General features: G+C 70.0%; 52 protein-coding genes (1 of these 52 running past the window's edge). 19 read left to right on the top strand and 33 right to left on the bottom strand.

Features of this window, described 5'->3' with window-relative positions:
- From ABD235_RS28140 to ABD235_RS28085, 12 genes are all read right to left on the bottom strand, one after another.
- Window positions 1-415, bottom strand: the 5' portion of a protein-coding gene (locus ABD235_RS28140; protein WP_344179576.1) for a VOC family protein. Its footprint begins 119 nt before the window's first position; the window shows 415 of its 534 coding nt (coding positions 1-415); its start codon is at window positions 413-415; its stop codon lies off the left edge, out of view.
- A gap of 81 nt (window positions 416-496) precedes the next feature.
- The gene (locus ABD235_RS28135) at window positions 497-3,010 is read right to left on the bottom strand and encodes an FtsX-like permease family protein (RefSeq protein ID WP_344179574.1); all 2,514 of its coding nucleotides are present in this window, start codon (window positions 3,008-3,010) and stop codon (window positions 497-499) included.
- On the bottom strand, window positions 3,007-3,789 hold the full coding sequence (locus ABD235_RS28130; RefSeq protein ID WP_344179572.1) for an ABC transporter ATP-binding protein: 783 nt from the start codon (window positions 3,787-3,789) through the stop codon (window positions 3,007-3,009). The genes ABD235_RS28135 and ABD235_RS28130 overlap by 4 nt, the downstream gene beginning before the upstream one ends.
- 70 nt (window positions 3,790-3,859) lie before the next feature.
- A complete protein-coding gene (locus ABD235_RS28125; protein WP_344179570.1) occupies window positions 3,860-4,945 on the bottom strand; it encodes a condensation domain-containing protein in 1,086 nt (361 codons plus the stop codon).
- Window positions 4,942-5,979 (bottom strand): hypothetical protein, encoded by a 1,038-nt coding sequence (locus ABD235_RS28120; RefSeq protein WP_344179568.1) that lies wholly within the window; start codon window positions 5,977-5,979, stop codon window positions 4,942-4,944. The genes ABD235_RS28125 and ABD235_RS28120 overlap by 4 nt, the downstream gene beginning before the upstream one ends.
- Window positions 5,976-6,872, bottom strand: a complete 897-nt coding sequence (locus ABD235_RS28115; RefSeq protein ID WP_344179566.1) for a phosphotransferase family protein — start codon at window positions 6,870-6,872, stop codon at window positions 5,976-5,978. Before ABD235_RS28115 ends, ABD235_RS28120 begins: the two co-directional genes overlap by 4 nt.
- Window positions 6,869-7,822 carry a Gfo/Idh/MocA family protein gene (locus ABD235_RS28110; RefSeq protein ID WP_344179564.1) on the bottom strand — a complete coding sequence of 318 codons (954 nt, stop codon included), beginning with the start codon at window positions 7,820-7,822 and terminating at the stop codon, window positions 6,869-6,871. The genes ABD235_RS28115 and ABD235_RS28110 overlap by 4 nt, the downstream gene beginning before the upstream one ends.
- Entirely contained in the window at window positions 7,812-9,005 is a 1,194-nt protein-coding gene (locus ABD235_RS28105; RefSeq protein ID WP_344179562.1) for a hypothetical protein, read from the bottom strand. The genes ABD235_RS28110 and ABD235_RS28105 overlap by 11 nt, the downstream gene beginning before the upstream one ends.
- Window positions 9,002-9,262, bottom strand: coding sequence for an acyl carrier protein (locus ABD235_RS28100; RefSeq protein ID WP_344179560.1), 261 nt, complete (start codon window positions 9,260-9,262; stop codon window positions 9,002-9,004). Before ABD235_RS28100 ends, ABD235_RS28105 begins: the two co-directional genes overlap by 4 nt.
- A 2-nt stretch (window positions 9,263-9,264) precedes the next feature.
- Window positions 9,265-10,440 (bottom strand): radical SAM protein, encoded by a 1,176-nt coding sequence (locus ABD235_RS28095; protein ID WP_344179558.1) that lies wholly within the window; start codon window positions 10,438-10,440, stop codon window positions 9,265-9,267.
- Window positions 10,440-11,654: an MFS transporter gene (locus ABD235_RS28090; RefSeq protein WP_344179556.1), complete on the bottom strand. Its 1,215-nt coding sequence runs from the start codon at window positions 11,652-11,654 to the stop codon at window positions 10,440-10,442. The genes ABD235_RS28095 and ABD235_RS28090 overlap by 1 nt, the downstream gene beginning before the upstream one ends.
- Window positions 11,655-11,853: 199 nt before the next feature.
- Window positions 11,854-12,462, bottom strand: coding sequence for a TetR/AcrR family transcriptional regulator (locus ABD235_RS28085; protein WP_344179554.1), 609 nt, complete (start codon window positions 12,460-12,462; stop codon window positions 11,854-11,856).
- A 103-nt stretch (window positions 12,463-12,565) separates the two neighbouring features.
- On the opposite strand from ABD235_RS28085, the gene ABD235_RS28080 reads away from it, so the two are divergent.
- From ABD235_RS28080 to ABD235_RS28030, 11 genes are all read left to right on the top strand, one after another.
- Window positions 12,566-13,570 (top strand): hypothetical protein, encoded by a 1,005-nt coding sequence (locus ABD235_RS28080; protein WP_344179552.1) that lies wholly within the window; start codon window positions 12,566-12,568, stop codon window positions 13,568-13,570.
- Window positions 13,571-13,757: 187 nt separating this feature from the next.
- Window positions 13,758-15,152: an extracellular solute-binding protein gene (locus ABD235_RS28075; RefSeq protein WP_344179550.1), complete on the top strand. Its 1,395-nt coding sequence runs from the start codon at window positions 13,758-13,760 to the stop codon at window positions 15,150-15,152.
- A 144-nt stretch (window positions 15,153-15,296) separates the two neighbouring features.
- Window positions 15,297-16,142, top strand: coding sequence for a carbohydrate ABC transporter permease (locus ABD235_RS28070; protein WP_344179548.1), 846 nt, complete (start codon window positions 15,297-15,299; stop codon window positions 16,140-16,142).
- Window positions 16,139-16,966, top strand: a complete 828-nt coding sequence (locus ABD235_RS28065; RefSeq protein ID WP_344179546.1) for a carbohydrate ABC transporter permease — start codon at window positions 16,139-16,141, stop codon at window positions 16,964-16,966. The genes ABD235_RS28070 and ABD235_RS28065 overlap by 4 nt, the downstream gene beginning before the upstream one ends.
- 109 nt (window positions 16,967-17,075) lie before the next feature.
- A complete protein-coding gene (locus tag ABD235_RS28060; RefSeq protein ID WP_344179544.1) occupies window positions 17,076-18,488 on the top strand; it encodes a sensor histidine kinase in 1,413 nt (470 codons plus the stop codon).
- Window positions 18,482-19,132, top strand: a complete 651-nt coding sequence (locus tag ABD235_RS28055; RefSeq protein WP_344179542.1) for a response regulator — start codon at window positions 18,482-18,484, stop codon at window positions 19,130-19,132. The genes ABD235_RS28060 and ABD235_RS28055 overlap by 7 nt, the downstream gene beginning before the upstream one ends.
- 222 nt (window positions 19,133-19,354) lie before the next feature.
- Window positions 19,355-20,641, top strand: a complete 1,287-nt coding sequence (locus ABD235_RS28050; protein ID WP_344179541.1) for a M16 family metallopeptidase — start codon at window positions 19,355-19,357, stop codon at window positions 20,639-20,641.
- Entirely contained in the window at window positions 20,638-21,984 is a 1,347-nt protein-coding gene (locus ABD235_RS28045; RefSeq protein ID WP_344179538.1) for a M16 family metallopeptidase, read from the top strand. Before ABD235_RS28050 ends, ABD235_RS28045 begins: the two co-directional genes overlap by 4 nt.
- A 66-nt stretch (window positions 21,985-22,050) precedes the next feature.
- Window positions 22,051-22,455, top strand: coding sequence for a hypothetical protein (locus ABD235_RS28040; protein ID WP_344179537.1), 405 nt, complete (start codon window positions 22,051-22,053; stop codon window positions 22,453-22,455).
- Between the two features lie 118 nt (window positions 22,456-22,573).
- On the top strand, window positions 22,574-22,741 hold the full coding sequence (locus ABD235_RS28035) for a hypothetical protein (RefSeq protein WP_344179534.1): 168 nt from the start codon (window positions 22,574-22,576) through the stop codon (window positions 22,739-22,741).
- Entirely contained in the window at window positions 22,738-24,267 is a 1,530-nt protein-coding gene (locus tag ABD235_RS28030; protein WP_344179531.1) for a S8 family peptidase, read from the top strand. Before ABD235_RS28035 ends, ABD235_RS28030 begins: the two co-directional genes overlap by 4 nt.
- A gap of 52 nt (window positions 24,268-24,319) precedes the next feature.
- Here ABD235_RS28030 and ABD235_RS28025 read toward each other — a convergent pair whose 3' ends face one another.
- On the bottom strand, window positions 24,320-25,057 hold the full coding sequence (locus ABD235_RS28025; RefSeq protein ID WP_344179529.1) for a DUF4190 domain-containing protein: 738 nt from the start codon (window positions 25,055-25,057) through the stop codon (window positions 24,320-24,322).
- Between the two features lie 77 nt (window positions 25,058-25,134).
- Window positions 25,135-25,560 carry a CBS domain-containing protein gene (locus tag ABD235_RS28020; protein WP_344179527.1) on the bottom strand — a complete coding sequence of 142 codons (426 nt, stop codon included), beginning with the start codon at window positions 25,558-25,560 and terminating at the stop codon, window positions 25,135-25,137.
- A 145-nt stretch (window positions 25,561-25,705) separates the two neighbouring features.
- On the opposite strand from ABD235_RS28020, the gene ABD235_RS28015 reads away from it, so the two are divergent.
- Window positions 25,706-26,923 carry an MFS transporter gene (locus ABD235_RS28015; protein ID WP_344179524.1) on the top strand — a complete coding sequence of 406 codons (1,218 nt, stop codon included), beginning with the start codon at window positions 25,706-25,708 and terminating at the stop codon, window positions 26,921-26,923.
- Window positions 26,924-26,959: 36 nt separating this feature from the next.
- Here the strand turns inward: ABD235_RS28015 and ABD235_RS28010 are convergent, their stop codons facing one another.
- From ABD235_RS28010 to ABD235_RS27990, 5 genes are read right to left on the bottom strand one after another with little or no spacing between them, the layout of a single operon-like run.
- Entirely contained in the window at window positions 26,960-28,051 is a 1,092-nt protein-coding gene (locus ABD235_RS28010; RefSeq protein ID WP_344179522.1) for a Gfo/Idh/MocA family protein, read from the bottom strand.
- Window positions 28,048-29,100, bottom strand: coding sequence for a Gfo/Idh/MocA family protein (locus ABD235_RS28005; RefSeq protein ID WP_344179521.1), 1,053 nt, complete (start codon window positions 29,098-29,100; stop codon window positions 28,048-28,050). Before ABD235_RS28005 ends, ABD235_RS28010 begins: the two co-directional genes overlap by 4 nt.
- A gap of 17 nt (window positions 29,101-29,117) precedes the next feature.
- Window positions 29,118-30,746, bottom strand: a complete 1,629-nt coding sequence (locus ABD235_RS28000) for an extracellular solute-binding protein (RefSeq protein ID WP_344179519.1) — start codon at window positions 30,744-30,746, stop codon at window positions 29,118-29,120.
- An 18-nt stretch (window positions 30,747-30,764) separates the two neighbouring features.
- Entirely contained in the window at window positions 30,765-31,664 is a 900-nt protein-coding gene (locus ABD235_RS27995; protein ID WP_344179517.1) for a carbohydrate ABC transporter permease, read from the bottom strand.
- Window positions 31,661-32,509, bottom strand: a complete 849-nt coding sequence (locus ABD235_RS27990; RefSeq protein ID WP_344179515.1) for an ABC transporter permease — start codon at window positions 32,507-32,509, stop codon at window positions 31,661-31,663. Before ABD235_RS27990 ends, ABD235_RS27995 begins: the two co-directional genes overlap by 4 nt.
- Window positions 32,510-32,794: 285 nt before the next feature.
- Between ABD235_RS27990 and ABD235_RS27985 the strand changes: the two genes are divergently transcribed.
- Window positions 32,795-33,790, top strand: a complete 996-nt coding sequence (locus tag ABD235_RS27985) for a LacI family DNA-binding transcriptional regulator (protein ID WP_344179512.1) — start codon at window positions 32,795-32,797, stop codon at window positions 33,788-33,790.
- A gap of 76 nt (window positions 33,791-33,866) precedes the next feature.
- Here the strand turns inward: ABD235_RS27985 and hisN are convergent, their stop codons facing one another.
- Window positions 33,867-34,646, bottom strand: a complete 780-nt coding sequence (hisN, locus tag ABD235_RS27980; RefSeq protein WP_344179510.1) for a histidinol-phosphatase — start codon at window positions 34,644-34,646, stop codon at window positions 33,867-33,869.
- Between the two features lie 459 nt (window positions 34,647-35,105).
- Between hisN and ABD235_RS27975 the strand changes: the two genes are divergently transcribed.
- A complete protein-coding gene (locus ABD235_RS27975) occupies window positions 35,106-35,600 on the top strand; it encodes a DUF2231 domain-containing protein (RefSeq protein WP_344179509.1) in 495 nt (164 codons plus the stop codon).
- On the opposite strand, the gene ABD235_RS27970 is transcribed toward ABD235_RS27975, so the two are convergent.
- The 11 genes from ABD235_RS27970 to ABD235_RS27920 all read right to left on the bottom strand — a co-directional run bounded on the left by ABD235_RS27970 (window position 35,601) and on the right by ABD235_RS27920 (window position 49,749).
- Window positions 35,601-36,350: a siderophore-interacting protein gene (locus tag ABD235_RS27970; RefSeq protein WP_344179507.1), complete on the bottom strand. Its 750-nt coding sequence runs from the start codon at window positions 36,348-36,350 to the stop codon at window positions 35,601-35,603.
- Between the two features lie 112 nt (window positions 36,351-36,462).
- Window positions 36,463-37,452 carry a ribosome small subunit-dependent GTPase A gene (gene rsgA, locus ABD235_RS27965; protein ID WP_344179505.1) on the bottom strand — a complete coding sequence of 330 codons (990 nt, stop codon included), beginning with the start codon at window positions 37,450-37,452 and terminating at the stop codon, window positions 36,463-36,465.
- A gap of 34 nt (window positions 37,453-37,486) precedes the next feature.
- Window positions 37,487-38,758 carry a 3-phosphoshikimate 1-carboxyvinyltransferase gene (gene aroA, locus ABD235_RS27960; protein ID WP_344179502.1) on the bottom strand — a complete coding sequence of 424 codons (1,272 nt, stop codon included), beginning with the start codon at window positions 38,756-38,758 and terminating at the stop codon, window positions 37,487-37,489.
- An 88-nt stretch (window positions 38,759-38,846) separates the two neighbouring features.
- The gene (locus tag ABD235_RS27955; protein WP_344179500.1) at window positions 38,847-39,437 is read right to left on the bottom strand and encodes a DoxX family protein; all 591 of its coding nucleotides are present in this window, start codon (window positions 39,435-39,437) and stop codon (window positions 38,847-38,849) included.
- Between the two features lie 66 nt (window positions 39,438-39,503).
- Window positions 39,504-40,229, bottom strand: a complete 726-nt coding sequence (locus ABD235_RS27950) for a DsbA family oxidoreductase (protein ID WP_344179497.1) — start codon at window positions 40,227-40,229, stop codon at window positions 39,504-39,506.
- 78 nt (window positions 40,230-40,307) lie between these two features.
- Window positions 40,308-41,111, bottom strand: a complete 804-nt coding sequence (locus tag ABD235_RS27945) for an alpha/beta fold hydrolase (RefSeq protein ID WP_344179495.1) — start codon at window positions 41,109-41,111, stop codon at window positions 40,308-40,310.
- Complete coding sequence (locus ABD235_RS27940; protein ID WP_344179493.1) at window positions 41,108-41,818, bottom strand: alpha/beta fold hydrolase; 711 nt, start codon at window positions 41,816-41,818, stop codon at window positions 41,108-41,110. Before ABD235_RS27940 ends, ABD235_RS27945 begins: the two co-directional genes overlap by 4 nt.
- Window positions 41,819-41,955: 137 nt before the next feature.
- Complete coding sequence (locus ABD235_RS27935; protein ID WP_344179491.1) at window positions 41,956-44,580, bottom strand: ATP-binding protein; 2,625 nt, start codon at window positions 44,578-44,580, stop codon at window positions 41,956-41,958.
- Between the two features lie 15 nt (window positions 44,581-44,595).
- Window positions 44,596-45,849 carry an ArgE/DapE family deacylase gene (locus tag ABD235_RS27930; protein ID WP_344179489.1) on the bottom strand — a complete coding sequence of 418 codons (1,254 nt, stop codon included), beginning with the start codon at window positions 45,847-45,849 and terminating at the stop codon, window positions 44,596-44,598.
- 48 nt (window positions 45,850-45,897) lie between these two features.
- Window positions 45,898-47,187 (bottom strand): aspartate--tRNA(Asn) ligase, encoded by a 1,290-nt coding sequence (gene aspS / locus ABD235_RS27925; RefSeq protein WP_344179488.1) that lies wholly within the window; start codon window positions 47,185-47,187, stop codon window positions 45,898-45,900.
- A gap of 267 nt (window positions 47,188-47,454) precedes the next feature.
- Entirely contained in the window at window positions 47,455-49,749 is a 2,295-nt protein-coding gene (locus tag ABD235_RS27920; RefSeq protein WP_344179486.1) for a sigma-70 family RNA polymerase sigma factor, read from the bottom strand.
- A 236-nt stretch (window positions 49,750-49,985) separates the two neighbouring features.
- Between ABD235_RS27920 and ABD235_RS27915 the strand changes: the two genes are divergently transcribed.
- The 5 genes from ABD235_RS27915 (at window position 49,986) to rsrA (ending at window position 53,788) form a co-directional block, all read left to right on the top strand.
- Window positions 49,986-50,792: a hypothetical protein gene (locus ABD235_RS27915; RefSeq protein WP_344179484.1), complete on the top strand. Its 807-nt coding sequence runs from the start codon at window positions 49,986-49,988 to the stop codon at window positions 50,790-50,792.
- 152 nt (window positions 50,793-50,944) lie between these two features.
- Window positions 50,945-51,754, top strand: coding sequence for an SOS response-associated peptidase (locus ABD235_RS27910; protein ID WP_344179482.1), 810 nt, complete (start codon window positions 50,945-50,947; stop codon window positions 51,752-51,754).
- Between the two features lie 405 nt (window positions 51,755-52,159).
- Entirely contained in the window at window positions 52,160-52,801 is a 642-nt protein-coding gene (locus ABD235_RS27905) for an alpha/beta hydrolase family protein (RefSeq protein ID WP_344179480.1), read from the top strand.
- Between the two features lie 100 nt (window positions 52,802-52,901).
- Window positions 52,902-53,519, top strand: a complete 618-nt coding sequence (locus tag ABD235_RS27900) for a sigma-70 family RNA polymerase sigma factor (RefSeq protein WP_344179478.1) — start codon at window positions 52,902-52,904, stop codon at window positions 53,517-53,519.
- Window positions 53,516-53,788 (top strand): mycothiol system anti-sigma-R factor, encoded by a 273-nt coding sequence (gene rsrA, locus ABD235_RS27895; protein ID WP_344179476.1) that lies wholly within the window; start codon window positions 53,516-53,518, stop codon window positions 53,786-53,788. The genes ABD235_RS27900 and rsrA overlap by 4 nt, the downstream gene beginning before the upstream one ends.
- Window positions 53,789-53,859: 71 nt before the next feature.
- Here rsrA and ABD235_RS27890 read toward each other — a convergent pair whose 3' ends face one another.
- Together ABD235_RS27890 and ABD235_RS39940 are read right to left on the bottom strand one after the other, a co-directional pair.
- Window positions 53,860-56,286, bottom strand: coding sequence for an ATP-binding protein (locus tag ABD235_RS27890; protein WP_344179474.1), 2,427 nt, complete (start codon window positions 56,284-56,286; stop codon window positions 53,860-53,862).
- Between the two features lie 291 nt (window positions 56,287-56,577).
- Window positions 56,578-56,652 (bottom strand): 50S ribosomal protein bL37, encoded by a 75-nt coding sequence (locus ABD235_RS39940; protein ID WP_369759046.1) that lies wholly within the window; start codon window positions 56,650-56,652, stop codon window positions 56,578-56,580.
- Window positions 56,653-56,771: the final 119 nt, after the last annotated feature.

Raw genomic sequence — 56,771 nt, 5'->3', positions numbered from 1 at the left:
CTTCGGCAGGGACGTCCTCGATGTGCGAGACGACCCACCAGATGTTGCCCCAGGGGTCGCGGATGCGGCCGCCGCGGTCGCCCCAGGCGGCGGTGGAGAGTTCGGTGACCACCCGGGCGCCCGACTCGACTGCGCGGGTGAAGGTCTCGTCGGCGTCGGGGACGAAGATGCGGAGCAGCGAGGGCATCGCGGGCCACTCCGGGCGACGGTCGAAGGCCAGCAGGACGGTGTCGCCGACGCGGATCTCGGCGTGACCGATGAGGCCGTCCTCGGTCTCGATCCGGGCCAGCTCCTCGCCGTCGAAGACCTTGCTGACGAAGGCGAGGAGGGCGGCGGTGTCGTCGGTGACGACCCAGGGCGCGAGGGTGGTGTAGCCCGCGGGGGTGTTGGGCGTCGGGCTGGTGCTGAGCGTCATCAGATGGTCCTAACGAAGAAGAGGAGAGCCTTGCGGTGAGCAAGACTCTCCTCCTGGTAGCGGCCAGGTTCTGGCCTCTACTCAGTCCGGACGGGAAGTGGTTTCCGCAGGACTGGTGCGGAGTACGCCGGTCGCCGGGACCAGGGTCGACAGATAGGTGAGCAGAGCGGCGGCGCCGACGATGATCAGGTAGATCGACCACGGACCGTGCGGTATCGCCGAGCCGGACACCTTGGCGCTGAAGGGCAGCAGAGTCGCTGCAGCGACGACGGAGCCGAGCAGGACACCGGTCAAGGTGACCAAAGTGCTCTCCGTGGTGAGCATCCGGAGCACCTGGCTGCGGGTCGAGCCGGTCAGCCGCTGCAGCGCGAACTCACGCCGCCGTCGGATCGTCGACGAAGCCAACGTGTTCACGACCGAGACCGCGGTGTAGCCGATCAGCAAACCGACCAGCAGGTAGTTCACCCACGCCTGGGTCTGCGCGTCGGCCTTGTTGTCCTCGATCAGCGCTTCCCGACCGGCCACGTGTACGCCGGGGTGCGCGGCGGCGACCTCAGCCAGCGCCGGAGCCGGGTTCGCGCCGGGGGAGTAGCGCACGAGCAGCTGCGGCGCCAGCCGCTCGGTCGTGTGCTTGGCGAGCAGCTCGGCCGGCAGGACCAGGCTCTCGTAGCCACGCTCGGCGTCGAAGGTCGCGACCACCCGCAGGTCGACGGGTACGCCGTCGCCCAGGGTCAGCTTGACGGTCGAGCCGATGCCCTCGCCGGTCTTCTCGACCATCCGGTCCGGTACGGCGATCGTCCGACCGGTGAGGGCTTCGAGGGATCCCGAGGTGACGCGGACCGGCGCCGGGCCGTTGCCGTCCTGGGCGCTGACGCCGACCAGGGGAGCGCCGTCCTCGGCGAAGGGAGCCTTCCGCGGTGCGTCGACGGCGCCGAGGCTCGTCACGTACGACGAAGCGCCAGCGACACCCGGGACCTTGCGCACGTCGTTCAGCAGGGACGCCGGGAGTCCGGTGCCGGCCGTGGAGACGAGGACCGCGTCGGCCTTGAGGTCCTTGGTGAAGGCCTGCTCGGACGCGTGCACCTGAGTGGTCTGCATGTAGAGGTTGGCGGTGGAGATCCCGACGGCGAGCATCACCGGCATCACCGCGGCGGACATCGCCACTGAACGGGCCGACACGTTGACGATCGCGAGCCGGCCGTTGACCTTGCTGACGGCGTACAGGGGCCAGCGGATCAGGGCGAGCGTGAGCTTGGTCCAGAACGGGCCGAGCAGCGCGATGCCGATCGCCCAGCACAGCACGGACGGGCCGGCAGTGGCCGCGGCGAGCGGGCCGGTCATCACGGTGGCGGTGACGATCATCAGCGCGATCGCGCCGCCGAGCGACAGGACGCCGAGGATCAGACGGGTCCAGGTGAACCACTTGCGCTGCAGGCCGGCCTCGACGAGCGCCTCGACCGGCTTGATCCGGGCGGACTTGCGGGCGGCGATGAGGGCCGCGCCGACCGCGGCCAGGACGGCAGCGCCCGCGCCGGCGGCGAACGGGATCAGGCCCTGGTGGAACTCGACGTACGGCGAGGCGACGCCGTGCTCGGCGAGCTGGTCGAACAGGAACCGGCCGAGCAGGAAGCCGGGGACGACGCCGATCAGCACCGCGGGGATCGAGACGAGCAGGGACTCGCCGAGGATCATCTTGCGGACCTGACCGGGCGTGGTGCCGATGCTGCGGAGCAGGGCGAACTCGCGTTCGCGGTGCTGCGCGGCCAGGGCGAGCGTGGAGGCGACGACGAACATCATCGTCAGGGTGGCGATGCCGCCGAACGAACCGGCGACGGCGATCAGCGCTTCCTGGAACTGCGCGGCGTCCGGGTGCTCGGCCAGGCCGCGGTCGGCGCCGGTCCGGATGGTGAGGTCACCGGACAGGTCCTCGATCGCGTCCTTCACCGTGCCGATGTCCTTGCCGGGGGCAACCAGTACGGCGAGGGAGGTGAAGGTGCCGGGGGTGGCGGCCAGGCGGGTCGCCTCCGCGGAGGAGAAGAAGGTGTGACCGGCGGGGCCGTCAGCGACGCCGCGGACGGTGTAGGTGCTGGGTTCACCGTTGGTCAGCAGGGTGATGCGAGAACCGACCTGAAGGTTGGTGGCGCGAGCCGTCGAGCTGTCGAGGACGACATCGCCAGGAGCTGCGGGCGGCGTACCGGACAGCAGCTTGTACGGCGCGAGGCGGGCGGAGGTCCAGGAGTGACCTTCGGCCTGCACAAAGCTGTTGGCGGTTCGAAGGGGTGCCGGGAAGGTGAGGTCGCCGACCACCTCGGTGACTCCGTCGATGGCGCGGAGCTTGGTCGCCGTCTCGGCGGGGACACCGGTCTGTTCGGTCAGCGGGGTGGCGTCTTCGCGGCCGGGGCGCAGGTGGGAGTCGGGGCCGGTGACGATCAGGTCGGCGGCCGCCAGACGGGTGGCGGGGACGTTGGAGCGGATGCCGGTTTCCATCAGGCCGCCGCAGGCCAGGACGATGGCGGTGCCGAAGACGACCGCGACGAAGGTGGCGACGAAGCCGCCCTTGCGGAAGCGCAGAGTGCGGACGGCGAGTTTCATCATCGTGCGACCGCCAGGTTGCGGGCGCGGGCGCCGAGGTGGGTGAGGCGTTCGGCGACCTGCTCGGCCGTGGGCGCGACCAGGCTGCCGGCCAGCTGGCCGTCGGCGAGGAAGACGACCTGGTCGGCGTACGACGCGGCGACCGGGTCGTGGGTGACCATGACGACGGTCTGGCCCTGGCTGCGGACCGGCTCGCGGAGCAGTTCGAGGACGTCGGCGGCGGTCTGTGTGTCGAGCGCGCCGGTCGGCTCGTCGGCGAAGATCACCGCGGGCCGCGCGACCAGCGCGCGGGCGATGGCGACGCGCTGCTGCTGACCGCCGGACAGTTCGCCCGGGCGGTGCTTGTGCCGGTCCGCGAGACCGACCCGCTCGAGCACCTCGGCGACGGCGGCGCGATTCGTCCGCCGTCCGTCGAGCTCCTGCGGCAGCGTGACGTTCTGCCAGACGGTCAGCGCGGGCAGCAGGTTGAACGACTGGAAGACGAACCCGATCCGCTCGCGGCGCAGCTCGGTCAGCCGGCGCTCGCTCAGCCCGGCCAGCGGCTGGTCGTCGATCGCCACGGTCCCGGACGTCGGCCGGTCGAGCCCGGCGGCGCAGTGCAGGAAGGTGCTCTTGCCGGACCCGGACGGACCCATCACCGCGGTGAAGGTGCCCCGGGCGAAGCTGATGCTGATGCCGTCCAGCGCGACGACCGCGCCGGCGCCCTTGCCGTAGACCCGGCGGACGTCGTTCAGCACGACGGAGTTCGACGTTCTCTCGACTGATTCCTGCTTGCGCTTCATGACTGGAACGCTACGAAGATCCAGCCGTCCGCCCCAGGGAGCTGAGCCGCCGATCGCAGTGGTGCTAGGCCTACCCCAGCAGGTAGTCGCGGAACTCTTCGGTCAGCGACGTCACCAGCGGTTCGGTCCAGTCCGTGCCGTCCCCACTGAAGTGCCCGGTCAGTACGCCGTCCGTCGTGGGCCGCACCCGGATCGCCAGCGCGTCCGCCAGACCGGTGTCCTTCGGCCCGGCCGCTCCGACCACTTCGGCCTTCACCGAGCCGAACGAGTACGCGCCCGGCCACTGCTGCGGCACGTACTCGAAGAACGGCGTCCGCGGCGGCACGTCCAACGACAGCACCGGGAAGCGCGCGTACCGGCTGCAGCCGACCACCGCGTCCCGCATGGCCGGTACGTCGGCCGCCAGCGAGCCGGTCGAGCGGGGGACAGCCAGCACCGACGGGACGATGCAGGGGCCGAGCACTCGCTGCCAGGCCGGGCGGTCGCGCTTGCTGAACAGCGTGTTGAAGACGAGAGTGTCGCCCTCGACCGGGTCCATCGCAGCGCCCAACGCAGCCAGCAAGGTGACCAGGGGAGTGCTGCGGTGCTCGCGGGTGAGCTGCTCGACCCGGGCGACCTCAAGAGGTGAGAGCAGGTTGCCGCGGTAGGCGAAAGGTGAGCCGCCGGAGGGGGAAGGCTGCGGGCAGACCTTGGCGTCGGTGACTCGGCTCCGCCACCAATCGCTCGCTACTTCCGCCGTGCGGTCGAGCTGCGAGGCCTCATCGAGCACGTACTCGGAGAACTGCACCGCAGGCGGCAGGTCCTCGCCGGAGTACAGGGCGGCCAGTTCGGACAGGGCCAGCCAGAGAGTGATCGGGTCGGACACCAGATGGTGCAGGTGCAAGGTCAGGTGATCACCGGAGAGCTGCAGCCGTACGGGAGCCTCCAGCTGCACAGGGACGTGCAAGACGGACTGGGAGACGAGTTCCAGGGAGGCACCGGCCTTCAGTACGCCGTGCCGCTGCTGCAGCGTTGCGAAAGCACCAGCCAGGCGGTCAGCGTCCAGCTCGCCGTCCAGCGCGAGCATGGCGTTCATGGTGAACCAGGGGCCGAGCGCGAAGCCCGGCCGGCGGGCGTCCAGCTCCAGGGCGAAGGTCTGCCAGAGCGACGTCTTCACAGCAGCTCCTTCGAGTAGTCCGGCGCCTCCGCGGTGAGCAGAGCGGCGTGCAGCTCCTCCAGGACCTCCACGGCGAAGTCCTTGCGCTGCCAATCCTCGAAGGAGATGCCGTAGCCGAGTGAGATCCACAGGTCCGCGTTGCGCTGCTCGTGCGGGCCGAAGGGCTCGAGCAACACCAGTGGTGTCGCTGACCAGAGGGAGTCGAGCAGGGTGCCGCCGCCGGGCTTGCTGACGGACGCCAGTGCCTGCCGGCAGAGGTCGAAGGAGCCGTGGTGGCCGGTACGGCGTACAGGCTCCGCGCCGGCCGGTCCGAACGGTGGGTAGCCGTCGTCGAGCCACGGGTGCCAGTCGGGATCGATCATGAAGTACCGGACGCCGCCGGAGGACAGGTCGCCCTGCTCGTACGCGACGACGTCCAGGTCGAAGCCGGCGTCCAGCAGATCGCCCGCACGCTCCCGGTACGTCCCCATGCCCCAGCCGCCGCCGTGCACGAGCAGCCGCCGATCGCGAGACGTCCACGGGAGCGGAGCGTCGCGGGTCACTGGGATGCTGCACGGCACGACACCGGCGTCTGCGTCGGCGAGCCAGACGTGCCGTACGGGCAGCACCGTCTCGCCGGCCTTGTCGAAGGACGGTGACCGGACCGAGTCGACATGGCAGATGTCCACCGGCACCGGGCCGTGCCGGTCGACGTACTGCTCGATCAGGGCGAGCCAGAAGCCCGAGAAAACGACGAAGCGGGTCACGCCGCGCTGAGCCCAGTCGGTGAAGAGCTGCTCGACCGCACCTGGGTCGGTGGAGACAGCGGCGTTGCGCGCCAGCTTCTGGCCGGCCAGGGCGACGCGGAAGTCGCGGTGGAAGGCCTGCTTGGAACGGCCTGTGGTCTCCAGCGTCTCCGGTCGCATCAGCCGTTCGAGGACGGACACGGACGCTGTGCCGCCCTGCTCGCGGATCCGGTCAGCAAGAAGCAGACCGGGCACGTGGACGCCGAGCGCGACACCGGAGGTGAGCACCTCGACGACGGCGCCCGTCATGAGGTGGCGCCCAGCGCCGCCAGTTCCTTGGTCAGGTGCCGAGTGATCAGCGTCAGCATGCCCTCGTCGTCGTCACCGCGCGGGACGCGCTCGACCAGCATGATCAGGTAGAGGTACACCCGGTACAGCGCCAGCCGCTCCCGGTCGATGTCCGAGCCGTACCCGGCCAGCAGTTCGTCGTCCACCGAGCTGAACAGCGTCAGCGAGACGAACTCCGCGACCGGATCGCCCCAGAACGCGCGCTCCCCGTCGATCAGCCCGCTGATCCGGCCGCCGTCGACCAGGATGTTGCCGTCCCACAGGTCGAAGTGGACCAGCCGCGGCGTTCGCACCGTGTTCAGCAGCTCGAAGCGATCCAGCGCGAGCTGCCGCGACACCCCGGTCGGCAGCTCAACGCAGTAGCGCTCGGCGTCGGCCAGTACGTCGTCCAGCATCCGCTGGAACGCCACCGCCCACGTCGACACCAGTCCCCGCTGCGGGTAGCCGAACCCGTCGGCGCCGACGATCTCGTGCAGGTTGCGCACGATCGCGCCCAGCTCCCGCCGGTACGTCGTACGCTCCGCGGTCGTGAGTCCTCGCATCGTTGTCCCCGGCAACGCGGTCATCAGCAGCACCTCGGCGTCGGCGTACACGACCTCCGGCACTGGCGCCTTGCCGCGCGCGGCCTGGTAGAACTCGGTCTCGGTCCGGATCAGTGCCTGCTCGTGCGAGAGCCCCGGCGAGGACGGATCCGGTGCGACCTTCAGGACCAGTTGCCGGTCGCCGACGGTCAACCGGTAGACGGAGTTGTAGGTGCCCTCGGTCAGCTCCTCGTGGGCGCTCAGCTCGTGCGGCGCGATACCCGCGCGGTCCAGGAGGGCGTTGATCCCCGCGAGGTCGATCTGTCGCTTCACCCGTTCTCCTTTCGGGACAAGGCGTCGGAGTAGATCGCCTCCATCAGTTCGATCCGCGGCCGGGCGGCCGCCAGGTCGTCGCCGTCCTCGTCGAGAATGCGGGCGAGCTGCTGCTCGTAGTACGCGGTCGGCGGGAACCCGATCACCTCGCGGTCGCCGCTCGCCGGAGTCACGACGAGGTTCAACGGTACGGCGCCGAGCACCGGGCGGAGGAAGTTCCGCAGCTTGACCGTCGCCTCGGCGAAGGTGAACAGGTGCTCGGCGACATGCTCCGCACCGACCGCGCAGGTCAACATCGCCTCGGCCCCCGATGCCCAGTGCAACGACGCGTCGAAGTCGCGGTCGACGCCGTTCGGGCCGTCGTACGTCGAGCGGCCTTCGTACGCCGTGACGTCGAGCCCGATCGTTGCCTGCAGCGCCTGAAGCCAGTAGCTGGCGCAGTCGTAGAAGATGCCGCCGCCGAGGTCGGGCCGGTCGCGGTAGCCGCCGGGCGCCGGGACTGCGAACGTCATCCGGGTGCGGATCGACCGCAGTACGCCGTACCGGCCGGACTCGATGAACTCATGGACGGTGGACTGCCACGGATGCCCGGCGGTCGCGACGGCTTCGAAGACGCGGGTGTTCTCGGCCGCGAAGCAGAGCTCCTCGGCTTCGGCCGCGGTCAGGCAGAGGGGCTTCTCGACGATCACGTCCTTGCCGGCGACGGCCGCCCGGACGGCCCAGCGGTGGTGCGCCGCGTTGTGCAGCGAGATGTAGACGGCGTCGATCGCCGGGTCGGCGAGCAGGGCCGAGTAGTTCTCGTAGACCAGCGGGATGTCGTACCGGCCCGCGAACTCCTTGGCCCGCACGGGATCGCTGGCGGCGACCGCCCGGACGTCGACGTCGGCCTTGCCCAGCATCGTGCGGGCGGCGATGCCGGTGGCGCCGATCAGGCCTAGCTCAAGCGGCATCGGTCATCCCTCGCGGAGTCAGGCCGGCCGCGGTGACCGCGGCCAGCAGGCGGTGCTGCCACTGGGTGACGTGGCCGTCCGGGCAGAAGATCGCGACGTGCACGCGGCCGCCGGGTGCGGTCAGATGGGTGCCGTTGAGGAGCATCGCTCCGGGGCGGTCGCCGGTGCTCGCAAGGCCTGTCAGCGCGTGGAGAACGTCGCGGATTCCCTGCCCTGGCGCGAGGTTGAGCTCCAGCTGCCACAAGTGAGCGGTGAGGTCCTCGGAGCGCCGGTTCAGGTGCAAGGCGAGCAGGCCGAGGGACTGGCGGGCGTTGATCTCCAGGACCGGTACGACGGAGTCGTCGTCGAGCACCATCGCGTCGACGCCGACCGGACCCCAGTAGCCGGCGGCGTGCACCGCGGCGACCACGTCGGCCAGCGTGTCGGCGTACCAGTCCTTGTCGATCAGCGCGGTGGGCGCGGGGCTGGAGCCGAAGTGGCGGAACCCCTTGTTGGTCATCTGCTGGAGACCGAGGAACTCCCAGGAGCCGTCGCGGGCCAGCAGGACGTGGCCGGAGAAGTCGTGCTTCTTCGGATACTTCGGCTGGACGATCAGCTCAACGCGCTTGTCCGGCTGCTTGCGGAGGACACGCTCGATCGCGCGCAGGACGCCGGGCGTGCCGACCTCGAGGAGGGAGCGGCCGGAGACGCCGTACGGGTCCTTGACCAGGGCGTGGAAGTCGAGGTCGGTGACGGCGGCAACGAGTTCGTCGGGGGAGCGAACCACTCGGCCGGCGCCGGGGAGCCCGAGCTCCAGAACGAGCGAGTTGGACCAGGTTTTGGAGTTGACCTGGGCAACTACTTCGGGAGAGGGCAAGGAAGGGAACGGGGCAAGGACTGCGTAGGGCGTCGGTACTTGGTTGCCGAGCGGTGGGAGGTGTTGCTCGATGGGACCCGGAGCGTCCGCAGATTGGTGGTCGAAGGCAACGCCGTAGCCGGCGAGGATGTCGGGGAAGACTTGCTGTCTGGTGATCAGCAGATCGCCCGGCGCGCAGAAGCCGGCCAGCAGCTCGTCCATCGTCCCGACGGCGGGATCGCCGCTGCCGACCGACGGCAGCACGGCCAGGTCGTCGGGCCGCCACCAGGACTCCGCGTCGAAGGTGCCGAAGCGGACCCGGCGGCGGCCGGCGTACGGGTCGGTCATGGCGCTTCGTCGGCCAACCGGGCGACGAAGCCGCTGAACTGGCGCACCGAGCGCAGGTCGTCGAGCTGCAGCTGCGGGTAGTCCAGCTCCAGGTCGAACTCGTCCTCGATCGCGAGCAGGAACGTGATCGTCTGCAGCGAGTCCAGCCCGTACTGCTCGACCAGGTCGGCCTCGGGGCCGATCTCGTCCGCGGTGGTGCCGTTGTCCAGCACCTTGGCCAGCACGATCTTCACCCGGTCCTCGATGGCGGTGGACATGGTCAGACTCCGTTCAGGTAAAGGAGGATGCACTTCGAGCAGACCGGCATCATGCCGTTCTCGGACATGATCCGGCGGACCTCGCGGAACGACTGGCTCTGCCACAGCTCGCCGACCGGCTGGTCGTACAGGTTGCCGACCACGAACTCCGGGAAGAACTTGCACGAGCTCACCGCGCCGTCGGCGTGCACCTCCATCCGGTTCGAGACCGCGAGGCACTTGCTGCGGTGCTGGGCGGGCCGCGACGTCCCGAGGATGAAGTCGGTGACCTCGTCGTCCTCGAGCTGCGGCTGGTAGCGCAGCCGGACGTTCCAGGCCCGGGACGCGAGCCGTGCCATCGAGTCGCGCAGGGCCGGCAGTTCCTCCGCGGGCAGCTGGTAGGTGTAGCTGTGCCAGGTCGGTTTCCTGGTGCCGGTGCTCGGGTTCAGCCAGGAGAACGTCTTCTCGTACAGGCGGTCCATCGACTCGGCCACCTCGGGACTGATGTACCAGGGGAACTGGAAGTAGACCGTGTTCACGCCGAGCTCCTCGGCCCACTCCATGAACTCGTACATCTTGTGCACGGTGACGTGACTGACCATGCAGGACAGGGACAGCTCACCGTCCCACCGGCCGGAGCGCTTGAGGTCCAGCATCAGCTGGATGTTCTCCATCGTGCGCTTGAAGGTGCCGCGCCCGCGCAGTGCCTCGTGGTCCTCGCCGAGGCCGTCCAGGCTGACCAGCAGGTTGAGGTTCTCGCCGATCCGCAGCAGGTCGTCCAGCTTGCGCTTGAACAGCAGGCCGTTGGTGCACATGTTGACCGTCCGCGGGTACTTCTCCAGCAGCGCGGCGACCTGGTCGAACTTGGTGTGCATCAGCGGCTCGCCGCCCCACAGGAACAGCTTCGACCGCACCGGTGCCGTGGTCCGCAGCACGTCCTCGACCACGGACAGGTCGAGCTCGGTCTTCTGCTTGACCGCGCTGAAGTCGCGGAAGAAGCCCTGCTCGTTCCACTGGTAGCAGTGGGTGCAGCGCAGGTTGCAGCGGTAGGTGAGCTGCAGGCTGACCTCCTGCGGCAGCGGTGCGGCGTACGACGGGTCCGCGAGCAGGTTGCGCCGGGCCTTGGAGCGGATCGACACGGTGTGCTTGATGTCGGCGAACTCTTTGGTGTTCAGCGTGCGGGTGGTGGTGGGACGCATCAGACCTCCTGGTGGGTGGCTGTGGCGACGAGCAGTGCGCTGGCTCCGGCGATCACACCTCCTGTCGCGAGGACGAGGACCAGACCGGTCGCCGCACCGAGCTGCGTGCTCAGTACGCCGCCGGCCAGGCCGCCGGTGATCGCGCCGAGCGGCACGGTGGACGACGTGAGCGTGCGGGCGGTGGCGTGCACCGTGCTCTGCAGACCGGCCGGAGTGACCTCCTGACGGACGCTGGTGGTCACGACGTTCCAGATCGGCAGCCAGACCGAGGCGCAGATCCGGATCGCGACCAGCGCGAGCGCTGGAGCACTCAGCAGGCAGAGCGGAACGGCCAACCAGCACAGGGCTTCCACGCCGGTGAGCACCAGCGTTCGCCGTACGCCGAGAGTCGCGGCCAGCCGGTTGGCGACGAACGCGCCGAGGAGGCCGCCGATTGAGCCGGCTGCGATCAGCAGGCCGCCGGCCAGGCTGGACAGGCCGAGCACCCGGTACGCGAACAGCAGCAGGACGGCGTCGACCATGCCCGAGCCGAAACTGCGGATCGCCGCCGCGCAGACCAGGCGGCGGAGCAGCGGGTGCCGGCGGACGAAGGTGAAGCCGGTGCGGATCCGGTGGGGGAGTGGCTCGCGGATCGGCTCAGGGGGAGGCTCGACGGTCTGGATCCTGGTGCGGCCGAATGCCGAAGCCAGGAAGGGGAACGCGCAGAGCAGCAGACCGGCGTACGGGCTGGTGGTGCGGAGGAGGAGACCGCCGAGCGCCGGTCCGATCAGCTTGGACAGGCTGTCGGAGCTCTGGAGCTTGGCGTTGGCGCCGACGAGTTCGCGGGGCTCGACCAGGGCGGGCAGGTACGACTGGCCGGCGATGTCGACGAAGACCATCGCGGCTCCGGCGACGGCGACCACGACGCACAACTGCGGGACGCTGACCCAGCCCGCGAGTGTGGCCAGCGGGACGCTGGCGAACGCGGCGAAGCGCAGCAGCTCGCCAACGATCATCACGCGGCGGCGGGGCACGTGCGCGAGGGCGGCTCCGGCGACCAGGCCGAGTGCCGGGTAGGCGAACCAGCCGAGCGCGGACAGGACGCCGACCTGCGCTTCGCTCGCGTCGAGCGTGAGGATCGCGATCGTCGGTACGGCGAACCCGGTCAGCCGGTCCCCGACGAAACTCGCGGTCTGACTGCCCCAGTACCAGGGCAGATCGGTCCGCGTTCGCACGGCAGGTGTGGTTGATCGCACGACTCTCCCCAGCGTCGTCGGTGCACAGACCCCGCGCGTGACCCCCTAAGTTCAAGACTTGAAATAAGACCTCGGACAACTTAACCGGGGTCGGCGCCGGACTCAACCCCTCTGTCACCAATTCGTCGCTGACAGTGCCCAAACGGGAGAGACCTTCAGTTTCGGGTCCTCTGCGGAGTCAGCGCTGGGGATGCGAGCCGAGCAGGGCGTCGATGCCGTCGGCGTAGGACTCGGGTGTGACGTCGCCGAGCAGGAGGCGCTGCATGAGGAAGCCAGGGAGCAGACCGAACAAGGCCTGCGCGACATGATCGGGGTCGGCGTCGGGCGGGAGGCTGCCGCCGGCCTGGGCGCGCCGGACGATCGCGGCGAAGTGCGAACGAAGGGGCGTCCACTTCGCCGCGGCGATCGCCGCGATCGCCGGGTTGTGCACCGCCTCGGCCCAAGCCTGCAGGGCCACCCGGGTGACATCACCGCCGGGCCGCTCGGCGATGTCGACGACGTGGTCCAGGACCTTGCGCATCGCCTGGCCGAGGGGGAGCGGGTCGGGCATCGCCAGGATGTCCTCGAAGAGCTCGCCGACCGCGCTGAGTGCGTCGTCGGCGATCGCTTCGACGATCTCGTCCTTGCTCCTGAAGTACCCGTAGACGGCGCCCGCCGACAGTCCCGACTCGCGGATCACGTCGGCCATCGTGGTCTTGTGGAAGCCCTGCTCGATCACGCAGTGCCGGGCAGCGGCCACGATCTGGGCGCGCCGCGCCAGCCGGTGCTCGACGGTGACCTTGGGCATACCGCGAACCTAAAACGAATGTCCGTTCTTGACAACTCGGCGCGTCGGGGCGCACGCTCAACTATAAAAGAACGGTCATTCGTTTTCAGGGGAGTGCTTGCTCATGTCCACAGCCGACACCGCCGACCGCCGGCGGCCTCCGGTCCTCGTCGTCGTCACGCTGCTCACCGCGCTGCTGACGGTCCTGCTGATCGCGTTCGCCTGGCCGGCCGCGCGCTCCGAGCCGCGCGATGTCCCGCTGGCGGTGGCCGGGCCGCAGTCGGCGGTCGGGCAGGTCACCGCCGCGCTGGAGCAGGCGATGCCCGGCGGCTTCGCGATCGAGCCGGTCGCCGACCGGGAGTCCGCCGTGCAGGCGATCAAGGACCGTGACGTGTACGGCGCGATCGTGCTGGACCAGACCGCGCCCGAGGTGCTGACCGCGTCGGCCGCCGGGCCGGTCGTGTCGCAGCTGCTGACGCAGGTCGCGGGCAAGTTGGCGGCACAGAACCCGGCCGCCGCGCCGAAGGTGACCGACGTGGTTCCCCTGCCCGCCGACGATCCGCGCGGTGCCGGCCTGGCGGCGGGTGCGTTGCCGCTGGTCCTGGGCGGGATCCTCGCGGCCGCGGCGCTGACCAACTTCGCCAAGCCGGGCTCTGGTCGGGTGCTCGGTGCGGTGACCTTCGCGGCCACTGGCGCGCTCGCGCTGACCGCCGTACTGCAGTTCTGGCTGGGCTCCTTCGAGGGCAACTACTGGGCGAACGCCGGCGTGATCGCGATGTCGATCGGGGCGATCAGCCTGACCCTGCTGGGACTGGAGTGGCTGATCGGTACGGCGGGACTCGGGCTGGGCTCCGCGATCATGATGCTGCTCGGCAATCCGCTGTCCGGCCTGAGCAGCGCGCCGGAGATGCTGCCGACCGGCTGGGGTGCGCTCGGCCAGTTCCTTCCGCCGGGAGCAGCCGGTACGGCGTTGCGCTCGGTGAGCTTCTTCGACGGGGCCGGCGCCGGACAGCCGCTGGCGGTGCTCGCGAGCTGGCTGGTGCTCGGTCTGGCGCTGTGCGGACTCGGGGCCGCGCGCTCCCGGCGCGTCGTACAGGCTCGTCACCAGGGGTCGCCCGTTACCGTCTGACGTACGCCGAAGCGGTGACCGGATCGTTACTCGCCGGTCGCCGCTTACGTCCGCCGATGCGGCGACAACGTTGTCTGTCAACCATTGACTTCACCGGTCACAGCCTCCTACGGTCACGGGAAAGCCCACGGGGTTTGAGCGGTGGTACCGGGATGACAACGATTGCCCGAAGGTGGACGTGATGGTCATGAGGAAACGTTTCAAGTCGGCGGGTGTTCTCGCCGTGGGCGCACTCCTGCTGGGGGTCTCGGCCTGCAGTCAGGGGTCGACCACCAAGACGCCGGAAGCAGGCGGTGCCAGCTCCGGCCCGGCGAACATCAAGATCGCCTACCAGCAGTGGGGCCCCGGCACGGTGATGAAGAACTTCCTCGCCGGCGCCAAGTCCGAGTACGAGGCGGCCAACCCCGGCTCCAAGGTCGAGATCGTGCCGATCGTGGCCAGCGAGAACGACTACTACACCAAGCTCCAGCTGATGATGCGCTCGGCCAACACCGCGCCGGACATCGTCTACGAGGACACCTTCCTGATCAACTCCGACATCACCGCGGGGTACCTCAAGCCGCTGGACGACTACATCAAGGACTGGTCGGACTGGAGCCAGTTCCAGGACACCGCCAAGGGCGCGGCCAAGGGCCAGGACGGCAAGACGTACGGCGTACCGGACGGCACGGACACCCGGGCCCTTTGGTACAACAAGCAGATCTTCGCCAAGGCCGGCCTGCCCGCCGACTGGCAGCCCAAGACCTGGGACGACGTGCTCACCGCGGCCCGGGCGATCAAGCAGAAGGTCCCCGGCGTCATCCCGCTGAACGTCTACTCGGGCAAGCCGATGGGTGAGGCCTCGGCCATGCAGGGCCTGGAGATGCTGCTCTACGGCACCAAGGACACCCTCTACAACTTCGACCAGCAGAAGTGGGTCGTCGGCAGCCAGGGCTTCAAGGACTCGCTGAACTTCGTCAAGACGATCTTCACCGAGGGCATCGCCCCGCAGCCGAAGCAGTCCCTGGACCCGAACTGGGGCAACAAGGTCGGCAGCGACCTGCTCCCGAACGGCAAGCTGGCGATCGCGCTGGACGGCTCGTGGCTCTACAACAACTGGCAGAAGACCGGCGCCAAGCCGTGGCCGCAGTGGTCCGAGGTGCTCGGCCAGACCGCGATGCCGACCCAGGACGGCAGCGGCAAGGGCAAGGTCAGCCTCTCCGGCGGCTGGACCTGGGCGATCCCGGCCAAGTCGAAGTCCCCGGACGCCGCGTGGAACTTCATCAAGACCCTGCAGACGCAGAAGAACGCGACCAAGTACGCCACCGACGGCGCGCAGATCGCGGTCCGCAAGGACGTCGCCGCGGACGAGGGCTACAAGACCTCGGCCAAGTCCACGCAGTTCTTCACCGACCTGGTGGCGGTGACCGTGTACCGGCCGGCGCTGCCGGAGTACCCGAAGGTCTCCAACGAGATCATCACCGCGATGGAAGCGGTGATGACGGGTCAGTCGTCGCCGGACGAGGCGGCCAAGAACTACGACGAGGCGGTCGAGAGCATCGTCGGCAAGGACAAGACCACCAACCAGAGTCAAGGCCAGTAAGCAGACCCCGAATCCCCTGATGACGGGCCCTGACGAAGGGACTGCCCTGTGACGACGACAGTCGCACCGGCGTCCGCCGCGCCTGCTCCTTCCGGTCGCCGGACCGGAGGGAGCGGGCGCCCGCGCGGCGCCAAACTGTTCAAGATGTTGCCGCTGGCACCGGCGATCGGGCTGATGCTGGTCTTCCTGGCCGGCCCGATCATCTACTGCGTGTACGCCGCCTTCACCAACATGGCGCTGACCGGCACCGGCGCGAACGAGGTCAAGTTCGTCGGCCTGGACAACTTCCGCAAGGCCTTCGGCAGCAGCGCGTTCACCAACTCGATCTGGCTCACGCTGGTGTTCACGCTGATCTCCGCGATCATCGGCCAGAACACCCTCGGGCTCGGCCTGGCGCTGCTGATGCGGCGCTCCACCAAGCTGGTCCGCAACTTCGTCGGCACCGCGGTGATCGGCGCGTGGGTGCTGCCCGAGGTGGTCGCGGCGTACCTGCTCAGCGCGTTCTTCAACGACGAGGGCACGCTGAACGTGATCCTGCACAAGGTCGGGCTGCCCGGCCAGGACTGGTTGTACGCGGCCCCGATCATCGCGGTCTCGATCGCGAACATCTGGCGCGGTACGGCGTTCTCGATGCTGGTCTACTCCGCGGCGCTCAGCGAGGTGCCGAAGGAGATCGAGGAGTCGGCCGAGATGGACGGCGCGGCCGGGCTGCGCCGGCTGATCTGGGTGACGCTGCCGATGATCAGCCGAGCCATCATGACCAACCTGATGCTGATCACGCTGCAGACGCTGAGCGTCTTCGGCCTGATCTACGCGATGACCCGCGGCGGGCCCGGCACCAAGAGCCAGACGCTGCCGCTGTACATGTACGAGCAGGCGTTCAGCTTCTCCCAGATCGGGTACGGCACCGCGATCGCCCTGGTGATGCTGGCGATCGGCGCGGTCTTCTCGCTGATCTACCTGCGTGGACTGAACGCGGAGGCCGCATGATCGCCCGGGACCGGGTCAGCAAGCTCACCTCGAACCTGGTGCTGCTGGCGATCGGTGTGTTGTTCGTGCTGCCGTTGCTGTGGGTGCTGTTCGCCTCGATCAACCGGACCGCGGGGTTGCGGGTCGAGTTCCCGACGCACCCCACGCTCGGCAACTTCAAGGCGGTGCTGAACACCGACACGACGTACCGGCCGGTGCTCAACGGCATCGTGCTGTGCGGCGGCGCGGCGCTGCTCACGATGATCTGCGCCGTGCTGGCGGCGTACCCGTTGTCGCGCTTCAAGTCGCGCTTCAACCGGCCGTTCCTGCTGACCGTGCTGTTCTGCACGGGGCTGCCGATCACCGCGGTGATGGTCCCGGTCTACGGGCTGTTCGTGCAGCTCAACCTGGTCGACACCCTCGGCGGCACGATCATGTTCATGGCGACCAGTTCGCTGCCGTTCGCGATCTGGCTGACCAAGACGTTCATGGACGGCGTGCCGATCTCGCTCGAGGAGGCCGCCTGGGTCGACGGCGCCGGCAACATGCAGGCGCTGCGCCGGATCGTGTTGCCGCTGATGTGGCCCGGTATCGCCGTGGTGCTGATCTTCACCTTCATCGGCATGTGGGGAAACTTCTTCGTCCCGTTCATGCTGCTGCTGTCGCCGGAGCGTCTGCCGGCCTCGGTCAGCATCTTCACGTTCTTCGGCCAGTACGGCGAACCGAACTACGGCCAGCTCGCGGCGTACTCGCTGATCTACACCTTCCCGGTGCTGATGCTGTACCTGCTCCTGAGCCGCAAGCTCGGCGGCGCCTTCGCCCTGGGCGGCGCCATCAAGGGGTGACCCCTCGCCCCGCGGAGCCCGGTCGCCTGCCCCAGAGGTGACCGGGCTCCGCCCTGTCCGGTGATCGAGAGGTGCCCTGAGGGCTGCGGAGGGCGTACGGTCGGTGACCATGGGCGATGCCGCGGTACGGGGGCGGCCGGCGACCAGGGGTGGTTCTGCTGCCGTGGTGGTGCCGGTCGTGGCGATTGGCGTGCTGGTCACGGTCGCGGTGGTGGCGGCGGGGGAACGAGTGCTGGAGTACCGCAGTCCCGCGTCGCACCTGGTGCTGGAGACGATCGACGCCTGCGTGGCGGTGCTGGTGTCGTACCTGGTCTACGGGCGGTTCCAGCGTAGTGGTAGTCGGCAGGACCTGCTCCTGCTGCAGGGACTCGCTTTCCTGGGAGTCGCGAACGCCGGTCTGGTGCTCACACTGGCCCGCTCGAACTCCGTCGAGGCGTTGGGCCTCTGGCTACCCCCACCGCTGCGAGTGTTGGGGACCTTGCTGATCGCAGCCGCCGCGTTGCTGCCCGCTCGGTCGGTGCGGACCACCACTCGGCGCTGGGCGTTACCACCGATCGCCGGGGTGGTGCTGGTGTTCGTGGTCGTGCTGCTGTGGCTGGGCGACCGGCTACCGAGGGCGAGCGAGCTCGGTGACGGTGTAGGTCTGCCCTTGGCCAGCAGCACGCACGCAGGTCTCCTGGTCGCGCAGGTGGTCACGCTGACCGGCTTCGCCGCGGCCGCGGTGGCGTTCACGATCCAGGCGCGGGAGCGGGACGACGTGCTGCTGCGCTGGCTGGGGCCTGCCTGCGCCCTCGGCGCGCTGGCCCGGCTGATCTACCTGATCTTCCCGTCGAACGGTGCGGACTGGTTCTACAGCGGCGACGTACTGCGGACGGGCTGCTACCTGTTGCTGCTGATCGGAGCGGGCCGGGAGATCAGCCGCTACTGGTCGGCTCAGGCCGAGGCTGCTGTGGCCGAGGACCGGCGCAGGATGGCTCGGGAGATGCACGACGGCATCCTCCAGGAGCTGGCGTACATCAGGTCCGAGCTCGCGGCGGTCGCCTCCGTCGACGAGGCTCGGGCCGGCCGCATCGCCGCGGCGGGCGACCGCGCGCTGGACGAGGCAAGGCATCTGCTGGTCGCGCTCGGTCGGGCCGCGGACGAGCCCCTCGCCGACGCCGTGGAGCGCGCGGTCGAGCAGATCGCCCAGCGGTACGGTGTGGCACTCCGGCTGGAGCTGGACGCGTCGGTCGCCGCGGACAGCGCCCAGCGGCACGCCCTGGTCCGGATCGCCCGCGAGGCCGCGCTGAACGCCGTACGCCACGGCGGCGCGGAGCGGGTCGGGATCCGGCTCGGCGAGGACGGCGAGGGCAGGTACCTGGAGGTGTCCGACGACGGCACCGGGTTCGAGCCGGAGCGTCGTACGGCGAAGGAGCCGGGGTTCGGGTTGATCAGCATGCGTGAGCGCGCGGCGGCGTTGCCCGGCACGTTCCGGATCGACTCGCGGCCGGGCGGCGGGACGGAGGTGACGGTCCGATGGTGACCCCCGAGCAGTACCGGGTGGTGATCGCCGACGACCATCCGCAGCTGCGGAGCCGGATCCGTGCGGCGCTGGAGGCGGGCGGGTTCGAGATCTGCGCCGAGGCGGCGTCCGGGCCGGAAGCGGTGCGGCTGGTGCAGGAGCACGCGCCGGACGTCGTACTGCTCGACGTGCACATGCCGGGCAACGGGATCCGGGCGGCGGCCGCGATCGGTCAGGCCGCGCCGGAGGTCGCGGTGGTGATGCTGACCGTCTCCCGCGAGGACGCGGACCTGTTCGACTCGCTGCGGGCCGGCGCCTCGGGGTACCTGCTCAAGGACACCGATCCGGCCCGGCTGCCGGCCGCGTTGCGGGGAGTGCTCTCGGGCGAGGCGGCGATCCCACGCTCACTGGTGGCCCGGATCCTCGACGAGTTCCGGGCGCCCGGCCGGTCCAGGTTCGGCCGGCCGAAGGTGGCGGCCCGGCTCACCTCTCGCGAGTGGGAGGTGATGGAACTGCTGGCCGAAGGGCTGAGCACCGACGAGGTGGCGCGGCGACTGTTCCTGTCGCCGACCACGGTGCGGGTGCACATCTCGTCGGTGCTGCGAAAGCTCAAGGTCAAGGGCCGTCAGGCGGCCATCGACCTGCTGCGCGACGACCCGTCGTGAGGGCGGCCTCCCCCCTCCTGGCCGCCCTCACGAAAGGTCTCGCGGTGGCGCTGGTGCACACCCCTCCGCGTGCACCAGCTCCTGGTAACGCTAAGTAACGCGGGCCGATCGGCCTAGGGACCAAAGTCCTCTTGAGCGTTCAAATACCTAAACACCGGGTGGTCGCTCCGCTGCTGGCGAACGGGCCTCCGGGTGACGGTGGCGGCCAGGTAGGTTGGCGGTATGCCGCTGACGTATCCGCTCGCTGAGCAGACTCTGGACAACGGGTTGCGTGTGGTTGTGAGTATCGACCGCGCGGTGCCGATCGTCGCTGTGAATCTCTGGTACGACGTGGGGTCGCGGCACGAGCCGCCGGGGCTGACCGGGTTCGCCCACCTGTTCGAGCACCTGATGTTCCAGGGGTCGCGGAACGTGAAGTCCGGCGAGCACTTCGGGCTGCTGGAGTCGGCGGGCGCGAGCCTGAACGCCTCCACCTTCTTCGACCGGACGAACTACTTCGAGTCGCTGCCGAGCGGTGGGCTCGACCTCGCGCTGTGGCTCGAGGCGGACCGGATGGGGTACCTGCTCGACGCCGTGAACCAGGAGAACCTGGACAACCAGCGCGACGTCGTCAAGGAGGAGAAGCGGCAGAGCTACGACAACCGCCCGTACGGCGACTCGTACGAGCGGCTGGTCCGGCTGGCCTTCCCGCAGGGGCACCCGTACGCGCACATGACGATCGGCTCGATGGAAGACCTCGACGCCGCGTCGGTGGAGGACGTGCACGCGTTCTTCCGCAAGTACTACGGACCGAACAACGCCGTCCTGTCGATCGTCGGCGACGTCAACGAAGAGGACACCTTCGCGGCGGTCAAGCGGTACTTCGGCCACCTGCCGCCGATCCCGCAGCCGCCGCCCGCGCCGGACGGGGCGATCGGCCCGCTGCAGGGTGTCGCCCGGGACGACGTCGTCGAGGACGTGCCGTCGGACCTGATCACGATGATGTTCCGGCTGCCCGTCGACGGGACGCCCGAGCTCGACGCCGCCGCGCTCGCGCTCGACGTACTGGCCGCCGGCCAGAGCGGCCGGCTGAACCGGCGGCTGGTCCGCGACGAGCAGATCGCGCAGTCGGTGTCCGGTGGGGCGCTGCCGCTGATCGGTGGGGTGTCGTTCGGGACGCTGACCGGGATCGCGTCGGACGGCGTCGACCTGCAGAAGGTCGAGGACGCGCTGCTCGAGGAGGTGGAGAAGCTCGCGGCCGACGGGATCACCGAGGACGAGCTGGCCACCGTGCAGGCGCAGGCCGAGCGGGACTGGCTGGAGCAGCTGGCGACCTGTTCGGGGCGGGCGGACGAGATCTCCCACCACACGTTGCTGTTCGGCGACCCGAACCGGATCAACACCCGGATCGACCAGCTCCGCGCGGTCACGGTGGAGCAGGTCCAGCAAGCCGCGGCCGAATGGATCAGAGCCGAAGGCCGGGTCCAGGTCACGTACCGCAAGAGCACCGACGCAGGGGAGCAGGAATGAGCAGCCAGGCCTTGACCACGCCGCCCGTCGTCGCTCCGCCGCGGCCGTGGAGCTTCCCGGCCTCGACCACGACCACCACCCGCGCCGGTACGCCGGTGCACGTGTTCGACCGGCCCGGCCAGTACGTCGCGACCGTACGGGTCACGATCGCGCTGCCGCTGTTCGCCGAGCCGCGGGAGCTCGAGGGGGTCGCGACGATCATGTCGCGCACGCTCGACGAGGGCACCGAGTTCCACTCGGCCAACGACTTCGCCGCGGCCCTCGAGCGGCACGGCGCGGCGTACGGCGTCGACGTCAGCTCCGACGCGCTGCACGTGGAGATCTCCGTGCCGACCTCGCAGCTCGCGCCCGCGGTGAAGCTGCTCGCGGAGGCGGTCACCCGGCCCGCGTTCAACCCCGCCGACGTCGGCCGGCACGTGACGATCCGGCTCGGCGAGATCAACCAGGAGCGGGCCAACGCCGGGTACCGCGCCCGCGAGGCGTTCGCCGCGCACCTGTTCGACCCGAGCATGCGTCGCTCCCGCCCGACCGCCGGCCGACCGGACACGGTGCGCCCGCTGACCAACGTCGAGGTCGCCAAGTTCTACCGCGACAACGTCGGTCCGGCCCGCGCCCAGATCCTGTTCGCCGGGGACGCGACCGGCGTCGACGTGGCCGGCATCGTCGACGACGCGTTCGGCGACTGGACGTCGGAGGCCGGGCCCGCCCTGGAGACCCCGGAGCCGCTGTACGTCGTCGGCGACCGGATCGTGCTCGTCGACCGGCCGGGCTCGGTCCAGAGCCAGCTGCTGATCGGCTGCCCGGGACCGGACCGCCGCGAGGACATCTGGGGCGCGGCCGCGGTCGCGAACCACGTCGTCGGCGGGACCATCACCTCGCGCGTCGACACCGTGCTGCGGGAGGAGAAGGGCTACACCTACGGCACCCGGTCGAGCTTCACCGCGCCACGCAAGGGCGGCACGTTCAGCCTCGGCGGCTCGGTCCGGACCGAGGTGACCGGCGCCGCGATCACCGACGCGCTGCGGATCCTGCGCGAGGCCCGCGACGGGCTGACCGACAAGGAGGTCGGGGAGTCCAAGGACAACCTGATCCGGACCGCGCCGCTGCGCTACGAGCAGGCCGACTCCATCGCCCAGCAGGTCGGCAGCAACATCGCGGCCGGCGTACCGCTGGACTTCGCCGACACCTACCTGGCCCAGATCGCCGCGACCACCGCCGAGAGCGCCACCGAGGCGTACCGCCGGTACGTGGGAACCAACGGGCTGCTGGTCGTCGTCGTAGGGGAAGCCAAGGACGTTCGCGACCAGCTCACCGGGCTGGGCGACGTGACGGAACTGAGCTGACGGACTGAGCTGAAGTACTGGCATCCTCTGCTCAGGACCATTCGGCCCTGAGCAGAGGAGCACGTCATGTCGTTCAACGAGCGACCCCAGGACCAGCCACAGTTCCCGCAGTACTCCCAAGGCCACCAGCAGCAGGGGTACGGCAACTACCCGCTGCAGCCGGGCTTTCCGGACCAGCCGGCGTACGGCGTCCTGCGGGACAACTCGAACGCCACCGTGGCGCTGGTGCTCGGGCTGCTGCCGTTCATCACCGGCCTGCTGATCCTGTCGCCGTTCGCGTGGTGGAAGGGCAACCAGGCGATCGACGAGATCGACGCGGCGCCGGGCGTCTACAACAACCGCGGGATGGCCGTCGGCGGCCGGATCGCGGGCATCGTCGGCACGGTGCTGCTGATCCTGTGCATCCTGTTCGCGATCGCGATGGTGCTGCTGTTCGTGGTGTTCGCGTCCAACTCGTCGTACTCGAACTGAGGCGGTCCGGCATTCACTTGTTTGCTTGGAAAACCTGACAACGTCGGCCCCCTCCCGGAGTGCGCACGGCTGATTTACGTTGTGGCCGTCACACTCACTTCAGGGAGGGGATCCGCTCGTGAGAGACGTCCGCAGATCGTTGTACGCGGCATCGGGTGCGTTCGCACTGGTCGCCGCGGGCCTGGCCGTTCCGGTGGTCGCCGGAGCTCAGGCGCAGGGCGGCAGCACCGAGTACCTGGTGCTGGTCGAGCAGGGGCCGACCGGGCACAGGCGCTGGCCGCGGTGAAGGCCGCCGGCGGTGAAGTGGTCAAGGAGAACACCAACCTGGGCACGATCACCGTGCGGGCGGCCTCGTCCGGGTTCGCCAGCCAGGTGTCGGCCTCCGGCGCGGTCGAGGGCGCGACGCGGAGCCGGCCGATCGGGCAGCTGCCGCGGTCCAAGCCGTCGCAGATCGAGCAGGAGAACCTGGGCGCCGCCACGGCGAAGGCCAGGTCGGCCCAGAAGGGCGCCAAGGGCATGGACCCGCTGGACGCCCAGCTGTGGGGCCTGAAGATGGTCCGCTCCGACCTGGCCCGCACGGTGCAGCCGGGCAAGAAGCAGGTCAAGGTCGGCGTCCTGGACTCCGGGATCGACGCCCGCAACCCCGACATCGCGCCGAACTTCGACTGGAACCTGTCCCGCAACTTCGCCTCCGACCTGCCCGAGATCGACGGGCCGTGCGAGTTCCGCGGCTGTGTCGACCCGGTCGGCTGGGACGACAGCGGGCACGGGACGCACGTGGCCGGCACGATCGGTGCCGCGGTCAACGGTCTCGGGGTCTCCGGCGTCGCGCCGAACGTGACGCTGGTCGAGATCCGCGGTGGCCAGGACAGCGGGTTCGTGTTCCTCGGTCCGGTGCTCGACGCCCTGACGTACGCCGGTGACGTCGGCCTCGACGTGGTCAACATGTCGTTCTACGTCGACCCGTGGCTGTACAACTGCACGAACAACCCCGCCGACAGCGCGGAGGCCCAGCTCGAGCAGCGGACCACGATCCAGGCGATGCGGCGGGCGCTCGACTATGCGCACAACAAGAACGTCACGCTGGTCGGCTCGCTCGGCAACAACCACGAGGACCTGGGCAAGCCGCGCACCGACATCAGCAGCCCCGACTTCGGCGACGTACCGCCGTACCCGCGGGTGATCGACAACGCGACCTGTGTCGACCTGCCGGTCGAGGGCCCGCACGTGATCGGCGTGTCCGCGCTCGGTCCGTCGGGCAAGAAGGCGGACTACTCCAACTACGGGCTGGAGCAGACCGAGGTGTCGGCGCCGGGTGGCTGGTTCCGTGACTACTTCGGGACGCCGAACCACCGGGTGAACGAGAACCTGATCCTGTCGACGTACCCGGTGAACACGCTGCAGGCCGGCGGCCTGGTCGATGCCGCAGGCAACATCACCGCGGCGGGTCTCGCGGGCGGCGTGCAGAAGCAGTGCGCGCCGGGCGTGACCGACTACACCAAGTGCGGGTACTACAACTGGTTGCAGGGGACGTCGATGGCGTCGCCGCACGCGACCGGCGTGGCCGCGCTGATCGTCAGCGAGTACGGCAAGAAGGGCAAGGGCAACTCGTTCGGGCTGGACCCGGACAAGGTGCGCACCATCATGCTCGGCTCCGCGCAGGAGCGAGCCTGCCCGAACCCGCCGCTGGTCTCGTACGTGAACGAGGGCCGGACGCTCGAGTTCGACGCGCTGTGCGAGGGCACCCGGAAGTTCAACGGCTTCTACGGCAACGGCATCGTCGACGCCTGGGCGGCGGTGACCCGGTACTGAGGTGACGGCAAGGGCCCTGATTGCGCACCGCGACCGGGGCCCTTGGCAACTGTCAGCGGGGCGTCAACAGGCAGGTGACTCGGTGGTCACCTCGCTTCCAGCTGGCATTGCTGGGAAAGAGGGTGAAGACCTCCGTCGGGTCGGTCAGCTTCCCGCCCTGGTCCGCCCAGCGTTCGGCGCAGCGTTCCCCGGCGGTGGTCTGGGTTGCGGTCGGGCCGGGGTACGGGCGGACAGGGAGGTCGAACACGGCGTACACCCGCCCACCGTTCGGGCCGGAGCACGGCCGGAGCTCGAGGTCGCGGACGGCGCCTTCGTCGACGCCGGCCACGCAGTCGCCGACCCGAAGCTTCTGGTACGGGACGGCGACCGGTGCGGTCACTTGCCCGGCGACGTTCCGGGTCGGCTCGGAGCCGGCACCGGCGCCGATGAGCGCGAGGACGACCACCCACGCGCAGGCGGTCGCGATGCCGCCGATCGCCAGTCCCTTGCCCTTCTCGCGCGTGCTCGGGATCCGGGTCAGCGCGATGATGCCCAGGACGATCCCGACCGGAATCGCGCCGACCGCCCCGAACACCAGCGCGAGGACCGCGAGGGTGCTGGTCTTCTGGTTCTGTGGGGGCTCGTGGCTGGGGTAGCCGTAGTACGGCTGCTCGGACAGGCCCGGGACGGTCGGCCCCGAGCGTGGCAGGGGGACTTCGCCGTACTTCGGAAGTGGTGGGAGTGGACCCGGCTCGTTGACCGGGCCCGGCGGCGGTCCGGACGGTCCGGACGGCGGTTGGGCGGGAGGCATGGGCGGGACTGTAGTCGCGCGCGCCCACGGACCGACGGGCCGGTCTGGGCCACGCCGGTCCGGCGTACGGCGAGCCTTCAGCCGGCGATGTAGTTGGAGAGTTGTTCCTTCTCGAACTCGAGTTCGCCGATGCGGGACTTGACGACGTCGCCGATGCTGACGATGCCGGTGAGGCGGTCGTCGACGACGACCGGGACGTGCCGGATCCGGCGATCGGTCATCATCCGCATCAGGTTGTCGATCAGGTCGTCGGGGGTGCAGGTGTGCACCGGGGACGTCATGATCGCGCTGACCCGGACCTCGCCGGCGTCAGGGGTGCCGTTGAGCAGCCGGACCACGTCCCGTTCGGAGACGATGCCGGCCACGCTGGTGCCGTCCTGGCTGACCACTAGCGCGCCGACGTTGTGCTCGGCGAGCAGCGCGAGCAGCTCGGTGACGGTGGCTTCGGGGGAGATGGTGACGACCTGGTTGCCTTTACCGCGCAATACGTCGTTGATCTTCACGGAGCCTCCTGCTGGATCGAGAGCCCAAGACCCCACGGTAGCGGTTCGGGGCCGCGAGCGGCAGGTCTGGCAGAATGCGCGCGGTGACCGCCGCCTGTCCCGCCCGCTGGAACCCTGGTCCGTTTTCGTCACCGCGGGTGACCGCGTGAGCTGGCGCGAGGATCTGGCGGTACTGCGGCACCGCGACGTCAGGATCTTCGTTTCGGCCCGTTTCGTCGCCGTCCTGGGCTCGTCGATCGCCCCGATCGCGCTGGTGTTCGCCGTACTGGACGTGTCCGACTCGGCCACCGCGGTCGGCATCGTGCTCGCGGCCCGGAGCATCCCGAACGTGGTCTTCCTGCTGATCGGCGGCGTGATCGCCGACCGGCTGCCTCGCCATCTGGTGCTGATCGTCGCCAACTCGCTGAGCGCGCTGACCCAGGCGCTCGCCGCGATCCTCGTCCTGTCCGGGCACGCCCAGATCTGGCAGCTGGTGGTGATCGAGGCCGTCAACGGCGCCGCGGCGGCGTTCGTGATGCCCGCGATGGTCGGGATCCTGCCCGCGCTGGTCGAGCCGATCGAGCTGCCGCAGGCGAACGCGGTGTCGGGGTTCGCGCGGTCGGCCGCACTGGTCGGCGGCGGCGCGGTCGCGGGGGTGATCGTCGGGTTCACCAGCCCAGGGGTCGGGTTGGCCGTGGACGCGGCGACGTTCGCGCTGGCCGTCGTACTGCTGCTGCGGCTGACGCTGCCGCCGGTCGAGCGGGCGACCACCTCGGTACTGCGTGACCTGCGCGACGGGTGGACCGAGTTCGCGTCGCGGCAGTGGGTGTGGAGCGTGGTCGCGGCGTTCAGCGTGCTGAACCTGGTCTTCGTCGCCTGCTACTCGACCCTCGGCCCGGTGATCGCCGACGACACCTTCGGTCGGGCCGGCTGGGGCGTGGTCAGCGCCTGCTTCGGCGCCGGACTGGTTGCCGGAGGCATCCTGATGATCCGGGTCCAGCCGCGCTACCCGGTCCGGATCGGCATGATCGGGATGCTGTCCGGACTGCCGGTCTTCGCCGCCCTCGCGTTCGCCCCGACCACGATCACGGTCGCCGCCGCGGCCTTCGTCGTCGGGCTCGGCTTCGAGATCTTCGGGATCGGCTGGGAGACCGCGCTCGGTCAGCACGTCCCGCTCGACAAGCTGTCGCGCGTCGCGTCGTACGACATGCTCGGCTCGTTCGTCACCAGCCCGCTCGGGCAGATCCTCGTCGGCTACGCGGCCGCCGCCACCAGCGCGAAGGCCGTCCAGCTGTACGGCGCGGGCGTCTACCTGGTCGTCATCGTCCTGACCCTGATGGTCCCCGCCGTCTGGCGCCTCCAGCGGTACGCGGCGTCGGACTGAACGGCCCTCACTGCGACGTGAGGGCCGTTCTCCTCGTCACGGGGCGAAGGACTCGGTCAGCTTCGCCTGGTCGATGCCGCCGTTGAGGGCCGCGTAGAACGGGTGGCCGGGGACCAGGTCGGCACGGCGTACGGACTGCCCGGTGAGCGCGGACGCGTACAGGGCGGTGACGAACTCCATCGTCGGCCGGGTGCTGGCCAGGGTCGTGTCGTGCGTCCGGCCGGCGAGCAGGTCGTCGACCAGGCGGCCGAGCTGGGCCTCGTGGCTGCTGGCCACGTCGTCGCCCGCGGACGAGGTCCACGTGTCAGCGGCATCGGGCGCCGGGGTGAACTTCCAGTCGGCGTCCTTGTAGCCGTACAGGTGGTTCACCTCCAGCGACCCGCCGGTGGTGTCGATCCGGATCCGGCTGAGCTCCTGCGGCGACAGCAGGCTGTTGATCACGCTCGCCACCGCGTTGCTCTCGAAGATCACCGACGCCATCGACACGTCTTCGAACTCGACCGGACGATCCAGCCGTACGGCGGTGGCGTTGATCGTGCGCCACGGTCCGAGCAGGTGCAGCAGCAGGTCGATCTGGTGGATGCCGTGGCCCAGCGTCGGCCCGCCGCCCTCACCGACCCACGTCCCACGCCACTCCGGGTCGAAGTACGGCCGCGGCCGGAACCACAGCGTCTCGCACACCGCGACCTGCGGAGCGCCCAGGGCGCCACCGGCCAGGAGTTCGGCCGCGCGTACGGCCCCGGACCCGTGCCGATGCTGGAAGACGACGTACACCGAGCCCGCGCTGGACCGCTCGGCCTCGGCCACCGCGTCCATCTCGGCCAGGCTCAGCACCGGCGGCTTCTCCAGCAGCACCGACTTCCCGGCGGCCAGCACCTCGATCGCGATCTCGGCGTGGCTGCCGGGCGGCGTTGTCACCGCGACCAGGTCCGGATCGGCCTCGGCCAGCAGGTCGGTCACGCTCCCGAACGGCTTCGAGCCGTGCTGGTCGGCCAGCGCCTGCGCGTTCTCGGCCACGATGTCGGCGACGCCGACAAGCGTCGTACGGCCGGTACTGGCGAAGGCCTCGGCGTGCCGGCGACTGATGCCGCCGGCACCGACCACGGCGACCTTCAGGTTCGCTGTCACTGGGCGGCTCCCCGGACGGTGGCGTTCTGCTGCGCGGTCAGCGCCAGCCGCATGGTCTCGAAGGTGTGCTCCTGCGGCGCCGCCGTCGTGGTCCGCTCCCGGACGTCGCGGACGATGTCGGGGAAGTAGGTCAGCTCGACGTCGGAGCAGTCGATGTACTCGGTCTTGTCCCCGTCGACGACGAACAGGTGGTTGCCGCCGTCCCGGCCGGCGATGTCGACGTACTTGCGCAGCTCGATGTAGCCCTCGGTGCCGAGGATCATCAGCCGGCCGTCGCCCCAGGTCCCGAGGCCGGCCGGGGTGTACCAGTCGACCCGGATGTACCCCTGGGCGTGGTCGCTGCGCAGCAGCAGCTCGCCGAAGTCCTGCAGACCGGGCTTGTCCGGGTTGGCGAAGTTCCCGACCGAGCTCGTCACCACCTCGGCCGTGCGCGAGTCGGTGTACCAGAGGAACTGGTCGATCTGGTGCGAGGCGATGTCGGCCAGGATGCCGCCGTAGCGTTCCTTCTCGTAGAACCAGTCCGGGCGCCCGGCGTTGCCGCCGAGGTGGCCGCGGTCACCGATCCGGTGCGGGCCGAGGCCGATGGTCTGGACGACGGTCCCGATCCGGCCCTCGCGGACCAGCTGGCCGGCCTTGATCGCCGACGCGACCTCGAAGCGCTCGGAGAACGTCACCGACCAGAACCGGCCCGTCTCGGCGACCGCCTTCTCGATCTCCTCGAGCTGGTCGTGGCTGACGCAGCCGGGCTTGTCGGCGACGACGTCCTTGCCCGACCGGAGGGCGGCGACGGCGATCGGGCCGCGCCGGTCCGGGACCGCGGCGGTGACGATCAGATCGAGGTCGTCGCGGGCGATCAGCTCGTCGCCGTTGTCGACGTACGGTACGTCGGGGTAGCGCTCGCGGACCTGGTTGGCGACGCCCGACGACGGGTCGTCGGTGGCCATGGCGACGAACTCTGCGCCGGCTTTGATCAGCCCGGCGATCTGGCCGTGAACATGGGCGTGGTCGAGTCCGACCGCGGCGAACCTGACAGGTTGCGTGGATGTCACAGGGTCTTCCTTTCGCGTCAACGCGATGCTTCGAGTGCTTCGGCGTACTCCTCGGCGATCTTGTCCCCACCGCCGCTCTTCCACTTCTTGACCGCACCGGCCCAGGCCGAGACCGGTTTGCGTCCCTGGATGATGTCGCTGGTCAGCTGGTCCATGTCCGCGGTCAGCTGCGAGCCCTTGCGGACGTTGGTCTCGGAGTACAGGCCCGCCACCGGGTTGGCCAGCGCGTCCGGGCAGAGCCGCTTCATCGCCTCGAACTCCAGAGCGCTGTTGCCCTCCTTCTCGGGCAGGAAGATCGTCCACGGCCCGTCGGCGGTGTACATCAGGCCGAGCTGGGTCTCGCTGAAACCGCGGTCGGTGAGGACCGGGTTGCCGTCGACGACCTTGTGGTGCACGACCGGCAGGCCGAACTTGCGGAACAGGTACTCCTGGGTGCCGAACGGCGCCGCGAGGAAGTTCAGGTACGCGAGCATCGTCTCGACCCGGCCCTCGGCCTTCTTGCCGATCGCCGTCGTACTGAGGTTGGGAGCACCCAGCCAGATCTTGCCCTGGCCCGAACCGTCGTGCTTGGGCGGGCCGATGATGCCGATCCGGGCGTTGGGGTCGACCGCCGTCTGCAGGTAGCTCGGCCAGGCGCTGAAGGTGTCGACCACCAGCGGGCTGGAGCCGTTGCCGAACCTGACCTTCATGTCCTGATTCTGGCCCGAGAACGCGTCGGGGTGGATGTAGCCCGACGTCCAGAGCTTGCGCAGGATCTCGAAGACCTGCTCGTGCGCCTCGTGCTCGTAGTAGCTGACGACCTTCTTGCCGTCCTCGCTCCAGGTGTTCGGCATGTCGAACATGTTCCGGACGAAGGGCGTCGGCGAGGTCGCCAGCGCGAACCGGTTCTGCCGCCGGTCGGTCAGCGCCTTGCACAGCTCGAGGAAGTCGTCGGCACTCTTCACCTCCGCCTTGACGCCCTGCTTCTCGAGGATGTCGGCCCGGCTGTAGAGGGCCTGCGAGCTGATCGCCCCGCGCGGCACCGGTACGGCGTAGATCTTGTCGCCGAAGATGCACGAGTTCCAGTGCAGCTCGGGCAGGTTCGCCAGGAACGGGTACTTCTTGATCTTGTCGCCGGACAGGTGCGGGGTCAGGTCCGTGGCCTTGGCCTCCAGCAGGCTCGGGATCTGCGGTACGGCGCCGACCATGAAGATGTCGCCGAGCTGGTCGCCCGCGACCGAGGTGGCGAACTTCTGGGTGTAGTCCACCGACGGTGTCAGGCTGATCGAGACCGGCGAGCCGACCCGCTGGTTGAACTCCTGCCAGAAGCGGTTCTGCTCGAGCTTCGGCGGGATCGGGGTGTTGGTGAAGGTCAGCACCTGGATCGGTTTGCCGTCGCCCGGTGGCGTCGTGACGGCCCGGACCGGGTCCGCCGGGTAGCGGGTGAACGCGTTCGGGATGTTGTACTCGGCGCCGGCCAGGTCCGGCTTGACGCCGGTGTACGGCACGTACGCCGGGCGGACCTGGGACTGCGGCGCGTTGCCGCCCTTCCCGGCGGTCCCGCCGCGGCCTTCGTTGGAGCAGCCGCCGACGACGCCGGTCAGGCCGAGGGCCCCGACACCGCCCAGCAAGGCCCGGCGGCCGATCCGTGAATCACCAGTGCTCATGGTTCTGCCTTTCTCGAGTCAGCCCTTGACGGCGCCGGTCAGCACGCCCTTGGCGAAATGCCGTTGAACGAACGGGTAGACGCACAGAATGGGAATGATGGAAATCATCAGGATCGCCATTTGAATTGACGTTTGCGGGGGTAGTGCCTCACTCGCGCCGCCGAGGTCCTGGGCGCCGATTTCGACGCCGTCGACGACGTACGTGCGCAGGACGAGTTGCAACGGCCATTTGCTGGCGTCGTTCAGGTAGAGCAGCGCGCCGAAGAAGCTGTTCCAGTAGCCGACGCCGTAGAACAGGCCGACCACGGCGACCACCGCTTTCGACAGCGGCAGGCCGATGTGCCAGAACAGCTTCCACTCCGACGCGCCGTCGATCCGGGCCGAGTCGAGCACCTCACCAGGCAGCCCCACGAAGTACGCCCGGACGACGATCACGTTGAACGCGCTCACCGAGATCGGCAGGATCACCGCCCACAGGCTGTTCAGCAGCCCGAACTGCTGGACCACCAGGTACGTCGGGATCAGGCCGGGGTTGAACAGCAGGCTGATCAGGACGAGCAGCAGCAGCGGCTTGTTGCCGAACGTCCCGCGCCGGCTCAACGCCCAGCCGAGGGTGCAAGTGAGGAACAGTGCGAGCGTCGTACCGACGGCGGTGATGAAGGCGCTCACCAGCAGGGCCTGCGTCACGGTGCCACCGGACAGGATCGACTTGTACGCCGACAGGTCGAACCCGTGCGTCGGCAGCATCACGAACCCACCGGCCTTGATCACCTGCTCGGGCGTCGCGAGGCTGGTCGAGATCACGCCGACGAAGGGCAGCACGACCACCGCGCAGATGACGGTCAGGAAGATCGCCTTGACGATGCGTTCGGGCCGGCCGGGCATCGGCATGCCACCGACGAGGATCTTGTCGCTCATCCGCGGTACACCCCTTCCTCGCCGAGGCGGTGGGCCAACTTGTTGGCCAGCAGGACGAGCGTCAGCGCGACGACGCTCTTCACCAGGCCGACCGCGGCGGCCACGCCCCAGTCGCCGCCGATGATCCCGTTGTTGTAGACGTAGGTGTCGAGCACTTCGCTCGCATCGATCCCGACGCCCTGCTGCTGCAGGATGATCTGCTCGAAGCCGACCGTGAGCGAGTCGCCGAGCTTGAGGATCAGCAGCAGGATGATGATCGGTTTCAGGCCCGGCAGCGTCACGTGCCAGGTCTGCCGCCAGCGGCCGGCGCCGTCCGCGGCGGACGCCTCGTACAGGGACTTGTCGATCTGCGACAGCACGGCCAGGAAGAGAATCGTCGCCCAGCCGGTGTCCTTCCACATCACCTGCGAGGTGAGCAGACCGCGGAACGCGTCGGCGTTGCCGATGATGTTCAGCGGGTCGTAGCCGTGGGCCCGCAACCAGTTGTTGATCATGCCGGTGCCGCCGAGCACCTGCTGGAAGACGGCGACCACGATCACCCAGGACATGAAGTGCGGGACGTAGATGATCGTCTGGACGATCTGCCGGAGCTTGTTCGACAGCAGGCTGTGCAGGACCAGCGCGACCACGATCGGCGCCGGGAAGACGATGACGGTCTGGATCAGGGTGAGGACCAGCGTGTTCTTGACCGCGTTGAGGAACTCGGGGTCGCCGTTGAAGACGATGGAGAAGTTCTCGACGCCCGACCACAGGCTCTGCCCGACGCCCAGGTACGGCTGGTAGTCCTGGAAGGCAATGACGTTGCCCCACAGCGGGTAGTACTGGAAGGCGAAAATGACCAGCATTCCGGGAATGGCCAGCAGGAGGACTGGATAATCCCGTCGTAATCGCTCGCGGAAAGAAAGTTTTCGGCTGCGGGCGGCATCGCTCATAGGCGCTCCCGGGGTCAATCAATAAAATGTGATCGATCCACTTCTGATCCGGTAGCTAACCGCAGCCGCGTGAGGGTGTCAACCCTTCGGGCCGGTATCGGACACCGTCGGTTCAAACGTTGTAGACGCCGCGGGATCGGCTAACGTGTGTGGCGCCGCCGGCGAACAGCCGGGCGTTCAGTTGGGGAGGCGGGGACGGTGGAGCCGAAGAAACCGGCGACGATCCATCAGGTGGCGCGGCTGGCCGGGGTGTCGCACACGACGGTGTCCCGCTACCTGGCCGACGCCGACAGCCTGAAGCCGAAGACCCGGGTCAAGGTCGAGTTCGCGGTCAAGACACTGGACTACCGGCCGAACCTGGTGGCCCGGTCGATGCGGACCCGGCGGACCAACCGGCTCGCGATCGTGCTCGCCTCCGGCCCGCACTTTCCCGGCCGGCTGCTCGCCGCGGCGTCCGAGACGGCGCACAAGGCGGGCTACCAGGTCGAGGTGGTCAGCGTCGAGGGCGGCCCGCGGGCACGGTCGGCGCGGATCGAGGACCTGGCGCGGTCGGGTCAGGTGGAGGGAATCCTCGCGATCTCACCGACCGGGCTGAAGAGCAAGCGGCTCCGGCAGGTGCCGATCGTCGAGAGCGAGACGTACGACGACAAGCTGCGCGGGCTCGGCGAGCTCGCGGACGCGTCCGAGGTCGTGGAGATCGTCGAGTACCTCGCGTCGCTGGGGCATCGGTCGTTCTTTCACGTGGCGGGCGATCAGGACTTCGCGTCGGCGCGCAACCGGAAGGCCGTCTACCTGGAGGCGATCGAGCGGCTCGGGCTGCGGTCGGTCGGCGTGTACGACGGCGACTGGACGGCGCAGTCGGGGTTCGACGCGATCACGTCGCTTGCGGGTGATTGCGGGGTCACTGCTGTCGTGGCTGCCAACGACGTGGTCGCGATGGGGGTCGTCCGGGGCGCGCTGTCGCGTGGTTGGTCGGTGCCTGGTGACCTGAGTGTCTTCGGGTGGGACGACGAGGTGATGGGCGAGTTCGCGACGCCGTCGCTGTCGACGGTCGCGGTGGACCGCGAGGCGCAGGGGCGGGACGCGATCCTGCGGCTGCTGGCGGAGATCCGCGGCGAGCCTGCTCCGGAGCCGGCCGCGCGGACGATCAACCGGCTGATCTTCCGGGAGTCGACGGCGCCTCCGCCTGCTTAGGGCTCCGCCTGGCGCTCAGGCCCCCGCGTCGTGCTGAGGACGGCCGGTCGTCGCGGCGCCGCTCGCCGTCGTACCGTCAGGCGAGCCGGGTGAGGACTTCCTCGTGCAGGCGGCCGTTGGTGGCCACGGCGTTGGCGCCGTTCGGGCCCGGTTCGCCGTCGACGGAGGTGAACTTGCCGCCGGCCTCGTCGACGATGATCGACAGCGCGGCCATGTCGTACAGGTTGAGCTCCGGCTCGGCCGCGATGTCGACGGCGCCTTCGGCCACCAGCATGTACGACCAGAAGTCGCCGTACGCGCGGGTGCGCCAGGCGTCGTCCATCAGGTCGGCCCACTGGTCCCGCTTGCCGAGCTTCTCCCAGCCCTTGAGCGAGGAGTACGACAGCGAGGCGTCCTCGATCTTGCTCACGTCACTCACCCGGCACGGCTGCGCGGACATCAGTGCGCGACCGGTCCAGGCGCCGTCGCCGTACGACGCCCACCACCGCCGGCCGAGCGCCGGCGCCGACACGACACCGACGACGACCTGGTCCTCGATCATCAAGCTGATCAGCGTCGCCCAGACCGGAACGCCGCGAATGTAGTTCTTGGTCCCGTCGATCGGGTCGACCACCCAGCGACGGGGCCCCCACCCGGTGGTGCCTTCCTCTTCCCCCACGAACGCGTCCCGCGGCCGCGCCCGCGCCAGCGTCTTCCGCATCACGTCCTCGACCCGCCGGTCGGCGTCGCTGACGGGCGTCAGATCCGGCTTCGTGGCGACGTGCAGATCGAGCGCCTTGTACCGATCCATCGTGGTCGAGTCCGCGTCATCAGCCAGGATGTGCGCAAGCCGCAGGTCGTCCGTGTGCGAAGGCATGCCGGAAGGCTACCCGCGCAGGGCTCACCGATGGGCGGTTGGTCCGCCGTACGGCGGACTGGTGAGGGGCTTTGGTTCGCCGTCGCAGGGACAGGAGCGAGCGACAGCGAGCGGAGGAACACGCGCTCGGGCACAGCCTGTGCCCCACGGACTTCCTGAAGGCACGCGTCCTGCGCGGCGCCGACGCGCACCACTGATCAACCGCAGGCGATGGCGGAGGCGCACGCTCGACCTCGCTCCCGCACCGGTTGTGCGGCGGGTTTGATCAGTGGTGCACGTCGGTCCAGCTTCGCGGGCGGGAGCGCCGGTGCGTGGAAAGCGGGCGTGGGGTGTCGTCCGGCGGCGGACGGCGCGGTCGGGCGTCGTACGGCGGCTGGAGGACTAGGCTGATTGAACCGTTTTGGGTGGTTGAACGTGCAGTTAGTGTTAGTCCACTTCGGCCGAGCCACGGGAGTCGTCATGTTCGAGCGCTTCGGGGATCTTCCTCTGCACGTGCTGGTGATTCACGCCGCCGTGGTGCTGCTGCCGGTGGCGGCGCTGACGGCGATCGTGTTCGCGGCGGTGCCGAAGTGGCGGTGGCTGCTGCGGTGGCCGGCGTTGCTGCTCGGGCTGGCCGGGGTGGTGGTGGCGTTCGTCGCGAAGGAGAGTGGCGAGGCGTTCCTGGCGGCGATCCCTGAGCTGCAGCCGGCGGTGAAGTTGCACCAGGATCGCGGGAATCTGCTGTTCTGGTTCGTGGTCGGGTTCGCGGTGCTGGTGGTCGTCGGTTTCCTGCTGCTGGCTGGGCCTTCGGCGCTCGCCAGTGGGAAGGGTGCCAAGGCAACCAAGAGTCAGCCGCTGGAGTGGGTGCTGAGCGCGGCGGTGGTCGTGGTCGGCGTGCTGGTCATCTACCAGACGATCCGCACCGGCGACGCCGGCGCGAAGGCCGTGTGGGACGGGCAGCTGCCGCCGAAGTAGTCAGCCCTCCGCCTGGCCGGCCTTCCAGTAGCCGCCGAAGTAGTGCGGCTTGCTGTCCCACTCGAGCGTGCCGGTGAGGTGGCGGCGGATGTCGCGCACGATGCCGGCCTCGCCTGCCACCCACGCGTACGGCGTACCGTCGGGAAGCTTCGCGGACCGCACCGCGTCGGCCAGGCCGCTGCCGATGCACCAGGCGATCTCGAGGTCGGCGGCGGTGGCGAAGTCGCGGACGTCGGCGGCGTGCGGGACCTGGACGAACGCGCGCGCGACGGTGCCGGCGGGGAGGGACTCGATGATCGAGGCCAGAGCCGGTACGGCGGTGTCGTCGCCGACGAGCAACTGCCAGTCGGGCGAGTCTGGCATGTACTGGTAGGCCTTCGGGTTGTCGCCGATCTCGGGGCCGATGATGCCGAGTCGGCTGCCCGGTACGGCGGACTGGGCCCAGGCCGACGCGGGACCGGCGTCGCCGTGCAGCGCGAACTCGATGTCGATCTCCGCGCCACGCTGCGCCCGGATGGTGAACGTGCGCATGATCGGGCGGACGTCGTCGGCCATCTCGCGGTAGACGCCGTACCAGTTGTCAGCCGGCGGGAGGACCGGCTCGGCCTGGCCGGGCCGGGCGAGCAGGATCTTGATCCGCTGGTCGAAGCCGCCGGTCTCCAGGGTCTCGCAGCCGGCGAGCGTGATGGTGAGGAACGACGGGCTGGTCCGCCGTACGGCGGTCACGGTGCACATCACGACGGCAGGCATCTAGTCACCCTTGCCAGAGGCAACTATTGCGCCGAAGGAGAGGTCGAGCGGGACGAGCACACTGCGCATAACCCAATTGTAGCCTTAGGTAAGGCTAGCCTCACAGACCACCTCAGGCTGGGTCGGGGCGGCCTTCTCGGCTGGCCAGGAGGCGGCGGAAGGATGCTACGCGTTCGGCTTCGATGCGGCCTTCGGCTACTGCTTCGTCGAGGGCGCAGCCGGGGTCGGATTCGGAGTGGCCGCAGGCTCGGGGGCAGTTGGTGGTTTCGGCGGCGAGGTCGGGGAAGGCGTGGATGAGTTGGTCGGGCTCGACGTGGGCCAGGCCGAAGGAGCGGATGCCGGGGGTGTCGACGATCCAGCCGCCGTCGGGGAGGCGGAGGAGGAGGGCGCTGGTGGAGGTGTGGCGGCCTCGGCCGGTGTTGTCGTTGACGACGCCGATGGCTCGGTTGGTGCCGGGAACCAGGGCGTTGACCAGGGTGGACTTGCCGACGCCGGAGTGGCCGACCATGACCGACGTACGGTCGCGGAGCTGTTCCTTCAGGTCGTCGAGGTTGCCGCCCTGCTGGGTTGCGACCGACTCGACGCCCAGGGGCCGGTATGTCGAGAGCAGCGGCTCGGGGTCGGCCAGGTCGGTCTTGGTGAGGCAGAGCAGCGGGCGCATGCCGGCGTCGTACGCCGCGACCAGGAAGCGGTCGATCAGCCGGGTGCGGGGCTCGGGGTTCGCGACGGCGACCACGATGACGAGCTGGTCGGCGTTCGCGACGAGCGGGCGCTCGACGGGATCGTCGTCGTCGGCCGAGCGGCGGAGCAACGTGGTGCGGGGGAGGACCTCGACGATCCGCGCCAGAGTACCCTCGGCGCCGCTCGCGTCGCCGTCGAGCTTGACGCGGTCACCGACGATGACGCCCTTGCGGCCGAGCTGGCGGGCCTTCATTGCGGTGACGACGCGATCGCCGTCACCGACCCACGTCGTGTACCGCCCGCGGTCGCGGGTGATCACGAACCCGGTGACGGCGTCGTCGTACGCCGGCCGGTCCTTGGTGCGCGGCCGGGTCCGGCGCTTGGGCCGGTCGTACTTGGCTTCCTCGTCGTACCGCGACATCAGGCCTCGACCCCAGGACGTCCCACGTGAGCGCTCATCCGGCCAAGGCCGACCACAGCTCGGGGAACTCCGGCAGCGTCTTCGCCGTGGTCCCGATGTTCTCGATCTCGATCCCGTCGACGGCCAGGCCGACCACCGCGGCCGCGTGCGCCATCCGGTGGTCGTGGTACGTGCCGAACAGCCCACCGTGCAAGGGCTTCGGGCGGAACTCCAGCCCGTCCGGAGTCTGTGCGACGTCGCCACCGAGCGCGTTGAACTCGGTCTCCAGCGCCGCCAGTCGATCCGTCTCGTGGTTGCGCAGGTGCGCGATGCCACGGAAGTACGACGGCCCGTCGGCCAGTACGGCGATGGCCGCCAGCACCGGCGACAGCTCGCCGACCTCGCTCAGGTCCAGGTCGACCGCCGCGATCCGTCCGGTCCCGCGGACCGTCAGCTCGCCGTCGGCCAGCGACACCTCGGCACCGAAGCGCGACAGCAGCTCGGGCAGCTGGCCGCCCGGCTGGGTCGTTGCCGTCGGCCACCCGGTGACGGTGACCGACCCGCCGGTGACGACGGCCGCGGCCAGGAAGGGCGCGGCGTTCGAGAGGTCGGGCTCGATCACGGTGTCCAGCGCGCGAATCGGGCCGGGGGCAACGATCCAGCGGTTCGGCTCGCTGTCGTCGACCGTGACGCCACGCTCGCGCAGCATCGCCACCGACATGTCCAGGTGCGGCTGCGAGGGCACCGGCTTCCCGTCGTGGCGCAGGTCGACGCCGAGGTCGTACCGCGCGCCGGCCAGCAGCAGCGCGGAGACGAACTGCGACGAACCGGACGCGTCCAGCGTGACCTCGCCGCCGCGGACCGCGCCGGAGCCGTTCACGGCGTACGGCATCCGGCCGGTGCCGTGGTCGTCGATCTCGACGCCGAGCGTGCGCAGGGCGCCGAGAATGACGTTCATCGGGCGCTCGCGGGCGTACGGGTCGCCGTCGAAGGAGATGATGCCGTCGGCCAGTGCGGCCACCGGCGGGACGAAGCGCATCACGGTGCCGGCCAGGCCGCAGTCGACCTGGGCCGGGCCTTTGAGCGAACCGGGCGTGACGGTGACCAGGCCGTCGTGCTCGCTGATGCCGACGCCCATCGCGACGAGGGCGGCGCGCATCAGCGCGGTGTCCCGGGCGGCGAGCAGGCCGGAGAGGGTGGAGGGCCCGTCCGCGAGCGCGGCGAGGATCAGCGCACGGTTGCTGATCGACTTCGACCCGGGCACGGTGACCCGGCCGTTGACCGCCCCGGCCGGGCGCGGTGCCGGCCAGCCCTCTGACGTCCCCATTGCACTCCTTCAGCTCACTTCGATGACGCTCAAGAGCCTAGGGCATGCACGCAGGACGACGTCGAGCTCTGTCCACAGGGGCCAGATTTCAGATGAAAGGCAGTTCCGCCCGCGCCGTCTTGGCCGCGAGCTTGGCCTCGCGGCGGGCGCTCTTCGCGAGCTGCTTGGTCTCCCGCTTGGCGAGCTTCGCGCCGCGCTTGGTCTCCCGCTTGGCCGCCTTCGCGCCGTGCGAGGCCCGCCAGATCAGACCGGGCTGGCCCTCGGTGTCTACCGCCGCGAGCAGCAGGCCACCCATCAGGCCGAGGTTCTTCATGAACTGGACGCGCTGGGTCTGCTTGACCTGCTTGTCCTTCTCCAGCCAGAACGGGTGCCCGGCCACCGTGGTCGGCACCAGCGAGGCCGCCAGGACGGCGGCGCCGAGGCGCCGGCCCTTCCCGCTGGCCAGCGCGAGACCGCCGATCACCTGCGCGGCGCCGTTGAGACGGACGAGGTTGGCTGTCGTGTCAGGGATTCGGTCGCCGACCTGCGGCGGGGCGACCCGCTTCACCAGCGGCACCAGGCGATCGGTGACCGGCTGCGCCTTCGGAACCAGCGGCTCCGGGTTGCGCAGCTGGTTCGCGCCTTGCACGACGAAGAGAACGGACAGCAACGGCCTGGCCAGTGCGCGCACGACAGTCATGGCTCCTTCTTACATCGTCCGGCAAGCGATCTGGGTCCAGGTACCCGTGTGTCTCGGGTCCAACCCTCAGATCGGGCAGCCGTCCGGGCCGCAGGCGGCGTCGTCGGTGCTGCCGGGAGTCGTGATCAGCGTCACCGGCTTGCGGTCGGCCGCGGCTCGGCGCAGGGCTTCGGTGAAGACCTCGGTCGGCTGGGCGCCGCTGACGCCGTACTTCTCGTCGATGACGAAGAACGGGACGCCGTTCGCGCCGTACGCGAGGGCCTGGGCCTGGTCGGCCGCCACCTCCTGCTCGTACGCCGTACCGGCGAGCACCTCGGTGACGCGGTCGGCGGGCAGGCCGGTCTCGGTGGCGAGCTGGGTGAGGGTGGCGTGGTCGCCGACCGGGAGGCCCTCGGTGAAGTAGGCCTTGAGTAGGCGCTCCTTGAGCCGGGCCTGGGTGTCGGCGGGGACCTCGCCGGAGGTGCCGAGCTCGCGGGCGAGGTGGAGCAGGCGGTGGGCGTCGACGGTGTTCGCGGACTTGGCGATGGCGAAGTTGAAGTCGAGGCCGACCTCGCGGGCGACGCCGGTGACGTGCTCGTTGGCCTGCAGGCCCCACTCGCGGCCGCGGCCGTACTTCTCCCCGAGGCGGGTGGCGAGGTCGCGGGGGTCGTCGCTGGTGGCTTCGGGGTCGAGCTGGAAGCTGTGGTAGACGACCTCGGCCTGCTCGCCGGAGGTCGCGAGCGCTTCCTCGAGGCGGCGCTTGCCGATGTAGCACCAGGGGCAGACGACATCGGACCAGACATCAATACGCATAACTCGAAACAACTGTTGGCCCACACCAACGTATTCCCGTGGGGTGGACCGTGTGGTCCACCCCACGGGAGGAGGTGTTCAGCGGGCGGCGCGTTCGATCAGGTGGGTGACCTTGTCGGGCTGGGAGAGGGCGACCAGGTGGGAGCCGTTGACCTCGATGGTGGTGGCGTGGGCGCGGTCGGCCATGAAGCGCTCGCCGGCCGGCGGGATGGCCTTGTCGCCGGTGGCGACGACGGCGTACTTGGGCAGGTTCGCCGGGGCCGTCTCGAGGACCTTCTCGCCGAAGACCGCGGCGGCGACCGGGCGCTGGGAGGCGCCGAGCAGGGCGGCCTGCTTGCGGGGGAGGTCGGCGGCGAAGACCTGGCGGAAGGACTCGGGCTTCATGATCAGGTCGACGCCACCGGGGTACGTGATCGTGTTGGTGGTGTCCGGGCCGATCTGGCTGCCGGGGTACTTCGCGTTCAGGTCGCCGATGGTCTCGCCGGCCTGCGGGATGAACGCCGCGACGTACACCAGCGACTTGACCCCGGGCGTGTCGGCGAGCTGGCTGACCAGCGCACCGCCGTACGAGTGACCGACGAGCACCTTCGGGCCCGGGATCCCGGCCAGGACGCCGGACAGGTACTCGGTGTCGCCCTGGATGCTGCGGAGCGGGACAGCCGGTACGACGACCTTGTAGCCGTCACGCTGGAGGCGTTCGGAGACCTCGTTCCAGCTGGAGCCGTCGGCGAACGCGCCGTGCAGCAGGACGACGGTCGGCTTCGGGCCGGAGTGACCGGCGACCTCGGCGGGACGGGCCGCGGCGGTGGTGACGCCGACGGTCAGCAGGGCGGCGGAGGCGACACCGGCGACGGTGCCGAGGAAGCGGCGACGGGTGCTCACTTGTCCGCACCTGCCTCGACCGCGCTCGCGACGAACTCGGCGACGGCCAGCGGCTGCGACACCGCGACCGCGTGCGAACCGTCGACCTCGGTGACCTTCGAACCGGTCCGCTCGGCCATGGCGCGCTGCGCCTCGACCGGGATCGCGTTGTCGGCGGTGGCGACCAGGTAGTAGCTCGGCAGCCGCTTCCAGCTGGCCGGGCCGGACTTCTCGTGGAACGCGGCGCCCGCGACCGGCCGCTGCGAGCGACCCATCACCAGGGCCTGTCCGGCCGGGACGTCCGCGGCGAAGATCTTCGCGAACTTGTCCTCGGCGATGCTCAGGTAGGTGTCCTCGCCGAACTGGTGCGGCGCGAGCGAGGTGCCGAGCTCGTTGGCCGGGAAGTTGCCGAGGTACTCGAGGATGCCCTCGCCCTCGTCCAGCGCGAACGCGGTCACGTAGACCAGCGCGGTGACGTTGTCGGCGTCGTTGGCCGCCGCGGTGATCACCGCACCGCCGTACGAGTGGCCGACCAGCACGACCGGGCCGTCGATCTCCCGGGCCAGCGCCGCCACCTTGCGGCCGTCGGCGGCCGCTCCGGACAGGTCGTTCGGTACGGCGATCGCCTTGATGCCGCGGTTGTCCAGCTCGGCGATCACGCCGGCCCAGCTGCCGCCGTCGGCGAAGGCTCCGTGCACCAGCAGCGCGGTGGGGTTCTTCTCACTCATGGTCTCGTCCTCGGTTCTCGTTCGCGGTTTTCCTTGTGCCCCTAGAAAACCGCTCCGGGGCGGTTCGCCGGATCGACCGAAAACGGGAACTTCACCACCCACCGACCAGGATCAGCCCGGGGTGGTGCACCCAAAACTCATGCGTTCGGGGGAGAGGCGAACCGCTGGAGCACGAGCCGGGTGAGCTGCACGCGCGAGTTGACGTCGAGCTTGCTGAAGACGTTCCGCAGGTGGGTGCCGACCGTGCTGGCCGACAGGACCAGCTCCTCGGCCGCCGAGCGGTTGGTGTGGCCGTCCGCGACGAGCAGCGCGACCTTGCGCTCCATCGGTGTCAGCGCCTCCCAGCCAGACTCGGGCCGTGCCTGTACGGCGGACCAGCGGCGCCGGCGTACTCCTGCTGCCTGCAGGACAGCCTGCACCGGTACGGCGAACGCTGTGGCGCCGAGCTGGGTGTAGGAGTCCAGCGCACGCTCCAGCGCGGCGATGCCCGTACTGCGGTCGCCGTGCTCGAGCTCGACTCGCCCGTGCAGCTCCTCGGCTGCCGCCACGAGCAGTGGGCGCTGGCTGCTGCGCAAGTGCTCGACCGCCTGGGCTACGGCGATCAGGTCACGCTTGTTGGCGGCAGCAACCAGCTGGGCGCCGGCCGGGGCGTGGTCGGCTAGCAGATCGGCCGCTGCCTGACCGGTGCCGGGGAGGTGAGTCGCTGCATGGAGCAGGAGTTCCAGGCGGATCGGGTGGTCGAGTGGCGTCGCCAGAAGGCGCTCCGCTGCAGTGGTGTCGCCGTCGGCCATCGCAAGCAGTGCCCGGACTGGCTCGTCGGGGACCTTGCGAGCTGCAGCGAGGTCGCCCTGGAGCAGGGCGACCAGAGCGAGGACCTGGCGGGCCGTCGGCTCGGCGGACGGGTCGTGGAACTCCGCGGACCAGCGCAGGCTCGCCTTGGCCGCCTCACTCGCCGCAGGGAGGTTGCCGACAGCAAGCTCCAGCTGGGCTCGTAGTGCTGCGAGCTGCGGGGCCAGCCAGGAGTCGCCGGGCAGGCCTTCGGTGACGCGCCGGAGAGCGGTGATCGGCTCACCCGCTTGGGCCAGGCAGAACAGCTCAGCCAGCTCCACCCGCACTGCCGGGGGCGTGCCAACCTCGCTCCCTGGCGCGTTGACGGCGGAGGCCGAGGCGCGCTGGCCGCGCGCGGCGGCGTAGGCGGCCGCCGCGTCGGCGAAGCGCCCCTCTGCTGCTGCTTGCTCCGCGTGGGCGAGCTGGAGGACGGCAGCAGCGACCGGGTCCTCGGTCTCGAACGGCTCGGCGGCGTCGGCCAGTACTCGGTAGGCGCTGAGCCGGTCAGCCAAGGGCTGTGGTGCACCAGCCACTGTGAGGCGGGCGGCGTCGAGCGCACCGACAGCCCACTCCTGCGGAGCCAGCAGCAGCCGGACGCGAGCAGTGAGTTCAGGCGTCACCGGCCCCTGGTAGAGCGGCGTCCCGCCGAGCAGGTCGTTGGCGAACGCCTGCGCCGCGTCGTACTGGCGGGCGACGAGCAGGATCTCGACCACGTCCGCACCGACCTCGCCGCGGAGCGGGTGGTCGGCCGGCGTCAGCTCGAAGGTCTCCTGGATCACCGACATTGCCGTGATCGACATGGTGGTCAGCAGATCGCGCGCAGCCACGCGCAGCGTGCTGATGGATGCCAGGTCGCCGACAGCCGCCGTAGCCAGGATGTGGGGAGCCGCCGCCGACGCGCCCTGCTCGGTCAGCAGCAGCTGGTCGGCGATCGCCGAGTGCAGCGCCCGCTGGGCCGACGGCGGCACATCAGCCAGTACGGCGGCCCGCAGCAGCTCGTGCCGGAAGGTCAGGTGGGCGCCGCTGTCCGCCAGCAGCCCGGCCCTGATCGCCTCGTCCAGCGGCTCGGCCAGCCGTGCGACGCCCTCGCCCATCAGTGCGGCAACGTCGCTCAGTCGGAACTCGCTGCCGAAGACGGCAGCAGTCCGCAGCAACGACCGGCACAGCTCCGTCGTACCGGCGACGCGTCGGCGTACGCCCTCGACCAGCCCGTCGGGCAGCGGGCCCTCCGCCGATCCGTCGGCGAGGTAGAGGCCGGCGACGACCTGCTCGACCAGAAACGGAACGCCCTGGGCGCTGCCGAGCCGGACAGTCAGGGCAGCGTCGACAGGCTGGTTCAACCGGTCAGCCGCGATCTGCAGCACGGCCTCGGAGTCCAGCGGAGTCAGCTGGATGTGGTGCACCGGCAGCTGGTCGCCCAGTGCATCGACGATCTGGTCGGTGACGCCGCCAGGCGACGGCCGAGTCGCCAGCAGCCACATGACCTGGGTCTCGGCCAGCCGAGAGATCAGCACCCGCAGGACGAAGCCAGTCAACGGGTCGGACCACTGCGCGTCGTCCAGCACCACCAGAGCCGAGGTGCCGGCCAGCCGCTGACCGATGAGGTCGGCCAACCGCTCGGCAAGCCACAGCGGCTGGGTGTTGAGCGCCGCCAACTCCAGGAAGTGCTCGGTACCGATCAGCGGGTCCTTGCTCGCCCTCAGCGCCGGAGCGAGTGAGGAGAGCGGACTGATGTTGTCCGTCTGGTGTGCGGCCGCCGTGGCGACGAGGAACCCGTGCCGCTCAGCCTGCTCGACCGCAGCGTGCACCAGCGCCGACTTGCCGATGCCCGGCTCGCCGGAGACGACGGTCAGCGAGGCAGCGCCCTGGTCCGCTGCGCGCATGGCCTCCAGCAGCCGGCCCAACTCGGCCGAGCGTCCACGCAGCGGTTCCATGGCCACTTTGTACCACTAGGCGCAGCGGCGTACGGCCAGCAGCGCGTAGACCCGAGCGCAGTGGAGTACCTCGGCCAGTGCGACGTGCTCGTCGCTCGCGTGGGCGTACCGGACGTCGCCCGGCCCGTACTGCAGTGTCGGTACGCCGGCTGCCGTGTACTGCCGCAGGTCGGACCCGTACGGCCCACCCCTCACCTCCGGAGCGCCGGCCCCCGCGTCCACGACAGCTCGCAGCGCGTCGTCCAGCAGCGGGTCGCCCTCCGGCAGCAGACCGGAGGCGAACACGCCACCAGGCCAGGTCACCTTCACAGGGTGGTCCCGCAGCCAGTCGTCCTTCTCGCAGGCCGCCGCGACAGCCTGCTCGAGCGCGGCCAGCGCGTCCTCGACCGGCTCACCCAGCCGTACGCCGTACCGGCCCTCGGCCACCAGCAGGTCGGGGACAGTGCTCGCCCAGTCGCCGGAGTGGACCGTGCCGATCGACAGGGGGTAGGCCAGGTCCAGGTGCTCGAGCAGCGGGTGCGGCGCCCGGTTCCGCTCGGCCTCCAGGTCACGCAGCGCCGCGTGCACCAGCTCGAACTTCTCGATCGCGCTGACCCCGCGGGTGCGGGTCGAGCCGTGGGACGCGAGCCCGGAGATCTCCAGCCGGAAGGTGAGCGAGCCGGCGTTCGCCGGGATCACGGTGCCCGCCGTCGGCTCGGCGATCACGCAGGCCGCGCCGCCGTGCCCGCGGCGCAGGGTCGCGAACGTGCCGAGGCCACCGTCCTCCTCGCCGACCACCGTGTGCACGGCCAGGGGCTTCCGCAACTCGATGCCCGAAGCAACAACTGCGCGGACCGCGCCGAGGAACGCCGCGATCCCGGCCTTCATGTCGCACGTCCCGCGGCCCCACATGATCCCGTCGCTGATCCGCGCCGAGTACGGATCGCCGTCCGGCCACTGGGCCAGGTCACCCGGCGGTACGACGTCCACGTGCCCGTTGAAGATCAGCCCCGGCACACCATCGCCGAGCGTCCCGACGCATCCCCACGCGTCGGTGCGCGGAACCTCCATCCCCGGGAACGCGGGATCGGCGGTCACCTCGGCCAGGTCCAGCTGCCAGTGGTCGACGGTCATCCCGAGCCCACGCAGCCGCCCGGCGACCCACTCCTGGGCCACGTTCTCCTCGGGGGTCCCGTCGACACTCGGGATCCGCACCAGCTCCCGCAGCTCCTCGACGATCAGGTCGTCGTCCAGAGCCGCCAGCACCGCCCGCTCCACGTCAGCACTCATGGCGCACATCATGCACCGAGTCATCAGTGGAGCGGGCAGGATTTCACCTCACGGCGTCAGCCGGTGCAGGTCCCGCGGGAACAGCGTGACCTCCCGGACGTTCTCCGCACCGGTCAGCCGGGCCACGAACCGCTCCAGCCCGATGGCGAAACCGCCGTGCGGCGGCATGCCGTGCTGGAACGCCTGCAGGTAGGAGCTGTACGCCGGTGCCTCGGCGGACTCACCCCTGGCCTCCAGAGCGGCGACGTAGTCGCTGTAGCGGTGCAGACGCTGCCCACCGGTGACCAGCTCGACCCCACGGAACAGCAGGTCGAAGGAGTTCGACCAGGTCGGGTCCGACGGCTGCGGATGGGTGTAGAACGGCCGCTTCACCATCGGGTAGCCCTCGACCGCCACGAAGTCGCTGCCGTGCTCCCGCAGCGCCCACTCGCCGAGAGCGCGCTCGTCAGCCGGCGACAGGTCGGGCTCGCCGGGGTCCGCTCCTGCCAGCTTGAGCGCCTCGGAGAAGTGCAGCACCGGTACGTCGATCGGGATCTCCGGCAGCTCCACACCGAGCCGCTCCAGCGCCGTACCGGCTCTGGACCCGACCGACGCGAGCATGCCCGCCAGGACGTCGCGCAGCACGGCCAGTACGTCGCGGTGGTCGCCGATGAAGCCGAACTCCGCGTCCAGCGACACGTACTCGGCCAGGTGCCGGACGGTGTCGTGCGGCTCGGCCCGGAACACCGGACCGACCTCGTAGACCCGCTCGAACACCCCGACCATCGTCTGCTTGTAGAACTGCGGCGACTGCGCCAGGTACGCCGGACCGCCGAAGTAGTCGAGCGCGAACACGTTGGCGCCCGACTCGGTCGCCGTACCGACGATCTTCGGCGTCTGGATCTCCGTGAAGTCCAGACCGTCCAGCGTGCTGCGGAACCCGTGCAGCGCGGCCGCCGCGACCTCCCAGCCGGCCCGGACCGCAGGGTGCCGCAGGGCGACCGGTGCGTTGTCCAGCACGACCGGCAGGCCGGCGCCGACCGTGGGACGCCACAGCTCGATCGGCGGCGTCCTGGCCGGTTCGGTCAGCGGGACGATCACCGGGTCGACCAGCTCGGCCCCACCGGGAGCCTGCGGGTTGGCGGCGACCCTACCGGTCACCTGGACGACGGTCTCCTCACCGAGCCCGTCCAGCTGGGCCTGGGTCTCCGGCGCCTTGACGACGACCTGGCTCAGGCCGGACCGGTCTCGCAGGACCAGGAAGCTGACCGCGGCCAGCCGTCGTCTTCGGTGCACCCAGCCGGCCACCGTGACGGTCTGGCCCACTGCTGAGGGGATCTCGTGGTTGAGAATGCGCATCGCTGTTTTCACCTCCGTCGGATTACTCGAACCCCGGAGGTGTGGGCGAAGGGGAACTCGCGGTGCCACCACACCTTCACCGGCCTGGTCAGACCCAGTCCGGCCTCTTGCTACCGCATTCGCTCAGGAGTGTCTTCGCCACCGGGCCCGTGCGTCGCCTTCGCAGCTACCGGCGACTCTCTCCAGCACAGGTGTCCGGCGCTACTCGGTTCCGTCAGCGCGAACGTGGTCCAGCGTAGAGCCCCGCCGGGACGACGCCAAACCCGTTTACCGCTTGCCGTGCGGCGTCGGCGGAATCTGCGCGGTGTCGGTGTCGTACCGGCCCGGCGTGACCGCCTTGACGGTGATCTGGTTCTTCACCGAGGAGCCCGGCCAGGCGGCCCACTCGGTGTTCAGGGCCTTCGTGTAGTGGTCCGTCGAACAGGTCGCGCGCCGTACGTCGGTCGAGCGCGAGCAGGTCCACCCGCTCGAGATGTAGGTGACGAGGCTGACGTTCTTGCCCCACGAGATCTCCAGCGTGACCGGACCGGTCGTGCCACTCAGGTCGAGGAACCTGTTGTAGACGAACGGGTTCGGGTCGTCGTGCGGGCTCGGGGTGAGGATCCGCAGCAGCGACTCGTCCATCCGGACCGGTGCCAGCGTCTCGGAGTCGGTGTCGTGCAGCAGCCCGGCCGTCGCGGTCACCGTGTACGTGCGAGCCGCCGCGGACCCACCGTCCGGTACGGCGAAGTCGGCGAGCAGCGGAACGGGCGTGGCCGGCGTGGTCGACGTACAGGTCCTGGCGGACTGGTTGCACTTCCAGCCGGCCGGGTTGGCGGCCAGCGGCCACGCCAGCGAAGCGCCGTACGTGAGCTTCAGCGTGACGCCGGTCCGGTCGGTGCCGGGGGCGACGGTGATCGTGCGGAAGTAGCGGTCCAGGTCGGCCTTGCCGACCGCCAGCTTCAGCAGGTTCTCGTCGAGGCGCGGGGGAGCGGTCAGCGTCGCGGAGTCGTCGTCGTACAGACGGCCGGACTTGCCGGAGACGGTGAACGTTCGGTCGGCCACCGCGCCGCCGGTGGGCTCGGTGAACACCATCGGGAGCGTGGGAGGCGCGGCCGGGTCGACGGCCGTGCAGCTGCCGCTCTTGCCGTCGGCGGCCTTGGTGCAGGTCCAGCCGGCCGGGTTGCCGGTCAGCGGCCACTGCAGGGCGTTGCCGTACTTGATGCCGATGACCACCGGGTTGGTGTTGTTCGCCGGGACCTTGATGGACACGGTGGCGCGCAGCGCGGCGTCGCGCTCGGCGACGCTCCGCGTGAACGGCCCGTACGTCGCTGGGCTGCCGCCGCCGGCCGCGGGGCCGCCGGTGGAGGGACTGCCGCCGCCGGTGGGCAGGCTGATGGTCAGCAGGCCCTCGTCCAGGATCGGGGTGGTCGGCGACGGTGGCGTCGGCCGCGGCGTGGTCGGCTGGCTCGTGGGCGCGCTGGTCGGTGCCGTGGTCGGTTCCGGCTGGGTCGGCTCGGGCTGCGTCGGCTCCGGCTGCGTCGGCTGGGTCTCCGGCGGCTTCTGCGTCGGCGGCTTCACCGTCGGGGGCACTGGCGGCGGCGGGGGAGGCGGCGGCTGCTGGGTCGGCTGGGACGTCGGCTGGTCGATGGCGGCCGGAGGCGTCTCGCCACCGGTCAGTGCGAGCGCGGCCATCACCGCGGCCACCACGACCACGACCGCCCCGCCTGCGCTGAGCGCCGTACGGGTGCTGTTCTCGGTGGCCTTCTGCCAGCCGGTGGCGAAGAAGCCGACCAGTCCGACCTTCGCTCCCGAGGCGGCGGCCAGGTAGCCCAGGCCCGCCGTGCCCAGCAGGGCCGGAGCGAGCAGTGCCGGCAGCGCGCTGTTGACCTCGACCAGCTCGAGGTAGACCGCGGTGCACTTGGCGCACTCGTCCAGGTGCTCGCGGACGTTCCGGTTCTCGCGCTTGGTGAGGCCGCCGCGGACGTAGGCGCCCAGGCGCTCGGTGGTCCAGCGGCAGCGGTCACCGGCGACGTCGGCCAGGTGCTGCTGCAGGTACGCCTGCCGCAGCCCCTCGCGGGCCCGGTAGGCCAGGGCGGAGACGCCGTTGGCGGTCAGGCCGAGCAGGGGAGCGATGGCCGCGGGCTTCTCGCCCTCGACCTCGGTGTGCCACAGCACGGCCTGCCAGCGCTCCGGCAGCGAGGCGAACGCCTTCGCCGCCGCGCCGCTCTCGAAGCCGGTCACCGTCGGGTCGTCGAACCCCTGCGGTTCCCGCTCGTACGCCGCGATGTCGTCGGTCGAGGTGACCTTGCGGCCGGCCCGGATCCGGTCGACGTGCACCCGGCGGACCGTGGTCAGCAGGTAGGCCCGGAAGGAGACGTCCGGACCGCCACCGTTGCGCAGGGCATCGAGCACCTTGGCGAACGCGTCGCTGGCCAGGTCGTCGGCGTCGTTGGCCGGCACCAGCTGCCGGGCCATCCGCTCGGCGGCGTGGTGGTGCCGCGCGAACAACTCGCCGTACGCCTCGAGGTCGCCCGAACGCACGCGCGCGATCAGCTCCGCGTCGCTCGGTACTTCCTCCATGGCGTCTGCTCCCCCTGCTGTCATTGCTTGGTCACCGTCAGTCACATAGTTGCCGAGGTCAAGACTCCCAGACGGAAGGGATCGGCGCACCTTTCCTGACGACGGCGACCGGTCCGAGGTTACGAGAAAAAAGTTCTGAAATCTGCGTCATGAACCCGCCCACGCACTGTCTCTCCCTCAGAACGACGCTTCCGGCCACCCGGTCGGGAGGCTGAAGGACTGCGTTGAGGAGGGTCATGTCGCTGTACGCGGACATCCGCCGGCGGTTCGACTCGCTGCGTGGTCCGAACCTGGCGGGGTCGCTCGCCCGGGACCGGCCGGAAGCGTCGTCAGCAGAGCAACCGTGCGGAAGGAGGGAGCCGCACGGCACAGCTGGTCTCGACCGAAGTGCCTACCTCGCGATTGCCGAGGCGCTCCGGGACGGGGCCGACGTCGTGCCTGCGAGTGACGAGGTCGGACGCCGCTTGGCGGCCGACGGGGTCTCGCTGCTCGAGGCACTTGATGGACTGAGTGCGCTGTACCGCTCGATCGCCGGGGGCGAGCCGGCTTTCGCCGCGGTACGCGCACTCAGTTCCAGCTGGGCCGAAGCATCCCTCATCTACCTGCACTCCCTGAGTTGCGAGGACCCGCTGACCGGGCTGTCCAGCCTGGCGCACCTGCGGTCCCGCCTCGGCGAGATCTACCGGGAGGCCGATCTCCGTGGAACTTCCGTACCGGCGACCCACGCACTGGTGGTGGTCGAGCCGCTCAACCCGCCCGGCACCACGCCGTTCGACCGCGAGCTCCGGCTCGTCGACGTCGCGGAGTGCCTGCGGATCGTGTTCGCCGGCGGTGACGTACTGGGTCGCCTCGGCACACACCGCGCGGCGGCGCTCGTCGACCGCGAGCCGAACCTGCCGGACCAGGTCGCGACGGTCCGAGCGCTGATCACCCAGTGGCGGCTCGACACCGACGAGCCGCAGCTGGCCCGGATCTGGATCGAGGGGCTGCCGGCCACCGATGCGATGGCTGTGCGGTTGCTGGACGAGTTGACCCGGGGCTGACCCGGAGCTGGAGCTTGCGCCCGGACGTCAACAGGGGGATGCCCGGGCGCATCGAGCAGGCGGTGGATCGCCTATCACGGGGTAGGCGATCCACCGCCGCCGCCCGTTCGCCGTACGGCGAAATGTCGGTTCCGGTGGCTAGGCTGAGTTCCATGTGTGGCCGTTACGCGAGCAGCCGGGACCCCTCCGACCTGGTGGTCGAGTTCGAGATCGCCGCGGGCAACGTGAAGGAGTCGGTGCAGGAGCTGCCGGACAACTTCAACGTCGCGCCGACCGACCAGGTGATCGCCGTGGTCGAGCGGAAGAACCGCGAGCAGCCCGACCAGGTGGTGCGCAAGCTGACCACGGTCAAGTGGGGGCTGGTGCCGTCCTGGGCCAAGGACACCTCGATCGGCAGCCGGTTGATCAACGCCCGGATGGAGACCGTCGCCGAGAAGCCGGCCTTCAAGAAGGCGTTCGCGAGCCGGCGCTGCCTGCTGCCCGCCGACGGGTACTACGAGTGGTACGAGACCGAGCAGAAGAAGAACGGCAAGCCGGTCAAGCAGCCGTACTTCATCCGCCCGGCCGACGGCGGCGTCCTGGCGATGGCCGGGCTGTACGAGATCTGGCGCGACAAGTCGGTCGCCGACGCCGACTCCGACGCGGCCTGGCTGTGGACCTGCACGGTGCTCACCACCTCGGCGACCGACGACCTCGGCCAGATCCACGACCGGATGCCGCTGCTGGTCGAGCGCGACCGGTACGACGCGTGGCTCGACCCGCTGTCGTCCGATCCGGACGAGCTGCTGGAGCTCCTGGTCCCGGCCGCGCCCGGACGGCTCGAGGCGTACGCCGTGTCGAAGGCGGTCAGCTCGGTGAAGAACAACGGCCCGCACCTGGTCGACCCGCTCCCGCCGGACGGCGAGGACCCCGCCGACCGCCCGGGCCCGCCGACCGCGGCGGAGGACACACCGCTCTTCTGACCCCGCCCCCGCCCCCCGCCCCGCCCCGCCCCGCCCCGCCCCGCCCCGCCCCGCCCCACGCCGGCCTGACCCCGCCCCGCCCCACGCCGCCCTGACCCCGCCTCGCCTCGCCCCGCCTCGCACTGACCCCGCCGACCTTCCCCCGTTTCGACGGTTAGCCCTGCGCCCGTCCGCCTTCCCCATTTCGACGGTTAACCCTGCGAAGGGTGGGTTCCAGGTCGGCATGCGCCCGTCGAACCCGCAAGCCACAGGGTTAACCGTCGAAATGGGCGAGGCGGCGGACGGAGGGACGGCGACGGGCGGGGCGCGACGGGCGACGGACGACGGGTGGGCGCGACGGGCGGGGCGCGACGGGCGGGGCGCGCCGGGTGCGGACGGCCGGGGAGTGGACGCGGGAATGACAGGATGGGGCCCGTGACCGACGAACGGATTGTGGCGACGCCGCACGGTGAGGCGCGGATCGTGGCGCACCGGGCCCGGCGGCCGGTGGCGACCCTGGCTCTCGGTCACGGCGCCGGCGGTGGCATCGAGGCCGGTGACCTGGCCGCGCTCGCGGCGCGGCTGCCGAAGCAGGACATCAACGTGTTCCTGATCGAGCAGCCCTGGCGCCGGGCCGGCCGCAAGCTCGCGCCGGCGCCGAAGATCCTTGACGAGGCCTGGATCGCGATCATCGGCCAGCTCCGGATCCGTACGCCGCTCGTCCTGGGCGGCCGCAGTGCGGGAGCGCGGGTGGCCTGTCGTACGGCGACCGGGCTGGGGGCGTCCGGCGTACTGGCGCTGTCGTTCCCGCTGCACCCGCCGGGCAAGCCGGACAAGTCGCGGGTCGACGAGCTCCAGGCGGCCGGGCTGCCGACCCTCGTCGTCCAAGGTGAGAAGGACCCGTTCGGTACGCCGGAGGAGTTCCCGCCGCTGACCGAGATGGCCGTCGTACCGGACGCCGACCACAGCTTCAAGGTGCCGAAAAGGGCCGAACTGACGCAGGAGGAGTCGTTCGAACTCCTGGTCGAAGCGGTCTTCGAATGGGTGTCCAGGGAAGTCTCCGGCTGACGGGAATGACCCCGCCGCGGGGTGTGTTCTAGCAGACATGACGGTAACGAGCCTGGACAGAGCGCGGAGTTCTGGGGTGGCCCCGGTATTCTCGATCACGATGCCGACATCGACGACCACCGAGACTCCCGAGCAGCGGACCGAGCGCTTCGAGCGCGAGGCGCTGCCTTTCCTCGACCAGATGTACGCCGCGGCGATGCGGATGACCCGTAATCCGGCCGACGCCGAGGACCTGGTCCAGGACACCTTCGCGAAGGCGTACAGCTCGTTCCACCAGTTCACGCCCGGCACCAACCTGAAGGCGTGGCTGTACCGGATCCTGACCAACACCTTCATCAACGGCTACCGCAAGCGACAGCGCCAGCCCACGCAGTCGCCGACCGAGGAGATCGAGGACTGGCAGCTGACCGCTGCCGAGTCGCACACGCCCGGCGGCCTGAAGTCGGCCGAGGCGGTCGCTCTGGAGCACCTGCCCGACTCCGACGTGAAGTCGGCCCTGCAGTCGATCCCGGAGGACTTCCGTCTGGCGGTCTACCTGGCCGACGTCGAGGGCTTTGCTTACAAGGAGATCGCGGAGATCATGGGGACCCCGGTCGGCACCGTGATGTCACGGCTGCACCGGGGCCGGCGCCAGCTGCGCGAGCTGCTGGCCGACTACGCCCGGGACCGCGGCCTGATCCCCGCGGCCGACAGCGCGAAGACCGAGGAGGAGTCGTGAGCTGCGGCGAGCACCACGACGTCGACTGCAGCGAGATCCTGCAGCGCGTGTACGTCTTCATCGACAACGAGCTCGAAGACGCCAGCAGCGACGAGATCCGCACCCACCTGGAAGAGTGCGCACCCTGCCTCGACCAGTACGACCTCGAACGCTGCATCAAGAAGCTCGTCCACCGCTCCTGCGGCGACGACCAGGCGCCGGACGCGCTCCGCGCCAAGATCCTCCTCCGCCTGACCGAGGTCCGCGTCGAAACCACGCCCACGGACTGACCCCAGGCCCCCGCACCACCGACGACCGCCGAACCCCCCGGTACGGCGGTCGTTGTCGTACACCGGGGCCTCTACTCGCCATCGACGAGTGGTTCGGGGTGGGCTGCGAGGAGGTCGAGGGCTACGGACTCGGTGGGGACTGATTGGGAGCGGAGGAGGGTGGCGGCGGTTTGCCAGTGGGTGCGGGCGGTGGGGAGGTCGCCTTCGGCGTGGGCGATGCGGCCGAGCTGGATGAGGAGCTCGCCTTCGCGTTGGAGGTTGCCGTTCTTGCGGGCCAGCCGGAGGCCGGTCTCGGCGTGGTGCCGGGCGGTGTCGTGCCGGCCGAGGGCGACGTAGAGCTCCGCCAGGTCGCGGTGGCTCTCGGACTCGCCGTTGCCGTCGTAGACCTGCTGATACGCGTCGATGCTCTTGGTGAGGTGGTCGGCTGCCTTCTCCCACAGGCCCGCGCGCAGGTACGCCTGGCCGGCGTTCTGGTAGCGCTTGGCGCTCGAGCGGACGTTCCCGGTCGACGAGGACAGGGCGATCGCCCTGGTGAAGGACCGGTCGGCGCGGGTGAGGTCACCGCTGTGCAGGTAGAGACTGCCGAGGGCCAGGTAGCTGGTGCCCTCGATCGTGGTGTCACCGAGCTGCTGGCTGAGGGCTAGGGCCTGCTCCCCATGGGTCACCGCCTCTGCCCACCGGCCCATGCGCTCCAGGACCCTGCTCAAGGACGTCGAGCACCGGGCCTGGCCAACCAGGTCGCCGACAGACTCGAACATCGTCCTGGCGGTCCGCAGGTGGCCGAGGGACAGCTCGAGCCGGCCGCTTTCGGCGTCGGGGATGGCCAGATCGTGCTCCAGCCAGGCGGCCAGGTGCCGGAAGCCGAGTTCGCGGGCAAGGTCGCGGCCTGCCGTGCAGACCGTACGCATGTCGTTCCAGCGGCCGAGAGCTTCGTAGTACCCGAAGAGGGAGAGGGCGAACTCCGGGACCAGCGGCTGCAGCGCCGGAATCCGGCAGGCCTGCTGAAGAGCCTCCGACAGGTTCGTCTGGTCGTTGTTCAGCCAGGTCATCGCCGCCACGCCGTCCGCGAAGGCCGGTACGGCGCGCAGACTGTCGCCGGCCAGGCTCAGCCGCGGATTGCCCTGGTGGGTCTGTTCCTGGCAGCGCCAGGCAATCCCGGTGTAGAAGACCAGGACGCGGCTCAGCGCGTCGGTCCTGGTTCCCTCCGACAGCACCTGGTCGGCACGCTCGCGGGCGTACGCGCGGATCAGGTCGTGCAGCCGGTAGCGGCCGGGCTCCAGCGAGATCAGCAGGTTGAGGTCGACCAGCCGCTCGAGCATGTGCTCGGTGTCGTCCTCGGTCTCGTCGAGGAGGCGGGCAGTCGCCGCCGTGAACAGGTCGCTGCTGTTCGGCAGGCCGAGCAGATCGAGTGCCGCCGCGGCGCGGCGGTCGAGGTCCTGATCGCTGGCGGCGAGGAACTCGACCGAAGCCGCGATGTTCGACCGAACGCCGGTCGCACCGGTACCCAACTCGTCCAGCCGGCGCTTCTCGTCTCGCAGTTGGTTCATCAGGTGTTCGACCGGCCAGCCCGGCCTGGCCGCCAACCGTGCCCCAACCAGCCGGACGGCGAGGGGGAGACGTCCGGCGAGCCTGGCGATGGTTCGGGCCGCGTCGGCTTCGGCGGTCACCCGGCTCTCCCCGACGATCTTGCCGAGCAGACTGATCGAGTCGTCCTCGGACAACGGCGACAGGCTCACCTGGACGAAGCCCGGCAACGCCGTCAGGCCGCGTCGGCTGGTCACCAGCACCGCCGCACCCGGTGCACCGGGCAGCAAGGCCCGGACCTGGGCCGCGCCGTTCGCGTTGTCCAGCAGCACCAGCATCCGCAGACCCGCGATCCTGGAGCGGTACAGCGCGGCCGCTTCGTCGACGGAGTCCGGGATCGAGTGCCCGTCGATGCCCAGCGAACGGAGCAGCTGGCTCAGGGCGTCGAGCGGCGGAACCGGCTCGCCTGGTCCGTAGCCGCGCAGATCCAGGTAGAGGTGGCCGTCGGGATAGTGGTCGGCGGTGAGGTGGGCCGCATGGACCGCCAGCGAGGTCTTGCCGACGCCGCCCATGCCGGTCACCGCCGCCATCCGTACGGTGCTGGTCCGATCGCTACCGGTCAGCGTGGCCACGAGCTTCTCGAGCGCGGCCTCCCGTCCGGTGAAGTCGGCGAGCGTCGGTGGAAGTTGACGCGGTACGACGCCGGTGGAAGCGGCGTCCGCCGGCGAGGTCAGCTGCGGCGAACTGGTGCCGCGGGCAGCGTTCGCGAGCTGCTCCTCGGCGTCCCGGTCGAGAGCGAGCGCCTCGGCCAGAGCATGAATCGTGCTGATCCGGGGACGCCTCCGGGTGCCGCGCTCGAGCAGGCTGACGGCCTGCTCGCTCAGTCCGGCCTTCTCGGCGAGGGCGCCCTGGGTGAGGTTGGCGGCGATCCGGAACCCGCGCAGCAGCTCGCCGAGTGTCGTCTCGGATGCCAAACCTGCCACCTCCCGGTCGCGCCCCGTGGTCCGCGGTATACAACCGCGATCGACAAGCTAACTGTAGGAGGCGGGACCGACGTCGTGGCGACGTTGTCCACAGGCTCCCACCGACACCAGGGAAAACTGGACGCGACCCCAAACAGCTGTTTGAATTATAGCGTTCAGTAGCCGGATCCAGACGCTCCGAATACAAGACCTCTGCTATTGGTGGTCTTGCCGAAACATGTGACCAAATTGCAAAGACCCCGGTTTTATGCCGGGGTCCTCGCTGTGCGTAGTCGCCTGAACTCAGGCGTTCGGGCGCTTACCGTGGTTGGCGCCCTTCTTCTTGCGTGCGCGGCGCTTGCGGCCGGTCTTGCCCATTTGAAGCCTCCTTGTAACAACTGCAAAGAGTCACAGTCTCTCATACCACAGCGGCTGGTTGAGCACGGTGCGGCGAGTCAGGCGCTGCCCTACAGTGTTTCGCGGCGCGCCTGAAGAGC

It is taken from the genome of Kribbella lupini (genome assembly GCF_039529595.1).
Lineage (GTDB): Bacteria > Actinomycetota > Actinomycetes > Propionibacteriales > Kribbellaceae > Kribbella > Kribbella lupini.
This window is presented reverse-complemented; position numbering and strand designations above follow the sequence as displayed.

Coding starts and splice junctions, on each gene's coding strand:
- ABD235_RS28135 (WP_344179574.1), bottom strand. CDS start 3,010: ATGATGAAACTCGCCGTCCGCACTCTGCGCTTCCGCAAGGGCGGCTTC.
- ABD235_RS28130 (WP_344179572.1), bottom strand. CDS start 3,789: ATGAAGCGCAAGCAGGAATCAGTCGAGAGAACGTCGAACTCCGTCGTG.
- ABD235_RS28120 (WP_344179568.1), bottom strand. CDS start 5,979: ATGACGGGCGCCGTCGTCGAGGTGCTCACCTCCGGTGTCGCGCTCGGC.
- ABD235_RS28110 (WP_344179564.1), bottom strand. CDS start 7,822: ATGCCGCTTGAGCTAGGCCTGATCGGCGCCACCGGCATCGCCGCCCGC.
- ABD235_RS28105 (WP_344179562.1), bottom strand. CDS start 9,005: ATGACCGACCCGTACGCCGGCCGCCGCCGGGTCCGCTTCGGCACCTTC.
- ABD235_RS28100 (WP_344179560.1), bottom strand. CDS start 9,262: ATGTCCACCGCCATCGAGGACCGGGTGAAGATCGTGCTGGCCAAGGTG.
- ABD235_RS28095 (WP_344179558.1), bottom strand. CDS start 10,440: ATGCGTCCCACCACCACCCGCACGCTGAACACCAAAGAGTTCGCCGAC.
- ABD235_RS28085 (WP_344179554.1), bottom strand. CDS start 12,462: ATGCCCAAGGTCACCGTCGAGCACCGGCTGGCGCGGCGCGCCCAGATC.
- ABD235_RS28080 (WP_344179552.1), top strand. CDS start 12,566: ATGTCCACAGCCGACACCGCCGACCGCCGGCGGCCTCCGGTCCTCGTC.
- ABD235_RS28075 (WP_344179550.1), top strand. CDS start 13,758: ATGAGGAAACGTTTCAAGTCGGCGGGTGTTCTCGCCGTGGGCGCACTC.
- ABD235_RS28070 (WP_344179548.1), top strand. CDS start 15,297: ATGTTGCCGCTGGCACCGGCGATCGGGCTGATGCTGGTCTTCCTGGCC.
- ABD235_RS28065 (WP_344179546.1), top strand. CDS start 16,139: ATGATCGCCCGGGACCGGGTCAGCAAGCTCACCTCGAACCTGGTGCTG.
- ABD235_RS28060 (WP_344179544.1), top strand. CDS start 17,076: ATGGGCGATGCCGCGGTACGGGGGCGGCCGGCGACCAGGGGTGGTTCT.
- ABD235_RS28055 (WP_344179542.1), top strand. CDS start 18,482: ATGGTGACCCCCGAGCAGTACCGGGTGGTGATCGCCGACGACCATCCG.
- ABD235_RS28050 (WP_344179541.1), top strand. CDS start 19,355: ATGCCGCTGACGTATCCGCTCGCTGAGCAGACTCTGGACAACGGGTTG.
- ABD235_RS28045 (WP_344179538.1), top strand. CDS start 20,638: ATGAGCAGCCAGGCCTTGACCACGCCGCCCGTCGTCGCTCCGCCGCGG.
- ABD235_RS28040 (WP_344179537.1), top strand. CDS start 22,051: ATGTCGTTCAACGAGCGACCCCAGGACCAGCCACAGTTCCCGCAGTAC.
- ABD235_RS28025 (WP_344179529.1), bottom strand. CDS start 25,057: ATGCCTCCCGCCCAACCGCCGTCCGGACCGTCCGGACCGCCGCCGGGC.
- ABD235_RS28000 (WP_344179519.1), bottom strand. CDS start 30,746: ATGAGCACTGGTGATTCACGGATCGGCCGCCGGGCCTTGCTGGGCGGT.
- ABD235_RS27995 (WP_344179517.1), bottom strand. CDS start 31,664: ATGAGCGACAAGATCCTCGTCGGTGGCATGCCGATGCCCGGCCGGCCC.
- ABD235_RS27990 (WP_344179515.1), bottom strand. CDS start 32,509: ATGCTGGTCATTTTCGCCTTCCAGTACTACCCGCTGTGGGGCAACGTC.
- hisN (WP_344179510.1), bottom strand. CDS start 34,646: ATGCCTTCGCACACGGACGACCTGCGGCTTGCGCACATCCTGGCTGAT.
- ABD235_RS27975 (WP_344179509.1), top strand. CDS start 35,106: ATGTTCGAGCGCTTCGGGGATCTTCCTCTGCACGTGCTGGTGATTCAC.
- ABD235_RS27970 (WP_344179507.1), bottom strand. CDS start 36,350: ATGCCTGCCGTCGTGATGTGCACCGTGACCGCCGTACGGCGGACCAGC.
- rsgA (WP_344179505.1), bottom strand. CDS start 37,452: ATGTCGCGGTACGACGAGGAAGCCAAGTACGACCGGCCCAAGCGCCGG.
- aroA (WP_344179502.1), bottom strand. CDS start 38,758: ATGGGGACGTCAGAGGGCTGGCCGGCACCGCGCCCGGCCGGGGCGGTC.
- ABD235_RS27955 (WP_344179500.1), bottom strand. CDS start 39,437: ATGACTGTCGTGCGCGCACTGGCCAGGCCGTTGCTGTCCGTTCTCTTC.
- ABD235_RS27950 (WP_344179497.1), bottom strand. CDS start 40,229: ATGCGTATTGATGTCTGGTCCGATGTCGTCTGCCCCTGGTGCTACATC.
- ABD235_RS27940 (WP_344179493.1), bottom strand. CDS start 41,818: ATGAGTGAGAAGAACCCCACCGCGCTGCTGGTGCACGGAGCCTTCGCC.
- ABD235_RS27935 (WP_344179491.1), bottom strand. CDS start 44,580: ATGGAACCGCTGCGTGGACGCTCGGCCGAGTTGGGCCGGCTGCTGGAG.
- ABD235_RS27930 (WP_344179489.1), bottom strand. CDS start 45,849: ATGAGTGCTGACGTGGAGCGGGCGGTGCTGGCGGCTCTGGACGACGAC.
- aspS (WP_344179488.1), bottom strand. CDS start 47,187: ATGCGCATTCTCAACCACGAGATCCCCTCAGCAGTGGGCCAGACCGTC.
- ABD235_RS27920 (WP_344179486.1), bottom strand. CDS start 49,749: ATGGAGGAAGTACCGAGCGACGCGGAGCTGATCGCGCGCGTGCGTTCG.
- ABD235_RS27915 (WP_344179484.1), top strand. CDS start 49,986: ATGTCGCTGTACGCGGACATCCGCCGGCGGTTCGACTCGCTGCGTGGT.
- ABD235_RS27910 (WP_344179482.1), top strand. CDS start 50,945: ATGTGTGGCCGTTACGCGAGCAGCCGGGACCCCTCCGACCTGGTGGTC.
- ABD235_RS27905 (WP_344179480.1), top strand. CDS start 52,160: ATGGGGCCCGTGACCGACGAACGGATTGTGGCGACGCCGCACGGTGAG.
- ABD235_RS27900 (WP_344179478.1), top strand. CDS start 52,902: ATGCCGACATCGACGACCACCGAGACTCCCGAGCAGCGGACCGAGCGC.